Raw genomic sequence first — 55,032 nt, 5'->3', positions numbered from 1 at the left:
GTGGCGCTGGCCCTCGTCGACGTATGGGTGGCGGCGTGCGTCCTGGCCGGGCTGCCCGCGCTGGCGCTGGTGCTGCGGGCGTTCGCGCGGGACTCCGGCGCGTCGGTCGCCGCCTACCAGCGCGTCCAGTCGGAGATCGCCACCCGGCTGCTGGAGGCCCTGGACGGCGCGACGACGATCGCCGCGGCGGGCACGGCGGCGCGGGAAAGGGAGCGGGTGCTGGCGCCGCTGCCCGAACTGGCCGCGCTGGGGCGGCGGATGTGGGTGCTGCACGGCCGGGCGCTGGGCCGCAGCGGCGTCCTGGTGCCCCTGCTGGTGCTGGCCGCCACCGCCGTCGGGGGGCTGCGCCTGGCGGCGGGCGCCCTGAGCGTGGGCGGCCTGCTCGCCGCGGGCCGGTACGCGCAGCTGGCGGCCGGCGTCGGCGGGGCCGCGTCGTTGCTGGGCGCGGTGGTACGGGGCCGCCAGGCGCGCGCCCGGACCCTGGAACTGGAACGGCTGCCCCCGCTGGCGTACGGCACGCGGCGGCTGCCGCCGGACGGACCGGGCTCGCTCGAACTGCGCGGGGTGCGGGTGGTGCGCGACGGCCGGGAGGTGCTGCGCGCCGACGGCCTGCGGGTGCCGGGCGGCGCGACGGTGGCGGTGGTCGGGCGCGGCGGGGCGGGGAAGTCCGTGCTGGTGGCCGTGGCGGGGCGGCTGACCGACCCCGACGAGGGGCAGGTGCTGCTGGACGGTGTCCCCCTGGACCGGCTGAGCCGTCAGGCGTTGCGCTCCGAGGTCGCCTTCGCCTTCGAGCGCCCGGTGCTGGGCGAGGGCACGGTCGCCGAGGCGGTCGCCGCGGGGGCGCGGCGGGCCTCGCCCGAGCAGGTGCGCGCCGCGCTGGGCGCCGCGGGCGCCGACGGCTTCGTACGCCGGCTGCCGCACGGTGACGGCACGCCGCTGACGTGGGCGCCCCTGTCCGGGGGTGAGCACCAACGCCTCGGTCTGGCGCGGGCGTTCGCGCACGCGGGACGACTGCTGATCATGGACGACGCGACGTCCAGTCTGGACACGGCCACGGAGCACGAGGTGGACCGGGCGCTGCGCCGCTCCCCGCGGCCGGGCACCCGCCTGGTCGTCGCCCACCGGCCGTCGGTCGCCGACCGGGCGGATCTGGTGATCTGGCTGGAGGAGGGCCGGGTGCGGGCCGTCGCCACCCACCGCGAACTGTGGCACACCGCCGACTACCGCGCGGTCTTCGCCGCGGGCGGCACGGGGGCCGGGCCTTCCCCGGTACGGCGCCCGGCGTCCGAGCGGGCACGGCCGTGAACCCCGTCGACGGGGGCGGCGGGATGCCCATGGCGGCGGACGGGGCGCCCGGCGGAAGCGAGGGCGAGGTGTCCGTCGCGGACGGCGAGGCACCCGCCGCGCAGGACGGCTCCGGGGCGCTGCGGCGGGTCAGGGGGCCGGCCCGGCGGTTCCTCGGCCGGCGCAAGAAGGTGCTGGCGCGGCTCGCGGCGTGGTCGGTGGTGGAGGCGGGACAGGCGTTCCTGGTGGGTTACGGGGTCGCCCACAGCGTCGATCAGGGGTTCCTCGCCGGCGACACCCGCACGGGGCTGCTGTGGCTCGCGGTCGCCCTGGTCGCCGTACTGTTCGGCGCGCCGGTGATCCGAGGCGTGTTCGCCGAGTTGGCCGGGCTGACCGAGCCGCTGCGCGACGGGCTGGTCCGGCGGGCCGTCGACCGGTCCCTGGCGCGGGCGTTGCACGGGCCGGGCGGGACCGACCGGGCCGCCGTCTCCCGGCTGACCAACCAGGTCGAGATCGCCCGGGACAGTTTCGCCGGTCTCGTCCTCACCCTGCGCTCGTTCGTCTTCACCGCCGCCGGGGCCCTGCTGGGCCTGCTGTCGCTGCATCCGGCGCTGCTGGTGGTGGTCCTGCCCCCGCTGCTGGGTGGTCTGGCCCTGTTCCTGGCGACGCTGCGGCCGATGGCGGCGGCGCAGCGCCGTGCCCTGGCGGCCGACGAGGCGCTGGGCGACCACGCGGCGCGGACCCGGGCGGCGCTGCGTGACCTCACGGCCTGCGGGACCGGCCCCGACAGCGCCCGGCACAGTGCCCGCCTGGTCGCCGACGCCGCCGCGACGGCCCGTGCCCTGGCCGGCTGGACGGCGGTGCGGACGGCGGCGCTGGGCGTCGCCGGGCATCTGCCCGTACTGGCGCTGCTGGCCGCCGTGCCCTGGCTGCGCGGCCGGGGAGTGACGGCGGGCGCGCTGCTGGGCGCGTTCACGTACCTCGTCCAGTCCCTGCTGCCCGCCCTGCACACCCTGATGACCGCCCTCGGCGCGGCGGGCGCGCGTCTGCTGGTCGTCCTAGACCGCATCACCGGCCCCGAAGCGTCGCCGGCGGGGGCGAGGGCGGGGGGCACGGGGGCGGGCGGCGCCGGGGTGGGCGGCACGGGGGTGGCAGCGGACGGCACGGCGGCAACAGCGGGCGGCACGGGCGCGGCAACGGACGGCACGGCAGCGACAGCGGACGCCACGGACGCGGCAACGAACGCCACGGCGGCGACAGCGGACGCCACGGGCGCGGCAGCGGGCGGCACGGCAGCGACAGCGGACGCCACGGGCGCGGCAGCGGGCGGCACGGCAGCGACAGCGGACGCCACGGGCGCGGCAGCGGGCGCCACGGCAGCGACAGCGGACGCCACGGGCGCGGCAGCGGGCGGCACGGACGCGGCAACGAACGGCACGGCAGCGACAGCAGGCGGCACGGGGGTGGCAGCGGGCGGCACAGGCGCGACAGCGGGCGGCACGGCGGCGTCGCCGGCGTTTCGGGGCAAGCGGCCGGAGGCGGCGGCCGTGGAGCTGCGTTCCGTCTCCCTGTCCTACGGCGTCCGTGCCGAGCCGGTCATCGACGCGCTGGACCTGCGCCTCGCCCCGGGCGAGCACCTCGCCGTCGTGGGACCCAGCGGCATCGGCAAGTCGACGCTGGTCCGCCTGATCGCGGGGACGCTCGCGCCGGACCGCGGGGAGGTGCGGGTGGCCGGACGGGCGGTGACCGGCCGCGCCGCCGCCGACCTGGCCGCCTCGCGGGCGCTGGTGCCGCAGGAGGCGTACGTCTTCTCCGGCACCGTGGGCGACAACCTCGCCTATCTGCGTCCGGACGCGAGCCGCGCCGACCTCGACGCGGCCGTCGAGGCGCTCGGCCTGCGGTCCCTGGTGAAGCGGCTGGGCGGGCTCGACGGCCCGCTGCGGCCTGCCGGACTGTCCGCCGCGGAGAAGCAGTTGATCGCGCTGGCCCGCGCGTTCCTGTCCCCCGCTCCCCTGCTGCTGCTCGACGAGGCCACCTGTCACCTCGACCCGGCGGCCGAGGCGCACGCCGAAGCGGCGCTCGCCCGACGGCCGGGAACGCTGCTGGTCGTGGCACACCGGCTGTCGTCCGCCGCGCGGGCCGACCGGGTGCTGGTCCTGGACGGCGTAGGCGCGGTGTGCGGCACGCACGCGGAGGTACTGGCCCGTTCACCGCTCTACCGGGACCTGACGGGCCACTGGAACGCAGGACCGCACCGGGAGATCTGACGGCGGCGCGTCACGTCCAGCCGGCGTTCTGCAGGATGCGGATCGCGTCGGCCCGGTTGCGGGCGCCCACCTTCCGCACCGCCGTGGCCATGTAGTTGCGTATGGTCCCCCGGGACAGGTGCAGGCAGGCCGCTATCTCGGCCATCGGCGCCCCCTGGGCGGCCAGGGACAGCACGCTCAGCTCACGGCTGGTCAGCGGCATCTCCGCGCCTTCGAGCAGGGCCACGGTGAGCGTCGTGTCGAGGAAACGTTCCCCCTTGGCCACCGTGTGCACCGCTGTGATCAGCCGCTCGGCCGGGGCGTTCTTGTCGACCAGCCCGAGCGCACCGGCGTCGAACGCCCTGCGCAGCACGCCCGGCCGTCTGGGCGTGGCCAGGACGACCAGCCGTTCCCCGCACGCCGCCCGGAACGGCGCTTCCGGCGGCCCCTGGGGCCCGCGCAGGCACTCGCCGTCCACGACGCACACGTCCCTCGGCAGCGCCTGGTGATCCGGTACGCCGACGCGCGGGGACAGGGACGACACCTCCAGCGCGCCGTCGGATCTGAGCAGTTGCACCAGCGCCGCCCCCAGCAGTTCCTCGTCGTGCACCACGAGAACGCGGACCATCTCCCACCCCTTGTCAGCGGCTGTCCGGCAGGGCAACCGACTTGACTCCTCCCGCGCCAGGAGCCATGTGCCCTGATTCGTACCGGGGGAACACCGCCCGGAAGGGTGTGCGAGGTGCATCGGAGTCATTTCGCCGTCCCCCGCGCTCGAAAGGAGGCGAAACGGAGACGCGCACGCGGACGAGATCCGGCCGGGACACCGCCGGCCGAGAGACGGCACCGGCGGGCGCGGCGGCGAACGCCCGTGCCGCGGCGGCGGGCCGTGGCGACCTGGCCACCACGGCATACGTCCCCGGACCGGCCGTCCGGTCGGGGCGGGGAGCCCGGCCGCGGCGGGCCCCTTCCGCCCTCGGCGCGGCGGCCGGAAAGCGTCTCCGGGCAATCTGGCGCGAACCCTTCGCCCGGCTGTTCGCACCGCCCGCCCAGCTGTTCGCACCGCTCACCCGGAAGGCGTACCGCGACCGGATTACCCTCGGTGCAGGAGTCGCAGGACCGGCAGGGATGCCGAGGAAGGTGCGTGCCATGACCCGGCCGCCGACCGCCGCTCAACGGCGGGTCATCGACGACGCCGATCCCGTCACCGGGCGGCTGAAGGGGACCCGGGCGCAGCTCGCCGGGCTGGTGGAGCGGGGGTTCGCCTTCCGGCACCCGCGTCCGCCGCACGACCACTTCCTGACGCCGGCCGGCCGTCGGATACGGGAGTCCGCGCGGGAGGGCGACGGTACGGCGCCGGAGGCCACCGGGGCGGTGCCGCCCGCCGCCGACGGCGTCTTCGTCGCGCGGGTCGGCGGTGAGGAGGCGGGGCCCGCCGGGCCGGAGCGGCTCCGGGAGGTGCGGGGCGCCTGGCAGGGGCTGCTGGAGCTGCGCCGGATGACCAACCCGGACGGCGCGGCGGACCGGCCCTGCGGCTGGGAGCGGACGCATCTGGTGCGGGCCGCCGCGCTCGCCCTGGAGGCGGCCGGACACCGGCCGGCGGACCCGGACACCGACGGCTACCGGGTGCGGGCCACCCCGCAGCCCGACGCGGTCGCCGTGTACGCGCCGGACGCGGGGGCGCTGCGGGCGGCGGCGGACACCCTGGAGCGGGCCGGCTGGCAGGCGGGCGAGTACACGGAACCGCGGACCAGGCTGCGTTATCTGCTGGCGTCACCGCGCCGGGTGTGACGGGCATGCACGAGCGCCCCGACCGCGGAGACCGGCGCCGTCGGGGCTGAGAACCTCAGGGCCCGTCGGCCGGCCGCGGGCCCAGGGGGATGCTTCAGGGCGCCGGCGTCGGCGCCGGCGTCGAATCCGGCTCCGTTCGGCCCGTGACCGCCCGCTCGTCCGCCGCCGGGCCGGTGTCCGCCGGCCAGTCCGGCTCACGGGGCAGGGTGACCCGTACGGTCAGGCCGCCCGCCGCGCGCGGACGGGCCGTCACCTCGCCGCCGTGGGCGCGGGCGACGGCGCGGACGATGGACAGGCCGAGCCCGGCGCCCTTGCCGGTGACCACCCGGTCGGTGCCGAGCCGGCGGAACGGCTCGAAGAGCATCGGCACCTCGAACGCCGGGACCGGGGGGCCGGTGTTGCTGACGGCCAGTTCCACCCGCTGCTCGTCGTACACCCGGCTGACGACCCGTACCCAGCCGTCGTCGCCGGCGTTGTGCCGGATGCCGTTCTCGACCAGGTTGTACACCAGCCGCTCCAGCAGCAGCGCGTCACCGTGGGCGACCGCCTCGCCGGCCCGGGCCGTCACCGTGACCCGGGCCCGGCCGGCCTCCGGGGCGGTCTGCGCCACCACGTGGGCCAGCAGGTCGGCGAGGTCCACCGGCCGGCGTTCGGCGATCTCGTTCTCGGAGCCGGCCAGCAGCAGAAGCCCGCTGATCAGGCGTTCGTGCCGGGCGTTGATCTCCAGCAGGTCCTCGCCGAGCCGCCGTACGTCTGCGGAGGCGGCCGGCCGGTGCATGGCCATCTCGACCAGGGCGCGGTTCAGGGTGAGCGGGGTGCGCAGCTCGTGCGAGGCGTTGGCGACGAAACGGCGCTGTCCGTCGAAGGAGCGGTCGAGGCGCTCGACCATCGTGTCGAAGGTGTCGGCGAGGTCCTTCACCTCGTCGCGGGGCCCGCTGAGCGCGATGCGTTCGTGCAGTCCCCGGTCGGCGGCCGGGGCGCTCGCGATGCGGCGCGCGGTGTCGGTGACGCGGTGCAGCGGGGCGAGGACGCGGCCGGCCACCACCCAGCCGAGGCCGGCCGCCGCGCAGCCGACCACGCCGAGCGCGATGCCGCCCTGGGTGAGCAGGGACGTCGTGGCCTCGGCGCGCCAGCGCTCGCGTTCGTCGTCCAGCCAGTCGTCCAGGTCGGCGCCCCGGGGCGGGGGCTCGGTGGCCTGTCCCCCGACGAAGGCGCGGTTCTGGGTGCCGCCGGGTGCGGTGGAGTTCCGCGCAGACGGCGCCGCGGTGGCCGTCTGCGGCCGGGTGGCGGTCGGTGTCAGCGACAGCACCTTCGCGGTGGTGGTGCCCAGGCGCTGGCCGAGCAGCGCGTAGGTGACGCCGAGCAGCAGGATGCCGCCGAGGAGGAACAGTCCGCCGTAGGTGAGGGTGAGGCGGGCGCGCAGGGTCAGCCGGACGGGCGGCGTCAGCGAGCGTCCGGGCCGCGGACGTGGCCGGTGGGTCACGGGATGCGGTACCCCACTCCCGTGACCGTCTCCACCACCGGCGGGCCGCCCAGCTTGCGCCGGAGTTTCAGTACGGCGAGCCGGACCGCGCCGGTGAACGGGTCGGCGTGCTCGTCCCACGCCTTCTCCAGGAGCTGTTCGGCGGAGACGGCGGCGCCGTCGGCCCGCAGCAGCTCGGCCAGCACCGCGAACTCCTTCTTCGACAGCGGGACGTAGCGGCCGTCCCGGAAGACCTCGCCGCGCGCCGGGTCCAGGGTCAGGCCCGCCCGGCGCAGCACCGGTGGGGCGGCGGGCCGCGAGCGGCGGCCGAGCGCGAGGACCCGGGCCGCGAGTTCGGGGAACGCGAAGGGCTTGGTGAGGTAGTCGTCGGCGCCGAGGCCCAGGCCGTGCACGCGGTCGGTGACCTCGGCCGCGGCGGTGAGCATCAGCACCCGGGTGGGCCGGTCGTCGGCGACGAGTTCGCGGCAGACGTCGTCGCCGTGCACGACGGGCAGGTCGCGGTCGAGGACGACGACGTCGTAGTCGACGACGCCGACGCGTTCGAGGGCGGCGGCGCCGTCGTGGGCCAGGTCCACTGCGTGCGTCTGGCCGCGCAGCCACTCGGCGATCGCGCCGGCCAGCATCGGTTCGTCCTCGACCACCAGGACCCGCATTCCCCCACGCCCTCCCCTGTCGGCACTGGGGGACAGGGTGCCGCACGAGGTGTTTCCTCCTCGTCAGGTGAAGCTGTGCGTCCGGGTGGCCGCCCGGGGGAAACACGGGGGAAACGGCCCGTCCGTTTCGCTTCCCCACAGCGCGGCGCCGTACGTCGTCGCGAGGTGAGGAGAGGACATCATGCGGACACGGAACCGACGCGCCTGGCCGGCGCTGTGGACGGCGATGCCCCTGGTGGTGGCGCTGGCCCTGACCGGCTGCGGCGGCTCGGCCGACGACGACACGGCCGTCGAGCGGGCCGCGGCCAGCCGGAACGCCGAGGACGAGAAGGCCGTGAAGTACACCCAGTGCCTGCGGGAGCACGGGCTGGACGTCGAGGACCCGGGGGAAGGCGGCGGGATCCGCATCACCGGCCGGATCAAGAAGGAGGTGATGGACAAGGCGATGGAGGCGTGCCGGGACCTCAACCCGATGCAGGGCAACGAGACGGCGAACGCCGAGGCGCAGCAGCGGATGCGGGAACAGGCCGCGTGCATGCGCCGGAACGGTGTCGAGAAGTGGCCCGACCCCGAACCCGGCAAGGGCATCCGGATCGACAAGAGCGTGACGGACGACCCCGACTTCGAGGCGGCCGAGAAGGCGTGCCAGGAGTTCGCCCCCGACGGGGCGCGCGGAGGCGGCGATGACTGATCCGGGCGGGCCCCAGGACGTGCCGCCCTCGCCGTCCGAACCCGAACCCGCACCCCCGTCTCCACCGGCAGCGTCACCGGCAGCACCGCCCCGGCCCCGCCGTACCCGGCGGATCGTGGCCGCGCTCGGTGTGCTCGCGGCGGTGGGCGGCGCGGCGGCGGCCGGGGCCGGGATCGGCATCGGTGACGACGGGCCGGACGGCTCGGCGGAGCGGCGGCTGCCGCCGGCCACCGCCGAGGTGACCCGGCAGACCCTGACGGACGGGGTGACCGAGGACGGCGAGCTGGGCTACGGGAGGTCCTCGACGCTGACCGGGCACCTCCCCGGCACCGTCACCCGCCTGCCCGGCACGGGCGAGCGCGTCACCCGCGGTGAGGCCCTCTACCGCGTCGACGAGCAGCCCGTGGTCCTCATGTACGGGTCGGTGCCCGCGTACCGGACCCTGCGCGAGGGCGTGACGGGCGAGGACGTGGAGCAGTTGGAACGCAACCTGGACGCGCTGGGGTACACCGGCTTCACCGTCGACGACACGTACACGGACGCCACCGCGCGGGCCGTCGCCGCGTGGCAGGAGGACGAGGGACTGGAGGAGACCGGCGTGGTGGAGACCGGCCGGGTCGTCTTCGCGCCGGCCGCGGTCCGGGTGGACGCCCCGGGGACCGAGGAGGGCGCGTCGACGGGTCCCGGCCGGAAGGTCCTGACGTACACCTCCACCGCGCAGTCCGTCACCGTCGAACTGGACACGGCCGATCTGCGGCTGGCCGAGGAGGAGGCGAAGGTGACCGTCGTACTGCCGGACGGGACCGAGGTCGGCGGCCGGATCACCGAGGTCGCCACCGAGATCGCCGCGGGCGAGGGCGAGGACCAGGGCGAGACCACGACCGTCGGCCGGGTGGAGGTGGCCCTCGACGGGAAGCAGGCCCGCGAGGCCGCCGCCCCCTATGTGCTGGCCTCGGTGGACGTCACCTTCACCGCGGGCGAGCGCGAGAACGTCCTGACCGTGCCGGTCGCCGCGCTGGTGGCGCTGCCCGGGGGCGGTTTCGCGGTGGAGGCGGTCAAGGGGTCGTCGACGTCGTACGTCCCCGTGGAGACGGGGCTGTTCGCCGACGGACGGGTGGAGATCAGCGGGGACCGGGTCACCGAGGGCATGACGGTGGGGATGCCGTGATGACCTCCGCGGACGAGGCCGGCGACGCCTCGATGATCGAGTTGAGGGACGTGGTGAAGACGTATCCGGGCGGGGTGCACGCGCTGGCCGGTGTGTCGCTGTCGGTGGCCCGCGGTGAACTGGTCGCCGTCGTCGGCCCGTCGGGCTCGGGGAAGTCGACCATGCTGCACATGCTGGGCACGCTGGACCGGCCCACCTCGGGCAGCGTACGCATCGACGGCCATGACACCGGCGCGTTGTCGGACGCCCGGCTGTCGGCGCTGCGGGCGCGGCGGATCGGGTTCGTGTTCCAGCAGTTCCACCTCGCGGCCGGTACGTCCGCGCTGACCAATGTGGCCGACGGGCTGCTGTACAGCGGGCTGCGTCCGGCGCGGCGGCGGGAGCGGGCCGCAGCGGCGCTGCGCCGGGTGGGGCTCGGGCACCGGCTGCGGCACGCGCCGCACCAGCTCTCCGGCGGTGAGCGCCAGCGCGTCGCGATCGCCCGCGCGGTGGCCGGGGAGCCCGCGCTGCTGCTCGCGGACGAGCCGACCGGGGCACTGGACACGGCGTCCGGTGCGGGGGTGATGACCCTGCTGCGCGAGCTGAACGCGGCCGGCACCACCGTGGTCGTCATCACCCACGACCAGGAGATCGCCGCGTCACTGCCCCGCCGGGTGCGGATGCGGGACGGGCGACTCGTAGAAGACACGGCAGACACGGCAGACGCAGCAGACGCAGCAGACACGGCAGACACGGCAGACACCGCACCGGCCGCCGGGCCGGTCGGCACGGTGACCGGAGCGGTCCGGTGACCGCCCTCGCACCGCCGCGGCCGGAAACACCGCGGCCGGAGAGCCTGCGGCCGGCCCGGCTGGGGCCCTCCGACGTCGTCCGCGTCGGCGCGGTGGGGCTGCGCACGCGTCCGCTGCGGGCGTTCCTGTCGGCGCTGGGCATCGCGATCGGCATCGCGGCGATGGTGGCCGTGGTCGGCATCTCCGCGTCCTCCCGGGCCGGACTGGACCGGGCGCTGGCGGCCCTGGGCACCAATCTGCTGACCGTCTCCCCCGGCAGCACCCTCACCGGCGAGGCGGCCCAACTGCCGCTGTCCGCCGAGGAGATGGTGTCCCGGGTGCCGGGGGTGGAGTCGGTGTCCGCGGTCGGCCGGCTGTCCGACGCCAAGGTGTACCGCAGCGACCGCATCCCCGAGGTGGAGACCAACGGCATCGTGACGTACGCCGCCCGCACCTCCCTGCGGGCCGCGATCGGTGCCGAACTCGCCGACGGTACGTGGCTGAACGCGGCCACCGCCCGCTATCCGGCCGTCGTCCTCGGCTCGGCGGCGGCCGAGCGGCTCGGCGTCGCTCACGCGGGACCGGACACGCAGGTCCTGGTCGGCGGCGACTGGTTCACCGTCGTCGGCATCCTCCGGCCGGCGCCGCTGGCGCCCGAGCTGGACGCGGGCGCGCTGGTCGGCTGGCGGGCGGCCCGGGACGGGCTGGGCTTCGACGGCCACGCGACGACCGTGTACACGCGGTCGGCGGAGCCGGAGCTGGACGCGGTGCGCGGGGTGCTCGGCGCCACGGCCAACCCCCAGGCGCCGGGCGAGGCCGAGGTGTCGCGGCCCTCGGACGCGCTGGCCGCCAAGCGGGCGGCGGGTGAGGCGTTCACCGCACTGCTGCTGGGCCTGGGCGCGGTGGCGCTGCTGGTCGGCGGGGTCGGGGTGGCCAACACGATGGTGATCTCGGTACTGGAGCGCCGGGCCGAGATCGGACTGCGCCGCTCGCTGGGCGCGACGCGGGGCCAGATCCGGGGCCAGTTCCTCGCCGAGTCGCTGCTGCTGTCCGCGCTGGGCGGCGCCGGCGGCGCCCTGCTGGGCCTGACCGTCACCACCGGGTACGCCCTCTCCCAGGGCTGGCCCGCGGTGACCCCGCCGTGGGCGATGGCCGGCGGGGTGGCGGCGACCCTGCTCATCGGCGCGCTGGCCGGCCTCTACCCGGCCGTCCGCGCCTCGCGCCTGTCCCCCACGGAGGCCCTGGCGACGCCCTGACGCGCGGGCGGCCTGCGCGCCGAGCGGCTCGGGGGAGCGCTCGGCGTCGTAGGCGGCCCGTGCCTCGGCGATGCGGCTCCTGCGTCGCCGACGTACTGCCGCCGATGCTGCTGCTCGCCGCCGGGCCGGCCGCCGCGCTGCTCGCGCCGGCCGGGCCGGCGATGGCGGGTGCGCGGGAGGAGGGCCAGGGGCCGGCGTCCGGCCTGTTCAACACCACGCAGGTGGTGGAGGGCGCTGGGGCTGGCGGTGCTGTCGACACTGGCGGCGGCGCACGCCGACAGGTTGCTCGCCCGGGGTGCGGAACCGGTGGCCGCGACGGCCGGGGGTTTCCGACTGGCGTTCGGGGGTCGGCGCTGGTCGCGGTGGGGCGCTGGGGCCGGGGGCGGTGGTGTTGCCGCGCGGTGGTGAGCGGTCGTCGCCGGTGGGTGCCGCGGGCGGCGGACGCCCCTCGGTGGGAGGGGCGCCGTCGGTGTCCGGGCGTCACGGCGTCGCCGGCGCCCGGGACGCGCCCGTGATCTCCTCCCCCGCCTCCATCGGATGGGTCACGTCCCGCGCCTGCCGCCCCGTGCCGATGTGGTTGAAGACCAGGTTGAGCAGGACCGCGGCCACGCACCCCGTCGAGATGCCGGAGTCCAGGATGATCCGCGCGGTCTCCGGGAACGCGTGGTAGAACTCCGGCGCGGAGATCGGGACGATGCCGACGGCGAGGGAGACGGCCACGATCAGGACGTTGTTGTCCTTGTCGAGGGCGGCCCGCACCAGGGTCTGGATGCCGCTGGCCGCGACCGAGCCGAACAGGACGACGCCCGCCCCGCCCAGCACCGGACGGGGTACGACCGCGATCAGCGAGGCGGCGGCCGGGCACAGGCCCAGCAGGACCAGGAAGCCGCCGCCCACCGCGACGACGAACCGGCTGCGCACCCGGGTCATCGCCACCAGGCCGATGTTCTGTGCGAAGGCGCTGCACATGAAGCCGTTGAAGACCGGGCTGAGCGCCGAGCCGAGGGTGTCGGCGCGCAGGCCGGCGGCGATGGTCTTCTCGTCGGCCGGGCGGCCCACGATCTCCCCGAGGGCCAGCATGTCGGCCGTGGACTCGGTCATCGACACCACCATCACCACGCACATCGACACGATCGCCGCGGCCTGGAACTGGGGCGCCCCGAAGTGGAACGGCGTCGGGAAGCCGACCAGGTCCGCGTCGGCGACCGGGCCGAAGTCGGTGACCCCGAACGGGACCGCGAGGAGGGTGCCGGCCACCAGGCCGAGCAGGACGGCGATCTGCTTGACGAAGCCGCGGGTGAAGCGGCGCAGGAGCAGGACGATGACCAGGGTGACGGCGGCCAGGCCCAGGTTGGTGGGCGAGCCGTAGTCGTCCGCGGTGGTGTCGGGCCCCTGCGCCCAGCCGAAGGCGACCGGAAGCAGGGATATGCCGATCAGGGTGATCACGGTGCCGGTGACGACCGGCGGGAAGAACCGGACCGCCTTGCAGAAGACGGGCGCGGCGAGGAAGCCGAGGAGTCCGGCGACGATGACCGCGCCGAAGACCAGCGGCAGCGCGTCGGACCTGTGGTCGGCGGAGGCGACGATCGCGGTCATGGGGGCGACACCGGCGAAGGTGACGCCGTTGACGAAGGGCAGCCGGGCGCCGATCTTCCAGACGCCGAGGGTCTGCAGCAGGGTGGCGAGACCGGCGGTGAACAGGCAGGCGCCGGTCAGGAAGGTCAGGTCGGTGCCGGACAGACCGACGGCGGCGCCGACGATCAGGGGCGGGGCGACGACACCCGCGTACATGGCGGCCACGTGCTGGAGGCCGGTCGTCGCCATCTTCACGGGCGGGAGTTTCTCGTCGACCGGGTGATCGTCGACGGGGTGATCGTCGGCTGGATGGCCGTCGACTCGGTGATCGACGACTGAGTGATCGACAACTGGGTGGTCGGCCACGGCGGCTCGCCTCCGGTCGGTTGCACGTCGGCTCTGACGTGGGTGTCAAGGAGGTGGTGCGGGTGGGGAGGTGATGGTGGTCGTGCGGGACCGGCGACGGGGAGGAGGGGGTGCCGCCCCGGGGCGCGCGCGTCCCCGTGCGCGCCCCGGGTGCGGCCGCCGTGGCACCCTCGCGGGTCCACGGCCACCGGCCGGGAGCCGTCCCTCCCGGCCGGAGTCGGTCGGCGTGGATCAGCCCTGTGCCGCGATACGGGCCAGGCGGCGTGCCTCGTCACGGGTCGAACGGGCTATGGCGTCCTCGTCGACGGTGAGCAGCCGCCCGTCCTCGACGATCTGCCGGCCGTGCGCGAACGAGGCGGTGACCGGGGCGGCGGCGCCGAAGACCAGGGCGGTCACCGGGTCGGCGATGGAGGCGTGGGCGAGGGTGTCCATCCGCCACAGCACCAGGTCGGCCAGTTTGCCGGGCTCCAGCGAGCCGGTCTCGGCGGCCCGGCCGAGGACCTGGGCGCCGCCGAAGGTGCCCAGCCGCAGGGCCTGACGGGCGTTCATGGCCTTCTCCCGGTGGGCGCCGAGACGGTGGACCAGGAGGGCGTTGCGCAGCTCGGTGTGGAGTTCGCCGGACTCGTTCGACGCGGTGCCGTCGACGCCGAGGCCGACCGGGACGCCGGCCGCGAGCAGGTCGGGGACGCGGGCCGTGCCGGCCGCCAGCCTCGCGTTGGAGGACGGACAGTGGGCGACGCCCGTCCCCGTGCGGGCGAACGCGGCGATGTCGGAGTCGTTCATGTGGACGCAGTGCGCCATCCACACGTCCGCACCGAGCCAGCCGGTGGACTCGAAGTAGTCGGTCGGCCCCATCCCGAACAACTCGTGGCAGAACTTCTCCTCCTCCACCGTCTCCGAGCCGTGGGTGTGCAGCCGCACGCCGAGCCGACGGGCCAACTCCGCGCCCTGCCGCATCAGTTCGGTGGAGACCGAGAACGGGGAGCAGGGCGCCACGGCGACCTGGGTCATCGCGCCGAAGGAGGCGTCGTGGTGCTGCCGTACCGTTTCCTCGGTGGCGGCGAGCGCGTCGTCCAGGGACTCCACCGCGAAGTCCGGCGGCAGGCCGCCGTCCGACTCGCCGCGGTCCATCGAGCCGCGGGCGAGGGTGAAGCGGACGCCGGTCTCGCGGGCGGCGCGGACGATCGCGCCGGACAGGTCGCCGGCGCCGCGCGGGAAGACGTAGTGGTGGTCCATGGCGGTGGTGACACCGCCGCGGGCCATCATCGCGAGCGACCCCTGGGCCGCCGCGTACACCATCGCCTCGTCGATCCGGGCCCACGTCGGGTAGAGCGCGGTCAGCCAGTCGAAGAGGTTGTGGTCGGTGGCCAGGCCCCGGGTGATCCACTGGTAGAAGTGGTGATGGGTGTTGACCAGGCCGGGGGTCACGAGGTGTCCGGAGGCGTCGACACGGCGGACGACGTTCTCCAGGTCCTCGGGTGCTCTTCCCGCGCCGAGCGACTCGATGCGGTGGTCCGCGATAACGACGTACCCGGTGGCGTACTCGGTGTCCCGGTCGTCGACGGTCGCGATCGCACCGTTCTCGATCACGATGCGCTGGGCTGCTGCCATGATGCGTCCTCTTCTCGTCGCGGGCCCTCCGGTGCGGCGCGCCCCCGGCCCGTGCCACGGGTGGCGGGGGCGCGCGTCCCGCGTCAGAGGTTGGTCATGTCCGCCGGTATCCGTGCCTCGCAGCCGTCCCGCAGGACCGTGCCCTCGATGAGGCCGTACGGACGGTCGGCGGCGAAGTACACGGCACCGTCGGCGGTGTCGTTCTTGAGCCCGAACGGCTCCAGGTCGACGAGGAAGTGGTGCTTGTTGGGGAGCGAGAAGCGGACCTCGTCTATCTCGCCGCGGTTCTCGATGATGCGCGCGCCCATCTGGTACAGGGTCTGCTGGAGCGAGAGCGAGTAGGTCTCGGCGAAGGCCCGGAGCAGGTGGTTTCGCACCTGCCCGTAGGACTGCTCCCAGTCGGGCATCTCCTGTGCGTCGTCGGTCCAGTTGAACCGCCAGCGGCCGGTGACGGACGTCGCCAGGATGCGGTCGTACGCCTCCTGGAGCGTCGTGTACTTGTCCTTGACGTAGCCCCAGAACTCGGAGTCGGTCGAGTTCATCACCGTCAGGTCCTTCAGACCGGAGACGACTTCCCAGCGTTCGCCGTCGTAGGTGACCTGGGTGAGGCGGGTCTCCTGGCCCTTGCGGACGAAGGAGTGCCCGCGGTCCGCTTCGGTGCCGGTGCCGGTGCGGGTGTCGGTGCCGGTGTCGGAGGTGGCGATCCGTTCCCAGGCGTACTCCTCGATACGGATGCGCGCGCGGTGGATCGGTGGCTGGGAGGTGACGAAGTGACGGGCGAGGTGGATGCCGAACTGCTCGGCGGAGTCGATGCCGTGCTCCTTGGCGAACGCGAACACGGTGTTCTTGGTGGTGTCGGTCGGCAGCACGTGGGCGTTGGAGCCGGAGTAGTGGACCTCGTCCATGTCGCCGGAGAGGGCGACGGAGACGTTGAGGTCCTTGATGTGGTGGGTGGCACCGTCCCGCGTGATCTTCACGACTCGGTTCTCGGCCTTGCCGTACTGGTTCTGTCCCAGGATCGTCGGCATGTCTGCTAGCTCCCTCGGTATACGGAGTAGCCGAACGGGTTGAGCAGCAGCGGTACGTGGTAGTGCTCGCCGGGGTCCACGGCGAAGGTGACCGTCACCTCGGGGAAGAACACTGCACCGCTGTCCCGATTCGCGGGGGCGTCCTGCTGCGCATCGGCTTGCTTCTTCGACGTTGCTTCGGCGTACGCCTCGACCGCGAAGTCGAGCCGTACGTGGGTCGTGCCCTCCGGCGGGGCCGGGAGGTCCGTGCAGCGCCCGTCGGCGTCGGTCGCCGAGCCGCCCAGGTCCCGCCAGTCGCCCTCGCGTCCGGCGCGGGCGGAGAGCCGGACGGCGACGCCCCGGGCGGGGCGGCCGGCGCTGGTGTCCAGGATGTGGGTGGACACGGAGGCGGTGGTGCTGGTGCTCACGTCAGGGCATCCTCTTCGTCGACGAGCCGGGAGAGCCGGATACGGTTGATCTTTCCCAGCTCGGTGCGGACGATCTCCCGTTCCCGCTCGGGCGAGTTGCCGATCCGCTCCTTCACCGCGTCCCGCATCTGCTCGCCGGTCCGGCCGGTGGCGCAGATGAGGAAGACGTGGCCGAACTTCTCCTGGTAGGCCAGGTTCAGTTCGAGCATCTCGGCCTTCAGTTCGGCCGGGGCGCCGGCCATGCCCGCCTGTTCGCGGGAGGAGGCCGGGTCGCCCGGCTTCGGACGGCCGATCGGCGGGTGTCCGGCCATCGCCTCCGCGAGTTCCGTCGCGGTCAGTCCGGCCGTGGCGGTGTCGCTCGTGGCGTACAGGTCCTCGGCGGTGGCGTAGGGGCGGGCGGCGGTCAGCCGCTTCCCCCAGGCCGGGCAGGCGCACACCTCGTGGAGTGCGGCGAGGGCCGCAGGCTCCGCGAGGGCGTTGAACCGGGCCAGACCCGGCGGCGTGGAAGTGGACGTCACGGGGAGCCTCCGTGGCCTTGTGCTGAACGGGCGTGCCGATAGCTAACGCGCCCGGAAACACGGCGTCAACAGTTTGTTGAAAATTCGCGGTAAACGAAGCCGCCGCCCGGCGTTCCGGGCGGCGGCTGCTGACGCGGAGGCATCGACGCTGGTCAGGAACCCTTTTCGCGGTTCAGGTAGTTGTAGACGGTGAAGCGGCTGACGCCGAGCGCGCTCGCCACGGTCTCCACTCCGTGGCGCACCGAGAAGGCCCCGCGCGCCTCCAGGTTCCGTACGACCTCCTGCTTGGCCTTGCGGTCCAGTTCGGCCAGCGGCACGCCCCGCCGGCGTTCCATCGCGGCCAGGATGTGGTCCAGCGAATCGGCGAGCTGGGGCAGGCGTACGGCGACGACCTCGGCCCCCTGCCAGGAGAGCACCACGTCGTCCCGGCCGGCCTCGTCCGGCGGGACCAGTTCGCCGCCGATGGCGTCGACCAGCGGCTTGACGGCCGCGATGAACGGCTCGTCCGCGCTTCCGGTCACCGCTCGTCCTCTTCCACGACGTTGACCTGGAGCGATATCCGGGTGGCGCCCGCACCGAGGGTCCGGCGGAGTACGTCGCCCAGGGCGGTGAGCACCGCGTCGGCGCCGCCCTCGGCGGTGTTGCCGAACGGTCCGACATCGACCGCGTCCAGGTCGGCGGCCTCGATGACCTCGCGGGCGACCACCGCGTGGGCGGGGGCCTCGTCGAGGTCGAAAGGCTCGGTCGTGAACTCCACTCTCAATCGCACTGCGTCCCCTTGGTGCCGGTACTGGTCTGCGGGTTCTCCCAGCTCTTCGGCCGAGAGGGCACAGCCGTTCCGGCACGACCTTAACGGACTCCCCCGCCACGACCGGCCGTTCCGCCCGGGCATGCCGCGCAGCGCGCGGACCCGTGCGCTGCGCGGGCACGGTCCGGCGCTTCAACTCAGCATCAGGACACATGAGTTCGGTAATGTCAGCGACCGCGCACGACAGGTGTCGGGCGATGCGACTGGCCGCCCCGCCAGGTCACCCACAGGAGTCGGCTTGTCACCTCGCAAGGCAACGATCCCGCGCGCCGCCCTCCTGCTGACGGCCGCTCTGTGCGCGACGGGAGCACTCACCGGGTGCCAGACCCTCACAGAGACCGCCTCCGCCTCGGGCTGCGAGGGCACCGGGAGCCGGGTCGACGAGCTGAAGTCCTACCGCATCCTGGACTCCCGGCCCCGAGGGACGATCGAACCCGAGGGCTTCGAGGGCCTGGACGCCGGCTGCTGGGAGGACAGCGGCGACGTGCAGCTGTACGCCGACCGTACCTACGTCTTCCCCGGCGACAAGGCCGACGTGACCCGGCACTACCGGGCCGCGGCGGAGCGCGCGGACTGGACCCCGTCCCCGGCCACCCGGCGGTCGTCGAAGAACGCGGACCAGCCCGCGAACCTGTGCTTCACCCGCGGCGGCGCGGACGACGCCGCGACGCTGGACGTCTACTTCCTGACCCGGGAGATCCTGGACGCGGAAGGGAGCGCGGCCGGGCCCGAGTTCGGCACGGGAGCCGGTTACCGCGTCTCCGTCACCGCCTCGGCCGACGGTTCCGCGACCGGCTGCCAGGACTGAGCCGCCCCCTCCCACCGAAAAGACTCAGCGCCCCCGCCACCGAGGCGGGGGCGCTTTTCGGCTTGTCGGCGACCCTTGACAAGCCTCGTCCCTCGACGGCAACCTTCCAGTAAGCAGAAAGCTTGTTCCGCAATGCGGAAGCATGGAAGGAGGTGCGGTATCCGGATGGGATTCGCGGACCAGCGCTTCACCGTCAATCTGTCGATCCTCTTCACCGAACTCCCGCTCCTGGAGCGCCCCGCGGCAGCCGCCGCGGCCGGCTTCGGGGCGGTCGAGCTGTGGTGGCCGTGGACCGACGCGCCCGTGCCCGAGCGGGCCGCGCTCGACGCCCTGAAGCGGGCGGTCGAGGACGCGGGCGTCCGGCTCACCGGCCTGAACTTCTACGCGGGGCGGCTCCCCGGCCCGGACCGCGGCGCCCTGTCGGTGCCGGGCGACGAGTCGGACCGGTTCCGCGCCAACATCGACGTGGCCGCCGGTTTCGCCGAGTCGCTGGGCTGTACGGCGCTCAACGCGCTCTACGGCAACCGCGTCGAGGGCGTGGACCCGGCCGAGCAGGACGCGCTGGCGCTGGAGAACCTGGCCCTCGCGGCCCGCGCGGCCGACCGGATCGGCGCCCTCCTGCTGATCGAGGCCCTGAACGAGCCCGAGTCACCGCGGTACCCGCTGGTGTCGGCACCGGCCGCGGTGGCGGTCGTCGACCGGGTCAACGAGGCGACCGGACTGGGCAACGCCGCGTTCCTGATGGACCTCTACCACCTGGCCATGAACGGCGAGGACCTGCCGGAGGTGATCGACCGGTTCGCGGCGAAGACGGGTCACGTCCAGATCGCCGACAGCCCCGGGCGCGGCGCCCCCGGCACCGGTTCGCTGCCGCTGGAGGAACTGCTCGGCCGGCTCCGCAAGGCCGGTTACGACGGCCTGGTCGGCCTGGAGTACAAGCCCGGCGACCGGCCGAGCGCCGAGTCCTTCGACTGGCTGCCCCGCGAGGCCCGCTGACCGTCCTCGCGCCCCGGGAGACACCCGCACCGAGAGACACCCGCACGGAAAGGCACCCTCATGAGCACGAACATCGCCTGGATCGGCCTGGGCATCATGGGCTCCCCCATGTCGGAGAACCTGATCAAGGCGGGTTACCGGGTCACCGGACACACCCTGGAGCGGGAGAAGCTGGACCGGCTGGCCGCCGCCGGCGGCACCGCGGCCGGCTCGGTCGCCGAAGCCGTGCGCGACGCCGACGTGATCATCACCATGGTGCCCGCGTCACCGCAGGTGGAGGCCATCGCCTACGGCCCCGACGGCATCCTGGAGAACGCCCGCTCCGGCGCCCTGCTGATCGACATGTCCTCGATCACCCCGCAGACCTCCGTCGACCTGGCGAACGCCGCGCGCCGCAAGGGCATCCGGGTGCTGGACGCGCCCGTCTCCGGCGGTGAGGCGGGGGCGATCGAGGCCGTGCTGTCCATCATGGTCGGCGGCGAGCAGGCCGACTTCGACGAGGCCAGGCCGCTCTTCGAGGCGCTGGGCAGGACGATCGTGCGGTGCGGTCCGCACGGCGCCGGCCAGACGGTGAAGGCCGCCAACCAGCTGATCGTCGCCGTCAACATCCAGGCGTGCGCCGAGGCCGTGGTCTTCCTGGAGAAGTCCGGCGTCGACCTGGCGGCGGCGCTGGACGTCCTCAACGGCGGGCTGGCCGGCTCGACCGTGCTGACCCGGAAGAAGGACAACTTCCTCAACCGGGACTTCCAGCCGGGCTTCCGCATCGACCTGCACCACAAGGACATGGGCATCGTCACCGACGCCGCCCGCACCGTCGGCGCGGCCCTGCCGGTCGGCGCCGTGGTCGCGCAGCTCGTCGCGTCCCTGCGCGCCCAGGGCGACGGCGGCCTGGACCACTCCGCCCTGCTGCGGGCCGTGGAACGCCTCTCCGGCGCCCAGGTCTGACCGCACGGTCACCCCAAGACCCCGGGCGGCGCCGCGCGTCGACAGATGTCCCGTCGCGCCCAGGCGTGCGGCGCCGCCCGGCACCACCGGTGACGCGACACGGGCACGCCGTCGCGTCACCGGCTCACCAGCCCGCGTACGGCACCGGCGGGGAGGCCGGAGCCGTACGCGCGGACCGGGACCGCGGCGAGCGCGGGCCAGTGCGGTGGTGAACGGCCCGGCGTCCCCTCCCACGACGTGAGGGGAGGGGCGCCCGAGCCGGTCGCGCCCGCCGCGGTCCCGGTCACACCCGTCGACCCGCGCGTACGCCCTCGGCCGTACGCGCGGTACGGCATCCTCAAGTCCTCCTCTGAAACCGGCACCGGCACGCTTGGACCACCCCCGTGAGCGGGCACATCCCCCGCACACGGGGGTGATCGCATGAAGAGGACCGGCAGCACCACGGGCATCCGGCTGGAGCCGTACCACGTCGCGCTGCTGCGCGGCGGGGCGCGCGCCGCCGTCACGGTCGCCGTGGTGGCCCTGCACCTGCGCGGCGTCGTGGCCGCCGGACGGCCGGGCGCCCTGCGCCGGGCGCTGGTGCCGGACGCGGCACGGTACCCGCCGCACCGCAACGACCTGGAGCGCGCGGTGCGCGGCGGTCTCTACCGCCCGGCCGGCCTGGAGGAGTTGCTGGCCCGCTCGGTGGTGCGCACGGCGGTGGCCCGGGCGCGCGAGGACCTGGTCGCGGCCGGGCTGCTGGGGTCGCTGACCGGCCGCCCGACCCGCGCCGGCCGCAGGAAGGTGCGGAAGCTGCGCGCGGTCTTCCCGCTGCCCACGGGTCCCGAAGGGTTCACGCACGACGACATGGCCCTGGCCGTCGCCCTGTACGGCGATCCGGCGCTCAGGGCGCTGCTGCCACGGTTCACCGAGCACACCCGGCTGACCGGACGGGGCGCCCACGCGGACGCGGGCCGCTTCCCGTTCGGCCGGACGGACCGGTTCCTGCGGTCGCGGGCCGACGATGACGACGACGGGTCCGGGCCTGGTGCCGACCACGGTGGCGGTCACGACGGCGGGGGCTTCAGTTGCGGCGGCGGAGGAGGCGGCGGCGACTGAGCACGACGAGAGGGCGGCCCGTCCCGGGGGAACGGACCGCCCTCCGCCGTGTCCGCGAGGGCTCAGAGCTCCAGCGTCCTGATGGCGGTCGGCGCGTGGCCGGGCTCGGTGGCCAGTTCCTCGAACTCCGTCACGTCGGAGATGTCGTTCGTCCCCGACATGGCTATGTTGGTGACCCGCTCCAGGATCGCCTCCACGACGACCGGCACCCGGTGCTCCGCGGCGAGCTTCTTGGCCTGCTCGAAGGCCGCGCCCAGCTCGCGCGGGTCGGTCACCCGGATCGCCTTGCAGCCCAGGCCCTCGGCGACCTTGACGTGGTCCACGCCGTAGCCGCCGAGTTCGGGCGAGTTGATGTTCTCGAACTCCAGCTTGACCTCGAAGTCGATGCCGAAGGCCCGCTGCGCCTGCCGGATCAGCCCCAGGTAGGAGTTGTTCACCAGCACGTGCACGTACGGGATCCTGTGCTGCGCGCCGACCGCCAGCTCCTCCATCATGAACTGGAAGTCGTAGTCCCCGGAGAGCGCGACGACCTGGGCCTCGGGGTCGGCCTTGGCGACGCCGAGGGCGGCCGGGACGGTCCAGCCCAGCGGCCCGGCCTGGCCGCAGTTGATCCAGTGCCGGGGCCGGTGGACGTGCAGCAGCTGCGCGCCGGCGATCTGGGAGAGGCCGATGGTGGAGACGTACCGGGTCTCGGGTCCGAACGCCTTGTTCATCTCCTCGTAGACCCGCTGCGGCTTGATCGGGATGTCGTCGAAGTGCGTACGGCGCTGGAGGGTGGCCCTGCGCTGCTGCGCGGAGGCGGCCCAGGCGGAGCGGTCGGGCAGGGTTCCGGCCGCCTTCCGTTCCCTGGCCGCCTCCGTGAAGAGCGTGAGGGCGGCCTTGGCGTCGGAGGCGATGCCGTAGTCCGGGGCGAAGATCCTGCCGATCTGGGTCGGTTCGACGTCGACGTGCACGAACGTCCGTCCGGCGGTGTAGACGTCGAGCCGGCCGGTGTGGCGGTTGGCCCAGCGGTTGCCGATGCCGAGGACGAAGTCGGACTCCAGGAAGGTGGCGTTGCCGTAGCGGTGGGAGGTCTGGAGGCCGACCATGCCGGCGTTCAGCTCGTGGTCGTCGGGGAGCACGCCCCAGCCCATGAGGGTCGGCACGACGGGGATGCCGGTCAGCTCGGCGAACTTCACCAGCAGACCGGCCGCGTCGGCGTTGATGACGCCGCCGCCGGCGACGATCAGCGGGCGCTCGGCGGCGTCGAGCAGGTCGAGTGCCTTCTCGATCTGGGCGCGGGAGGCGGCCGGTTTGTAGACGGGGAGCGGCTCGTACGTCTCCGGGTCGAACTCGATCTCGGTCAGCTGCACGTCGACCGGCAGGTCGATCAGGACCGGGCCGGGACGCCCGGAGCGCATCAGGTGGAACGCCTTCTGGAAGACGCCGGGGACCTGCGCGGCCTCCAGCACGGTCACCGCCATCTTGGTGACCGGCGCGGCGATGGAGGCGATGTCGACGGCCTGGAAGTCCTCCTTGTGGAGCACGGCGGTCGGCGCCTGGCCGGTGACGCACAGGATCGGGATCGAGTCGCCGGTCGCCGAGTACAGCCCGGTGATCATGTCGGTGCCGGCCGGGCCCGACGTACCGACGCACACCCCGATGTTGCCGGGACGGGCCCGCGTGTATCCCTCGGCCATGTGCGAGGCGCCCTCGACGTGCCGGGCGAGGGTGTGGGTGATGCCGCCGGACGCCTTGAGCGCCGCGTAGAAGGGGTTGATCGCCGCGCCCGGCACACCGAACGCGTCGGTGACGCCCTCGCGCCTGAGGATCTCGACTGCCGCGCGGGCAGCGGTCATACGAGCCATTCGAGTACTCCTGCTGGTCGGAACCTGGTTCGGAACCACGCCCGTCGCGCCCACGCTGAGCAGTTTCCGTCTTTCCGCATGTTGGAATATATCTTCTACATACTGAAAGTAAGGTAAGTGGGTGGCCGAGGGACGTCAAGGGAGGACGATGAAGGGCATGACCGAGAGCCTCACGGTGCGCTGCCCGTCCTGCCGGCGCGCGCACCGCTACACGGCACCGGCGTACCCGTGCGCCTGCGGAGTGCCGGTCGCCCCCTCGCTGGACCCGGACGGAACCGTGGCGGAGGTCCGCCACCGGTCCTGGGAGGAGGAGTGGATCGGGGTGCGCTGCGCCGCCTGCGGCGACGAGGGACAGTGGCCCCGGCCGGAACTGGGCTGTCCGTGCGGCACGGTGCTGAGCCTGCCGGTGCGCGACCCCTTCGACACGGTCGCGGCGGTCGTGCGGTACCTGGGCACGCTCGGCCACCACGACCTGCACCGCGCCCGGCGCGGACTGACGCCCGGCATCGGGCTCACCGGGCGCGGCATCCTCGTCCAGATCGACCCGACCGGCTCCCCCGCCACCACGCGGGACGTGGAATGCCTGTGGCTGACGGCCATGACCCGCTCCGCCCGCCACGTCCTGCACTTCTCGCTGGCCGCGTACCCCGCCGGCGTCCGGGCCCGCGCGGGCCTGCTGCACGTCCCGCTGTTCGTCCTCGGCCCCGGCACCGGTCCCCGCCCGGCCAACGCCCCGGCGGCGGCCCTGGCCGCGACGGCCGACGGCGCGCCCTGAGTGCCCGCGCGGGCCGGGTTGAGTACGCGTACTCAGGGCGCGGGGGTCCGCGGCGGCGAGAGTAGGGGCAGACCGAACGACTGGAGACCACGATGCGCCTGCCCCTCACCACCACCCGCCGTCCGGCCGGACGGTCCCGCCTGCTCCTCGCCGCCCTCGTGGGCGGCGCGGCGGTGGTGGCACTCACCGGATGCTCCGGCTTCCAGGACGACATCTGCGGCGGCGGCGAGTACCCGGTGCTCGCCGTGGGCGGCACCGGCTCCGCCTGCGTGCCGGACGGGGAGGAGCCCCCGAAGGGGTACGCGCGCTATCCGGAGGGCAAGGTGCCGCAGCAGGTCGACGACAAGTGGGACGTGTACTGGCGCACCCACACACTGGACGAGAACGGCACGGTGATCGACGCCCCCGACACGGACTGACCCGGCTCGCGCCGGCCGACGCCTACAGGATCTCGCCCCGGCTGCGCGCGTTGGCCCGCGCGACCATCTCCCGCAGTCTGGAGCGGCCCCAGGGGTCCTCTCCGTACGGCGGCGGATCGGCGCCTTCGGCGGCGGTGCCGAACGGGTCGCCGGGGTCGTGGAAGACGAGCAGCCGCCCGTTGACGCCGTACAGTTCGATGGCCTCGGCCAGTGCCGCTCGCGCGCTGCTCGCCATGACGCCCGCTCCTTGTGTCGACCTGCTTTCGACAGACGCTACGAGCAGCGTTGACCTGCGTCGATGGCACTTTCCCCGGGTGTGGGGCCGAAGTGCCACAGAGGGTCACACGGGCAGGTTCACCACGTCGGCCAGCTCCCGTATCTCGGGCGTCAGCGTCCGGCGCCGGGTCACGATGCGGTCGAGGATGTCGCGGGCGTAGCGCTGGTTCGGGAGCCACTGCGGGGAACCCGCGCGGATCTTCTGCAGGGTGTCCACCGCTTCCGCGTACCGCCGTAGCTGCGTCTGGGCGCTCGCGACGTCGAGCAGGTGCCGGTTCCTGTTGTTCGAAGTCGGTTTCAGGGTGTCGGCGGGAATGCGGGAGGCGAGGCTGAGGACCGTGTCCGGCCGGTCGGCGACCATCGCGTTCTCCGCGCGCTTCAGCGCCACGGTGACGGGCCCGAACGTGCGGAGGAAGTCGCCCTCGGGCGTGCACTCCCGGCCCAGGGCCACCGCGGCCGAGTGGGCCAGGCGCAGGGCGTCGTCGGCCTCGCCGGGGCGGTTGTCCCGGATCGCCGCGGCCGACAGGCGCAGCAGGAGCCATCCCCAGGCGCTCAACTCACCCGGTGTCGCCCGGGACATGCGGGGCTCGACCTCGTCGGACCACCTGACCGCCAGGTCCCGGGCCTGCGCGAGCCGTCCCCGGCGCAGCAGCAGCCAGCACTGGACACTGGCCGTCGCGGCGCGCTGAACGCCGTCGGTGGCGTCGTCCTGGGCCCGGTCCAGGGCCAGTTCGGCGGCGTCGAACTGCCGGGTCTGGGTCATCAGCCACCCGGTCAGTTCCAACAGGCGGGCACGCAGCGGCCTGCCCCGGACGTCGGTGGCGGTCAGCGCCTCGGTGTCGCGCAGCAACGACGGAAGAACCGTACCGAGTTCGGTGAACCGGTCGTGCGCGAACAGGGGCACCGCTGATCGCAGGGCGTCCCGTACGCCCTCGTAGGTCGGTGCCTCGTCGAGCGTGCCGGTGCCGGCCGGAGCGGCCAGGGCGGCGTGCACGGGCGCCCAGCTCCGCACGGTGGCCTCGTCGGCCGGTTCCTCCGCGTGCGCGGCGACGAGGTGGGTGGTGGGCACCTTGAGGGCGTGGGCGAGAGCCCGCGCGGTCTCCAGCCGGGTGTCGGTGCGCTCGCCCTGTTCCAGCTTCCGGACGAGGGACAGGGAGACGCCCGAGAGATCCGCCAGCTGTCGTTGGGTCAGCCCTCGACGCTTGCGGATCTCCCGAAGGCGTTCACCGAGGTAGGCGCTCATACTCCGAGGGTACGGCCACCTCCCTGGCGCCGGGCGCGCTCAGCGGAAGTCCTCCTCGCGGTACTCCGCGCCGAGCCACTACAGGATCTCGCCCCGGCTGCGCGCGTTGGCCCGCGCGACCATCTCCCGCAGTCTGGAGCGGCCCCAGGGGTCCTCTCCGTACGGCGGCGGATCGGCGTCTTCGGCGGCGGTGCCGAACGGGTCGTCGGGGTCGTGGAAGACGAGCAACCGCCCGTTGACGCCGTACAGTTCGATGGCCTCGGCCAGTGCCGCCCGCGCGCTGCTCGCCATGACGCCCGCTCCTTGTGTCGTCTGTCGGACGACAGCCTCACGCGAGTGCGGCGGGCATCACGGGGACGGAACGTCCCCTTTCTGGACGCTTACGCCGTCATGCCCAGGAACTCGGCGAGTTTCCGCAGGCCCGGAGGCCGTACGGAACCGGCCCGGAGGTCCCCGACGATGGCGACGGCGAGGGTGTGGTGCCGCATCCAGGCCGGCGCGATCTCGCGCAGCTTCGTAAGAGCCCGTACGGCGCCTTCGGCGTCCCCGAGGTCGGCGTGGGCGCGCGCGACGTCCAGGAGAAGCCACGTACGCCATGACACAGGCGTGTCGGAACTCAACCGCATGCCCTTGGCGAGACGCAGGGCCTCGTCGGGCCGCGCGTGCTGCACCGCGAGCCGAACCCGTTCGATGCGGACCGAGGAGCGGCTGAACACGGAGACCAGCCTCCCGTCGACCGGCGGCGGCAGCTTCGCGAGGCGCTTGGTGGCCTTCTCCGCGGTGGACATCATGTCGGAGGCCGTGTCGTAGTCCCCGGAGCGGGCCGCGGACGTCGCGGCGGACATCACCAGGCCGCCCCAGACCCGGACGCTCTCGGCGGTGTCCTGCTGCTCACGCTCGACCCTGTCGGCCGCGTGGACGGCAAGGTTCGTCGCGTCGTCGAGCCGGTTCTGGCGCTGATAGTTCCACGCCACCGAGTTGGCGATCATCGAGGGGAGCAGGGGGTCGGAGGACTGCTCGGCGGCGTGCATCGCACGCTCCAGCGCGGACAGGGCGAGGTCCACCTTGCCCAGCCGGATGGCGAGGTGTCCGGCGAGTTGGAGGGCCTTGCCGAGGGCCGCCTGGCCGGCCGAGCGGTCCTCGGACGTACCCACGGAGGCAAGGAAGCGGGCGTCGTTGACGATGCCGGGCAGGGCGGTCATGAGCTGCCCGAAGTCGGCGTCATGGTAGATGGTCCAGGCGTCCGCCAACTCCCGGCGCATGAGCGGGACCGTCAGCCGCTCGGTGTCGCTCGGCTCGGGGAGGGGAGCGAACATCGGAGGCATGACGGCCCGGCGCAGGGCGACGAGCTGGGGTGAGTCGACGTCTCCGGTGCTCGGCGCCCCGGGCGGATCACCGAGCAGGGCTGTCAACTCGACACCGAGGCCCTTGGCGAGGGCGTGCAGCGTGGGCAGCCGCGCGGAGTGCTTGCGCTTCTGCTCCAGCTTCTTGATCACGTCGACGGAGACGCCGGACGACTCCGCCAGACCCTCCTGCGTACGGTCGGCCAGCCTGCGCAGACGCGCCAGTCGGTCTCCCAAGTGCTCTGCCATGACTCGAGGGTAGGACCCCGCGCGCCCGCACCCGGAGAGGTCAGCGGAAGTCCTCCTCCCGGTACTCCGCGTCCGAGCCCGCCGCCGTGGCCTCGCGGAGTTCGATGCGGCGGATTTTGCCGGAGACGGTCTTGGGGAGGTTGCCGAACTCCAGGCGGCGCAGGCGTTTGTAGGGGGCCAGGGTCTGGCGGGAGTGGTCGAAGAGGATCTTCGCGGTGTCCGGGCCGGGCTGCCAGCCGGCCGCCAGGACGATGTACGCCTTCGGTACGGCGAGGCGGAGTTCGTCGGGGGCGGGGACGACGGCGGCCTCCGCGACCGCCTCGTGTTCCAGCAGCGCGCTCTCCAGCTCGAAGGGGCTGATCTTGTAGTCGGACGCCTTGAAGACATCGTCGGACCTGCCCACGTACGTGAGGTATCCGTCGGCGTCGCGGGAGCCGATGTCGCCGGTGCGGTAGTAGCCGTCCGCCATCGCCTCGGCCGTACGGTCCGGGTCGCCGTGGTAGCCGGTCATCAGGCCGACGGGGCGGGTGGAGAGGTCGAGGGCGATCTCGCCCTCGGTGGCGCCGGGTTCTCCGGTGACGGGGTCGAGGAGTTCGACGCGGTAGCCGGGGCTGGGGCGGCCCATCGAGCCCGTCTTGAGGACCTGGCCCGGGCTGTTGGAGACCTGTACGGCCGTCTCGGTCTGGCCGAAGCCGTCGCGGACGGTCACGCCCCAGGCGCGGCGGACCTGTTCGATCACCTCGGGGTTGAGGGGTTCGCCGGCCGCCACGGCCTCCCGGGGCGGGGTGGCCAGGCGGGTCAGGTCGGCCTGGACCAGCATGCGCCAGACGGTGGGCGGGGCACAGAAGGTGGTGACGCCGGCGCGGTCCATCTCGGCCATCAGCCGGGACGCGTCGAAGCGGGTGTAGTTGTGGAGGAAGACGGTCGCCTCGGCGTTCCACGGGGCGAACAGGTTGGACCAGGCGTGCTTGGCCCAGCCGGGTGACGAGATGTTCAGGTGCACGTCCCCGGGCTTCAGACCGATCCAGTACATCGTGGCCAGGTGCCCGACGGGGTAGGAGACGTGGGTGTGCTCGACGAGTTTCGGGCGGGCGGTCGTGCCCGAGGTGAAGTAGAGCATCAGGGGGTCGTCGGCGCGGGTCGGGCCGTCCGGCGTGAACCCTTCCGGGGCGGTCTCCGCGTCCTCGTACGGCTGCCAGCCGTCCGGTGCGCCGCCGACCGCGACGCGTGTGTAACCGCCGGGTACGCCGGCGAACTTGGCGGTGTCCTCGGCGCGGACGATCACATGGGCCACCCGGCCGCGCTCCACCCGGTCGCGCAGGTCGGCGGGGCCGAGCAGCGGGGTGGCCGGGATGACGACCGCGCGGAGTTTCATCGCGGCCAGGGCCGTCTCCCACAGTTCCACCTGGTTGCCCAGCATGACCAGGATGCGGTCGCCGGGCCCGACGCCCCGCTCCCGCATCCAGTTCGCGGCCCGGTCGGACTTGGCGGACATCTCGGCGAACGACCGCCGGGTCTCGGTCCCGTCCTCCTCCACGATGTGCAGCGCCGTGCGGTCGTTGCCGTCCGCGATGACGTCGAACCAGTCCAGCGCCCAGTTGAAGTGCTCGGGGCGGGGCCACGCGAAGCCCGCGTAGGCGGTGGCGTAGTCCTCGCGGTGTTCCAGCAGGAAGTCCCGGGCCTCGCGGAAGCTCTGCGTCGCCGTCGTCATCATGTCCTCCTCGGTGCCGGACCATCTCCGGGCGGCTCGCTGTCATCTTCGGGTCATCCGCCCTGGTCGCACCAGCCCCGAACGGGGGTGAACATCGCGACGACGGGCGCATGGCTCGCAGCCGGCCGGGCACCCGGGGGCACTGTGCACGAACCGCGCAGAATCCTGGTGACCGGGTGGTTCAGCTTCCTGCACGGGGAGGCGACCGCCGGGGACGTGCTGGCGCTGGAACGGGTGGAGGCGGTGCTGCGGGCAGCCGGACAGGCGTACGACGTCGTGTGGAGTCCCGGCTTCCGGGCGGACGGCACGCACGTCGAGGACGTCGATCCGGCCGCGTACACGCACCTGGTGTTCGTGTGCGGGCCCGTCCACGGGCCGCAGGTCGAGGAGCTGCACCAGCGGTTCGCCCACTGTGTGCGCATCGCCGTCGGCGTCTCGGTCGTGGACCCCGCCTCCGCGGCCGTCACCGGCTTCCACCAGGTCCTGGCCCGCGACGCGCCCACCGCCGAGCCGACCACGGACCTCGCGGCCCGCGCCCCCGCGCCGACCGCCCCGCCGGTCGTCGGTGTGATCCTCACGCACGGGCAGCGCGAGTACGGCGGCCGGCGGCGGCACGCCGAGGTCGCCGAGGCGGTGACGGGGTGGCTGAGCGGCAAGGACTGCGCACGGCTGGAGCTGGAGACCCGGCTCGACACCCATGACTGGCGGCTGTGCGCGACCCCGGCCCAGTTGGAGGCGGTCCTCGCCCGGCTGGACCTGGTCGTCACCGACCGGCTGCACGGGCTGGTACTGGCCCTGCGCTCCGGAGTCCCGGCGCTCGCCGTGGACCCGGTCGCGGGCGGCGCGAAGGTGACCGCACAAGCCCACGCCTGCGGCTGGCCCGCGCTGGTCCCGGCCGAGAACCCGGAGACCGGCGAGCCGGGGACCAGGAAGTCGGGGACCAGGGAGTCGGGGACCAGGGAGTTGGAGCGGTGGTGGGCCTGGTGCCTGGGCGACGACGGGCGGCAGGCGGCCCGGCGGATCGGTGCGGCGTTCCGGGCCGGCGGCAGGGCGGACGCCGCCGACGGGCTGGCCGAGGCCCTCGGGATTCGTTAGGCAGCGGCCGGCGGGGGCACTCGGCGAACTGTCGGTCTGCCCCGGCCCCAGAGGAGACACCGTGAGCGTCGGCCGCCTCCCCGAACACGAGCAGCGCGTCCTCGACGAGGTCGAACGCGCCCTGCGCCGCGACCGCCGGCTGGAGCGGCGGCTGCGCACCTTCCGCCCGAGCCGCCGGCCCGACCCGGCGCGGCTGTCGGCCTACCGGCCGCGCACCCCGACGGTCCTGCTGCTGCTCGCCGTCTCCGTCACCCTCATGGTGACCGGCATCGTCACCTCCGAACCCGGGGTGATCTGGGCGTTCGCCGCCGTGTGGCCGGTGACGCTGTTCGCGGTGTTCCGGGTGCTGTGCCGATGGACCGAGGGCTGACGCCGGCCCTCGGTCCTCGTGCGCCGGCGTCAGCCCGTGTAGCTGCGGGCCGTCGAGTCCCGCTGGGCCGGTTCCAGGGTGCGGAGCCGGGCCTCGACGTCCGGCGGCAGCACCCGGCGTTCCCGCAGGACCCACGGCAGGGCGGCGGCCGCCTCGGCGAAGGCGCGCAGCGAGGCGGTGTCACGGGGAACCGTGCGGGCCAGGTGCCAGGTCCGGCGCAGGGCGTACCCGGCGGGGCGGCGCAGCCAGGTGAACCACAGGGTGTTGCGGATGCCGTGGGTACGCCGGAGCGTCGCGTCCCGCACCCGTGACGGGTGGTGATGGATGGTCAGGTGGTCGGCGTACGTCAGCCACCAGCCGTCCGCCGCGAGGTCGGCGGCGAGCAGTTCCTCCTCGCCGCCCAGCCACAGCCGGGGGTGGAAACCGCCCGCCGCGCGGAACGCGTCGGTGCGCAGCACGGTCGCGGCGGCCAGGAACGAGCCGAGGGCGGGGCCGGGCAGCCAGGACGGGCCGGGGACGGGCGAGTCCCGCAGCTCCTTGACGATGGGGTCCTCCGTGCCGTCCGGTTCGACGACGATCCGGGCGGTGACCGTGCCCAGCGCGGGGTGCCGGTCGAGGAGGTCGGCCGCCCCGGCGAGCGAACCGGGCGCCCACCAGGAGTCGTCGTCGCAGAAGGCGACGTAGGGCGTGCGGACGTCGCGGACGGCGAGGTTGCGGCCGACGGCGCCGAGGTTGCGGCCGGGCCGCAGCAGCCGTACCCCCGGGTGGTGGCGGGCGACGGCGGCGGCGGTGCCGTCCGTGGAGGCGTTGTCGGTGACGATGACCGGGGGTTTCTCCGGCAGGGACGCCAAGTGGTCGAGGGTGCGCAGGAGTTCGGGGCGGCGGTTGTGGGTGATGACGACGACGGTGGTGCGGGGGTCGGTCATGACGCCGGACCCGTTCCGTCCGGGCCGTCCAGGCGGCGGGCGGCCCGTTCCACGTGCGGGGGCAGGGTCCTGCGGTCGCGGAGCGCGGCGGGCAGCCGTACCAGGGTCTCGCGCAGGGCGCGGCGGGCGTGCGGGTCGTGGCGGGCTTCGAGGGCCAGCGCGCGGGTGCGGGCGAGGGCGTGCGGCAGGGGGCGGCGCAGCCAGGCGGTGAGGAGTTCGTTGCGGCGGACGACGGCCGGGCGGTCGGTGCGCGGGCCGGGGTCGGGGTGGTGGTGGGCGGTCACCTCGGGGCAGTGGGTGACGCCCCAGCCGCGGGCGGCGAGGTCGTAGGCGAGGAGGGTCTCCTCGGCGCCGAAGAAGAGGAGGGGGTGGTAGCCGCCCGCGTCGAGGTAGGACTCGCGGCGGACCACGCAGGCGCAGGCGAGGAAGCCGAGGACCTGGGTGCCGGGGAGGTCGGCGGCCGGGCCGAGGGGGGACTGGGCGAGGACGCCGTTGAGGGGGTCGGCGTACTCGGCGGGGCCGACGAGGGTACGGGCGGAGAGCAGGCCGAGCCGGGGGTGTTCGTCGAAGAGCCGGGCGGCGGTGGCGAGCGCGCCGGGGGCCCACCAGGAGTCGTCGTCGCTGAACGCCACGTACGGGGTGTCCAGGGCGCGGACGCCGTGGGTGCGGGCGAGGGCGCCGCGGTTGACGGGCATGGACAGCACTCTCACCCGCGGGAAGTCGCGGGTCAGCATGGTGCGGGTGTCGTCGGTGGAGGCGTTGTCGACGACGAGGATCTCGGGGCGTTCGGGCAGGTCGAGGAGGTGGCGCAGGGTGGCGGCCAGGCGTGCCGAGCGGTTGCGGGTGGCGATGACGACGCCGACGGGGGCGTGCGGCGTCCGGTCGGTGCGGGTGCGTTCGGGGGTGGTGGTGGGGGCGTGGTTCATGGTGCCTCGCTCAGGGCGTCGACTGCGTGCAGTACGTCGTCGGCGGAGATGCGCAGCAGCGCGGGGTCGGGGGTGTCGCCGTGCGGGTCGCCGTCGTCGTCCGGGCCGGGGTGGTGCAGGACCTGGTGGCGGGGGTGCGGGGGCGGGCCCCAGCGGCTGGGCGGGACGGGGCCGAAGAGGGTGACGGAGGGGGCGGCGTGGGCGACGGCGAGGTGGGCGATGCCGGTGTCGCCGCTGATCACGGCGTGGGCGTCGGCGACGAGGGCGGAGAGGCGGTCGTAGGGCAGGCCGCCGCCGAAGACGTCGGTGTCGGGCAGGCCGGCGTCCTTGGCCAGCCGGGCCACGAGGTCGTTCTCGTCCGGTCCGCCGGTCACCACGACCCGCAGGCCGCGGGCGCGCAGGGTCTCGGCGACGGTCGCGTACCGCTCGGCCGGCCAGCAGCGGGAGGGGGCGCCGGCGCCGGGGTGCAGGACCACCGCGCCGGGCGCCGGGGACGGCACCCGCGGGCGGGGCAGCAGCAGGTCGGTGGGGTCGGCGTCGATGCCGTACGCCGTCAGCAGGCGGCACCAGCGGTCGCGTTCGTGTTCCTCGGCGTACCAGGGCGGTCCGTCGGCCGCGGCGAACGCGAGCAGCCTGCGGGGGCGCAGGGCGGCCAGCGGGCGGTGGCTGGCCGGGCCGTTGCCGTGCAGGTCGACGGCGAGGTCGGGGGGCGGGCCGGTCCAGTCGAGGGCACGGGGTACGGCGCGGCCGGGTGCGGCGGCGGGGAGCAGACGGTCGACGGCGCCGGTCGCGGCCACGACGGGGGCCAGGCCTGCGGGGCCGGCCAGCACCAGTTCGTGGCCGGGGTACGCCCGGCGCAGGGCGCGCAGCGCGGGGACACCGGCGAGGAGATCGCCGAGACCGAGGGCGCGGAGGACGAGGAGGCGGGGTGCGTGGCCGTCGTCCGGCGCACCGGGCGTGCCGGCGGGCGCCCCGGCCACCGCCGGCTCGCCACCCGGGCCGGACCGGTCCCGGGTGCCGGGCCGGACGCCGGACGCCGGGACGGCGGCCCCCCGCGCCACCGGGCCGGGTCCGCCCCGCCCCCGGACCCGGACCCGCGCCGGCGGGGCGGGGCGCCCATTCCGGGAAAGGACCGTCACCGGCGAGGCGGGGCGCCCGGCCCGGGAAGCGACCGTCACCGGCGAGGCGGCGCGCCCGGCCCGGGAAGCGACCGTCACCGGCGAGGCGGCGCGCCCGGCCCGGGAAGCGACCGTCACCGACGGAGCGGAACGCCCGGCCCGGGAAGGAACCGTCACCGACGCGACAGGGATCCCGACCCGGCAAGCGACCGTCACCGACGCGACAGGGCGCCCGGCCCGGAAGGGGACCGTCATCGCACCCCCTCCGCCGCCCGGGCCATCAGGGCCGTGGACGAGCGGCCGTCGAGGTACGGGAGGAGGACCGCCTGGCCGCCCCACTCCTCCAGGAGCGCGGCCTCGGGGAGGTCCGCGCCGGCGTAGTCGCCGCCCTTGACCCAGACGTCGGGGCGCAGGTCGCCCAGCAGCCGTTCGGGGGTGTCCTCGTCGAAGACGGCGACGGCGTCCACGCAGGCCAGGGCGCGCAGGACGCGGATGCGGTCGGCGAGGGGGTTGACGGGGCGGCCCTCGCCCTTGCGGCGGCGGACGGAGGCGTCGGAGTTGACGCAGACCACCAGGCAGTCGCCGAGCCTGCGGGCGGCCTGGAGGAGGCCGACGTGTCCGGCGTGCAGCAGGTCGAAGCAGCCGCCCGCGGCGACGACGGTGCCGTGCTGGGCACGGATACGCGCGGCCAGCGCGTGCGGGTCGTCGGTGTCGGGGGACGGAACGGCGCGCGGCCGGGAGCCGGCCCGTGGCAGGGCGCCCGCGCCGCCCGCGGCGACGAACGCGCTCGCGGCGCCCACCGCGCCCTCCACGGCCTCGCCGACCAGTGTGCCGTCGGCCAGCAGTCCGGCGGCGGTCGCGGCGAACCGGTCGCCGGCGCCGCAGGAGTCGCCGGGGTGGGTGGCGGGCGCGGGCACGAGGAGGGGGTGTTCGCCGTAGGAGAGCAGGGCGCCGCGGGCGCCGAGGGTGACGGCGACGGCGGCGGCCTTCCAGTCGCGGACCAGGTCGGCGGCGATGTGGGCGGCGGCGCGCAGGGTGCCGTCGGGGCGGGCGTCGCCGGGGGCGAAGCCGTGCGCCTCCTTCTCGGCGGGCGTCACCAGCCGGGTGCCGGGCACGGGCGGGCCGCCGCGCGGGTGCGGGTCCCAGACCAGGGGCGGACGGTCGGTGAGTTCCTCACGCAGGGTGCCGGCGGTGCCGCGGCCGTAGTCGGAGACCAGTACGGCATGCGCGGAGCGCAGTGCGGCGCGGGCCTCGTCGGTGGCGGCGCGGGCGCGTCCGCCGCCGCGGTCGAGGCGGACGACGGGGCGGTCCTGGGCCAGCACGCGGGTCTTCTCGGGCAGGGTGCCGCCGAGCGGCAGCGGGATCAGGGTCAGCCAGGGTTCGAGGAGTTCCCGCAGTTCGCCGGAGGCCGGGTCGTCGCCCAGGCCGGTGATCAGGGTGACGTCGCGGCCGTCGCGGGCGGCGAGGTAGGCGGCGAGCGCGGCGCCGCCCGGCCGGACGCGTTCGGCGCACTCGGACACCACCGGCACGGGCGCGTCGGGGGCGAGCCGGTCGGCGGAGCCGGTCAGGTCGCGGTCGAGCAGCGCGTCGCCGACGACGACCAGCGGGGTCTTGTCACGCATGGGTGCCCCCTCCCCGCGCGCCCCGGCCCCGCGCACCCCGGTCCAGGGCGGCGTCGAAGGCCGCGCAGATCATGTGGACGGCGACCAGGTGGAGTTCCTGGACGGTGGCCGTGGTGGCCGCCTCGACGCACAGGGACTCGTCGCTGCCCAGCATCAGCGGGTTGGGTTCGCAGCCGGTCAGCGCCCACACCCGCAGGCCCGCCGCGCGGCCCGCGTCCGCGGCGGACAGCAGGTTGGCGCTGGCGCCGGACGTGGACAGCAGCATCAGGACGTCGCCCTCGCGGCCGTGCGCGCGGACCTGGCGGGCGAAGACCTCGTCGACGCCGTAGTCGTTGGCGATGGCGGTGGTGGAGGAGGTGTCGGCGTGCAGGGCGATCGCGGAGAACGGCGGCCGGTCGTCGCGGTAGCGGCCGACGAGTTCGGCGGTCAGGTGCTGGGCCTGCGCGGCGCTGCCGCCGTTGCCGGCCGCGAGCAGCCGGCCGCCGCCGGAGAGGACGGCGGCGAGCTGGTCGCCCCAGCGCTGGGTGATGTGCGCGGAGGCACGGAACGCGGCCAGCGCGTCCTGGAGTTCGTCGCAGTGCCCGACGACGGGCGGGTGCACGGTCATCACGCCACCTCCTGGGACAGTTCGTGGTCGGCGAGGGTCAGGCGGTAGACCTGTTCGGCGCCGTCGGCGACGCGCCGCCATGTGTAGTGCTTGAGGACGCGTTCACGTCCGGCGGTGCCCAGGGCGCGGCGCAGCCGTTCGTCGGCGAGGAGGTCGCGGGCGGCGTCGGCGATCGCCCGGGAGCTGCCGGGTTCGACGAGCCGGCCGGTGACGCCGTCGGCGACGGAGTCGCGGTGGCCGCCGACGTCGGTGGCGAGCACGGGCACGCCGCAGCCCATCGCCTCCAGCGGCACGATGCCGAACGGCTCGTAGTGCGGGGTGCACAGCACGAGGTCGGCGCTGCCGATCAGGGTCGGCATGTGCTCGGGGTCGACCGCGCCGAGCAGCCGTACCCGGTCGGCGACGCCCGTCCGGCGCGCGACGCTCGTCAGGCGCCGGGCCTCGGGGTCGGTGTCGACGTCGTCGGCGGGCGGACCGCCGGCGACGAGGAGTTCGGCGTCGGGGATGTCGGCGAGGGCGCGGACGGCGAGGTCGTAGCCCTTGCGGGGGACGAGCCGGCCGCAGGCCAGCAGCCGGTGGCGGTGGCGGCGCGCGGGGGCGCGGCCGGTGTCGGCGCCGGGGCGGAAGTGGTGGGAGTCCACCCCGCACGGCACGACGGAGACCTGGCGCGGGGGCACGCCCATGTCGCCCAGTTCGACGACCTCGTCGGTGCAGGTGGCCAGGACCCGGGCACAGGAGCGGCCGAGCTGCCGTTCGATGCCGATGCGTTCGTGCGGGCTGGTGTCCCTGAGGCCCTGGTGGCGCCGCTTGACGGTGCCGAGAGCGTGGAAGGTCTGCACGAAGGGGATGCCGTGCGGCTGTACGCCGATCTGGGCGGCGAGGCCCGACATCCAGAAGTGGGCGTGCACCACGTCGGGCCGCTCCCGGGTGAAGGCCCGCGCCAGGTGGGCGCCGAAGGCGGGCATGTACGGCAGCAGGTCGTCCTTGGGCAGGGGCTCGGCCGGTCCGGCGGGTACGTGTTCGACGACCGCGCCGCCGGGCAGCGGCACCCGGTCGGGCAGATCGAGGCAGTCGCGGCGGGTGTACACCGTGACGTCGTGGCCGCGCCGGGCCAGTTCCTCGCTGAGCCGGGCCACGTAGACGTTCTGTCCCCCGGCGTCGACGCCGCCGAGCGCGGCGAGCGGGCTCGCGTGCTCGGACACCATGGCGATCCTCATCGGGTCACCTCCTTCAGCAGCCGCTCCCAGTCGTCCAGGAAGCGGGACAGCCCGTAGCGGGCGAGGGCCGCCGCCCGGGCCTTCTCGCCGACCGCGCGGGCGTGCGCGGGGTCGGCGAGGAAGTCGCGTACGGCGTCGGTCAGTACGTCGAGGCGGTTGGAGACCACTCCGGCGCCGGGCGGTACCGCCTCGGTCACCTCGGTGGTGGCGAGGGCGACCACGGGCATGCCCAGGTGCATGGCCTCCAGGAGGGACAGGCCCAGGGAGGTCCAGCGGACGGGGTGGACGTAGACGCGGCGGCGGGCGAGTTCGGTGTGCAGGTCGCTCTGCGGGACGTCCTGGGTGCGGCAGCGTGCGGGGTCGACGCCGAGGTGGGCGGCGAGTCCGTCCGTGCCCATGCCGAAGACGTCGAGGGGGGCGGCGCGGGCGAAGGCGGGCAGCAGGTCGGTGCCGGTGGTACGGCCGCGCCGGACCGGCTCGTTGACGACGACGGCGGCGCGGTCCAGTTCGCCGGTCCAGCGGGGGCCGGGGTCGACGATGCCGTGCTCGATGACGGTGGTCTCGGTGCGGCCCGCGTCCCACATCAGGCGGTTGAAGTGGGTGACGTGGACGAGGGTGACGCCGGGGAGGCCGGCGGCGGGGTGGCGGGTGTCGGGCACCCCGGGGGAACCGTGCGGTGCGTTGTGCTCCAGGTACACCAGCGGCGGCCGGCGGCCCAGCCAGCGGTCCACCAGGCCGAGTTCGTGCGGGCGTTGCAGGATCACGAGGTCGATCTCCTCGTCCCGCAGCTTCTCCGGCGGGACCTCGACCACCGACTGCGGCCAGTCCCAGGTGCGGGCGCGGCCGAGGCCGTCGGGGCCGCGGTCGGGGGTGACGGGGACGACGTAGGTGTGCGGGCCCTGCACGAAGGCCGTGGTCCACGACCCGTGCACGTGCCAGATGAGGATCCTCATGACGTCTCCCCCACGAGTTTCTCGACGGCGGCCGCCACGTCCGTGGCGGTGACGGTGTTCAGACAGGGGTGGCCCGGTACGGGGCACTGGCGGGCCCGGCTGTCGGCGCAGGGCGCGTCCTGGTCGCCGAGGAGGACGTACGGCACTCCGTACGGCCGCCAGCGTTCGGCCGGGACGACCGGGGCGAACAGGGAGACGACGGGGGTGCCGACGGCGGCGGCGAGGTGGGCGGGGGCGGTGTTACCGGTGACGACGGCGTCCGCGCCCGCGAGGACGCCGGAGAGTTCCGGGGCCTCGGTGCGGCCGCCGAGGTCGGTGCCGTGCTCCCCCGCCACGTGGGCGGTGAGGTCGCGTTCGCCGGGGCCGCCGGTGACCAGGACGCGGTGTCCGGCGGCGGCGAGTTCGCGTACGGCTTCGGCGGCCCGGTCGGGGCTCCAGGCGCGGGCCGGGACGCTGGCGCCGGGGTGCAGGACGACGTACGGGCCGGGTCCGGTCAGGCCGCCGACGGGGGGCGGCTCGTGCACGCGCAGCCGGCCGTCGTCGAGCCGGGGGAACCCGGCCGCCTCCGCCAGGTCGAGGGCGGCCTCGGCCTCGTGGGCGTGCGGGGCGCGCTGGTGGCGCACGTCGAGCAGGGAGCCGGGGTAGTCCACGCTGTCCGCGGCCAGGCGGCGGACGCCGGCCAGGCGCAGCACCAGGGCGGTGGGCAGCGGGGACTGGTGGAAGGAGGTCAGGATCAGGCCGGTGTCGGCGTCGATCCGGGCGGTGAGGGCGTCGAGGCCGGCGCGGTCCACGGCGGGCGGCTCGAACCCGCCCCAGGGCGCGTCCCACACCAGCACCTCGTCGACGCCGGGCAGCAGCCGCGCGGCGGGGGCGCCGCGGGTGCCGCACAGCAGGGTGACGTGGTCGGCGCGGGCGGCGACGGCCCGGACGGCGGGCCCGGCGAGCAGCACGTCGCCGAAGCTGTCCAGCCGCGTGACGATCGCCCTCATCGCGGCCTCCCGGGGGTGTCGCCGGCGGCCGGGGCCCGCCACACCGCCGCGTCCGCCGGGGCGGCCGGCGCGCCGGTGGCGTAGGCGTTCTCGATGGGCCGTTCGTCGGCCAGGACCCGCCCCTTCGGCGGCCCGTCGAGCACCGCGCGTACGGCGGTCAGCAGATCGGGAGCGACATGCTCGGCGGCGGTGATCTCCTCGGGGCGGGTCACCTGGTTCGGGACGAGGATGCCGCGCGCGCCGGCCCGGCGGGCGGCCGCCACGTCGGCGCCGATGTCGCCGATGACCACGGCGTCGGCGGGGCGGGTGCGGATCCGGCCGAGGGCCCACAGGATCATGCCGGGCCGCGGCTTGCGGCAGGGGCAGCCGTCGTCGGGGCCGTGCGGGCAGACCGCCCACACGTCGAACGGGCCGAGCAGGTCGTCGATCCGCTGGTCGACGGCGCGCACGTCGGCTTCGGTGAGCAGGCCCCGGGCGACCCCGGACTGGTTGGTGACGACGCCGGTGCGGATGCCGTGCGCGCGCAGCAGGTCCAGTGCCTCGCGGGCGCCGTCGACCGGGCGGACCCGCTCCGGGTCGCCGTTGTAGGGCACGTCGTGCACGAGGGTGCCGTCCCGGTCGAACAGCACCGCCTCGACGGGGCTCATGCGGCCACCTCCCGCCAGGCGGGGGCGGACCGGTGCCGCAGCTCTCCGCCGATCCGGTGCCAGGTGGCGGCCGGCGGGATGAGCGCGCTGGTCACGAGCATGGTCGTCACCTCGTCGCGGGTGCGCGGGCCGGGCGCGAGGCGGGCCCAGGCGAACTCGGCGGTGCCGGCGGCCCAGCCGAGCCCGGCGACGGCGGCGGCCCGGGGGCGGCCGGCGGCGGCGAGGAGGAGGGCGGCGGCACCGGCGGCGGTGATGGCCATGTGGCGGCGGATCCGGCCCCGGGGCGCGACCGCCTTGTCCCACCAGTCGGGGCCGTGCAGGCGGCGCATCAGCGCGTCGTCGGCGTTGCCGCGCTGCTGTGTCAGGGAGACCCAGCGGGAGGCGGGCCGTACCGGGTGCCGGGTGGTGCGCCGGCCCTGCCGGATGCGCCAGCCGGAGTCGAGGACGCGCAGCGCGAGGTCGGCGTCCTCGCGGAAGGCGCGGGTGAAGCGTTCGTCGAAGCCGCCGACCTCCTTGAGCACCTCGGTGCGGTAGGCCATGTCGGCGGTGATCCAGCGGGCCGTGGCGAGGCCCGCGGTGCCGCGCTCCCAGTCGGTGGGGCGGCGTTCGCCGGGCAGCGGGACGGCGATGACGCCCTGGACGGCGCCGGTGTCGGGGGCGGCCCCGGTGAGGTCCTGCACGAGCTGGTCGCACCAGTGGGGGCCGACCTGGACGTCGTCGTCGAGGAACGCGGTCCATTCGGTGGTGACCGCGCGCAGGCCGGTGTTGCGGGCGGCGGCCGGTCCGCGTCCGCCGCTCCGCAGCACGACGGTGCGCGAGCGCAGGTCGCCGAGGACGGTCAGCGGGTGTTCCAGGGCGCCGGGCTCGGCGTCGGCGTCCGGCGCGGGCCGGTCGTCGACGAGGACGATCTCGTCCGGTTTCGGTCCGGTCGCGGCGGCGAGCGCGGCCAGGCAGTCGGCCAGCGTCGCCCGGGCGAGGGTGGGGATCACCACGGAGTAGCCGGGGTGGCCCTCGGGGTGTCCGGTCATGCGAAGGCCCTCCCCCGGCGGACGGCGAACGGTCCGATGGCGAGGAGGTCCACCGGCGCGGAGCCGAAGCACTCCAGGGCGTCGCGCGGGTCGTCGACCATGGGCCGGCCGGCGGTGTTGAGGCTGGTGTTGACGACGACCGGCAGTCCCGTGCGCCGTTCGAAGGCGTGCAGCATCCGCGCGACGAGCGGCTCGCGGCGCTCCTCGACGGTCTGGATGCGGGCGGTGCCGTCGACGTGGACGACGGCCGGGACGCGGTCCCGCCAGGCGGCGGCGACGTCGTGCACGAAGAGCATGTACGGGCTGGGGATCGGGCCGCCGGAAAAGATCTCGGCGGCGCGGTCGGCCAGCACCATGGGCGCGACCGGCCGGAACTCCTCGCGGCCCTTGACGGCGTTGAGGCGCTCCAGGTTCTCCGCGCGGCCCGGGTGGGCCATCAGGGAGCGGTGTCCGAGGGCGCGCGGACCGTACTCGCTGCGGCCCTGGAACCAGGCGACGACGCCGTCCCGGGCCAGTTCCTCGGCGACCGTCTCGGCGATGTCGCCGGGTTCCTCGTAGGGGATCGCGGCCGTCTCCAGCCAGGCGCGGATCTCGTCGTCGCTCCAGCCGCGCCCGAGGTCGGCGCCGGGCATCGGCTCGGGGGCGGCGCCCTCCTGGGCGGCGGCGACGTGCAGGGCGCCGCCGAGCGCGGTGCCGGCGTCCCCGGCGGCGGGCTGCACCCAGACGTTGCGGTACGGGCCCTCGCGGGCGATGCGCGTGTTGGCGACGCAGTTCAGGGCGACGCCGCCGGCCATGGTGAGCGAGTCGCCGCCGGCCTCGCGGTGCAGCCAGTGGACGAGGTCGAGGAGGGTCTCCTCCAGGACGGCCTGGGCACTGGCGGCGAGGTCGGCGTGGACCTGGGTCCACTCCTGGTCCTTGGGCCGGGCCGGGGCGAGGGCGGCCCAGTCGACGCCGTGGGCGCGGAAGCCGCCGTCGCCGGTGGCGTGGACGTGCTCGCGGAGCCGGCCGGCGAAGCGGGGTCTGCCGTAGGAGGCGAGGGCCATGACCTTGAACTCGTCGCTGCTGCGCAGGAAGCCGAGGTGCTCGGTCAGTTCCTCGTAGACCAGGCCGAGCGAGTGCGGCAGGGCCTGGGTGGCGAGGGTGTCGAGCTTGCCGTCGCGGTAGCGGCCGGCCAGGTGGGAGGCGCACTCGCCGCGGCCGTCGAGGACGAGGACGTCGTTGTCGGGGTGCGGGGAGGCCGGTCCGGCGGAGGCGGCGTGGGCGACGTGGTGCGGGACGAAGACGACCTGGTCGGGGTCGAGTCCGGGCAGCGCGTCGGCGAGGAACTGGGGGGCGCGGCGGGCGTACTCCAGGCGCAGCGGGTCCCAGGGGTCGTCCAGGCCCATGTCCCGGGCGGGCCGGGCGAGCTTGGGGTCGAAGGAGTACGCGACGGCGTCCAGTTCCCCGGGCCGCACGCCCGCGTGCTCCAGGCACCAGCGGGCCGAGAGTTCCGGCACCTCCCAGGCGGAGAACGGCACCGGCCGCTTGCCGTGCTTGCGGCGGCTGAAGCGCTCTTCCTCGGCGGCCGCGACGGTCCTGCCGTCCACGACGAGGGCGGCGGCGGGGTCGTGGAACAGAGCGTTGATACCGAGGATGCGCATGAGGTGTACTCCGTCCTGTGTCGCTTCCGGGTCGCGGGTGCCGCGGGACAGCTGTCTCAAACACTTGGAAACAGCTCAACTCCGGAAAGGTCGGGCAAAACCACCCTCTGTGACGGCCTCGGCGGTTCAGGCCGCGACGGCGTGCGCGAACCAGCCGATGGTGCGTTCCAGGCCCTCGTTCCAGTCGGTGCGGGGGCGCCAGCCGAGCCGTTCGCGGGCCAGCGTGGTGTCGGGGCGGCGGCGCCCGGGGTCGTCGACGGGGCGTTCGACGAAGCGGATGCGGGAGCCGGAACCGGTCAGGTCGACGATGCGGCGGGCCAGTTCCAGCATGGTGATCTCGTCGCCGCCGCCGATGTTCACCGGCCCGGCCTCCCGGGACGCGGCGAGGGCCAGGACGCCGTCCACGGTGTCGTCGACGTAGCACAGGGAGCGGGTCTGGGCGCCGTCGCCGGCGACGGTGAGCGGTACGCCGTCCAGGGCCTGGGCGATGAAGGTGGGCACGGCACGGCCGTCGCCGGTGCGCATCCGGGGGCCGTAGGTGTTGAAGATGCGGACGATGGCGGTGTCGGTGCCGTGCACCTGGCGGTGGGCGGTGGTGAGGGCCTCGGCGAACCGCTTGGACTCGTCGTAGACGCTGCGCGGGCCGACCGGGTTGACGTTGCCCCAGTAGGTCTCGCGCTGCGGGTGCTCCAGCGGATCGCCGTAGACCTCGGAGGTGGAGGCGAGCAGGAAGCGGGCGCCGTCGGCGTGGGCCCGCTCCAGGGCACACCGCGTCCCGGTGGAGCCGACGTCGAGGGTCTCCAGCGGGAGGCGGAGGTAGTCGGCCGGGGAGGCCGGGCAGGCGAAGTGCAGGACCAGGTCGAACCGGCCGGGCAGGCCGCGCAGGGCGGCGGGGTCGGTGGCGTCGGCGTGCACGAAGCGGAAGCCCCGCTCGCGCTCCAGGGCGGCCACGTTGCTCCGGGTGCCGGTGGCGAGGTTGTCCAGGCAGACGACCTCGGTGCCGGCGTCGAGCAGCCGGCCGCACAGGTGGGATCCCACGAATCCGGCGCCGCCGGTGACCAGCGCCCGGCGCCAGGACCGGCCACCGCTGAGGCTCTCGCTCACGGGGCTCTCCTCACTCTCGTGTTCACGTGCGTGTCGGCGAGTAACCGGCGACGGCCCCCCGTACCCCGAACGCGCTTTCGAGACAGTGGCCGTGGCCGGTCGCGGGGAGGAGACCTGGCCGCGGATTCCCTACGATCGTGACGTGGCCACCTTCTTGCTCGAACGCACGGCACCGCTCCCGCCGGCCGAGGCCTGGCGCCGGCTCACCGAGTGGCACCGGCACGGCGACGCGGTACCGCTGACCCGGATCACCGTCACCACCGCCCCGCCCACCGGCCCCGGCACCCGCTTCGTCGCCCGCACGGGCCTGGGGCCGCTCGCCTTCGACGACCCGATGGAGGTGACCGTCTGGGAGCCGCCGGGGGACGGGACGCCGGGCCGGTGCCGCGTGGAGAAGCGGGGCCGGGTGGTACGGGGCTGGGTGGAACTGGAGGTCCGCCCGGGCCCCGGCGGCCGCACCCGGGTCCGCTGGCACGAGGAACTCACCGTCCGCCTGCTGCCGTCGGCGCTCGACGGAACCCTGGAGCGCTCCGGCCGGTACGTCTTCGGACGGGCGGTCAACCGGCTGCTCAGGCAGCCGTGAGACGACCGGTCCCGCCCACCGCCCGGATCAGCCCCCGGCCAGGAGCACGGCCCGACGCGTGGTAGCTTCTGCGGACGAGACTGTATACGAGCTGTATGCGACACAGGGGGCCGCGGTGACGTCCGGACGGGAGAAGGCGTACGCCTACCTGAAGGAGACCGTGCTGACGGACCCCGCGATGCAGGGCGAGTTCCTCTCCGAGCAGGAGGTCGCCGACCGCATCGGCGTCTCGCGCACCCCGATCCGGGAAGCGCTGCTGCTGCTCGCCGCCGAGGACCTGGTGCAACTGGTGCCCAAGCGCGGTGCCCGCGTCGCCCCGCTGTCCGGGCGGGAGATCACCGAGCTGATGGAGCTGCGCGGCATCGTCGAGCGGTACGCGGCCGAGCGGGTGATCGCCACGGACAGCTGTCCGCTGCCGGAACTGAACGCCCTGCTGGAGCGCCAGCGCGCCCTGACCGGCCCGGCACAGGCGCGCGAGTTCATCGCCGTGGACCAGCAGTTCCACATGACGCTGGTGTCGGCGGTGGGCAACGGCCTCCTGGACCGGCACTACGAGGGGCTGCGCAGCCGGCAGGTCCGGGCGGGTGTGGTGGCGCTGTTCAACGCGCGCAACCGCCAGGACGCGGTCCTCGTGGAGCACCGCGAGATCCTGGACGCCCTGACCGCGGGCGACGCCGCCGCGGCCCGCGCGGCGATCGACGGCCACCTGGAGTCGACGCTGCGGGTGCTGCTGGCGGGATAGCCGCGGAGGACGCGCCCCGCAGGGGCGCGGGGAACTGCGCGACAAGCCACGACGGACCCGCAGCCGGCACCCGGCACCCGTCACCCCGCACCCGCCACCCGGCACCCCGCACCCCGCACCCCGCACCCGGCCGAACCGGCCTCACAGCCGCCGGTTCGCCAGCACCGAGATCTTCTCCCGCACCGCCCCCACCTCCGCCGGGTCCAGGTCGGCCACGACCAGCTCAGGCCCCGCGCCCGCCGCACCCCGCACCGTGCCGTCCGGACCGGCCACCAGGCTGTACCCGATGCCGGTGGGCGCCTTCGGCGGCACCGGCGTGCCGCTCGCCTCCGGGTCGGCCTGGTCGACGGCGGCGACGAACAGCGTGGCGTCCAGCGCGCGGGCCCGCACCAGCAGCTCCCACTGCTCGCGCTTGCCCGGCCCCGCGCCCCAGGACGCGGCCAGCAGCGTGGCGACCGCGCCCGCGTCGGCGTGCGCCCGGAACAGCTCCGGGAAACGGACGTCGTAGCAGGTCGCCAGGCCGAGCCGGACGCCGTCCACGTCGATGGTGACGACCCGCGAGCCGGGCGCCACCGTGTCCGACTCGGCGAAGCCGAACGCGTCGTAGAGGTGGATCTTGTCGTAGGACGCCTCGACGCCGGGGCCGGTGGCCAGGAGCGTGTTGGTGACCCGGCCGTCCGGCGCGGGGGTGAACATGCCGGCCACCACGACGGTCTCCGAGGCCGCCGCGATCTTGCGGAGGCCGTCGGCCCAGGGGCCGTCCAGCGGCTCGGCGACCGGCTTCAGCGAGGTGCCGAAGCAGATCATCGACGCCTCCGGGAAGACCACGACCCGCGCGCCGGCCTCGGCGGCCCGCCGCGTCTCCCGCTCGATCAGTTCCAGGTTCCGCGCCGGATCGGTGCCGGTGGTGAGCTGGCTCAGTGCGATGCGCATGGGTGCGGTGTCCCTTCGTCGGCGGTACGGCTGTACGGCTGCTGTACAGGATGGGGTACGGGGTTCACTGTGCGGCGGGCGCGTGGTCCCGCGCCTGCTCCACGAGGCGCACGTCCTCGTGCTCGGCGGTGTCGGCGTCCCGGCCCAGGGCGAGCCCCACGACCGTGACCACCGCCGTGAGCGCGATGTACCCGGCCAGCGGCACCCAGCTGTCGAAGGCGCCCAGCAGCGCGGTGAACAGCAGCGGCGCCACCGCCCCGCCGATCACCCCGGCCAGCGTGTACGCCAGGGAGGAGCCGGTGTAGCGCAGGCGCGGCGAGAACTGCTCGGCGATGAAGGCGGCCTGGGGACCGTACATCAGGGAGTGCAGGACGAGGGCGACCACGACGCCGAGGGCCAGCAGCGGCCAGGAACCGCCGCCCACCATCGGGAAGAAGACGAACGGCCAGATGCCCGCGCCGACGGCCGACACCCCGTAGACCAGCCGCCGGTTGACCCGGTCGGTGAGGGCGCCGGCCAGCGGGATGAGGACGATCTGGAGGGCGGAGCCGATCAGTACGGCGGTGAGGGCGGAGCCGCGGGACATGTCCAGTTCGTCGGTGGCGTAGGTGAGGACGAAGACGGTGAACATCGCGTACAGCACGTCGGGGGCCACCCGGCTGAGGATGGCGGCCGTCAGCGCCCGGGGCTGGGTGGTGAACACCTCGCGCACCGGCGCCTGCGGCCGGTCCTGCTCCGCCTCCATCGCCTTGAAGACCGGCGTCTCCTCCAGCTTGGCCCGGATCCACAGCCCGAAGCCCACCAGCGCCGCCGACACCAGGAACGCCACCCGCCAGCCCCAGTCGGTGAACTGGTCCTCGGTGAGCAGCGCGCCGAGCGCGGCCAGCACGCCGTTGGCGAGCAGGTTGCCGGCGGGCGGGCCGACCTGGGCGGCGGAGGCGTAGAAGCCGCGCTTCCTCGGGTCGCCGAACTCGCTGGACAGCAGTACCGCGCCGCCCCACTCGCCGCCGACGCCCACGCCCTGCGCGAACCGCAGCAGGACCAGGGCGATGGGGGCGGCCACGCCGATCGTGGAGTAGGCGGGCAGCACGCCGATCAGGAAGGTGGCGGCGCCGATCAGCACCAGCGTGGCGATCAGCACCTTCTTGCGGCCGATGACGTCGCCGAGGCGGCCGAAGACGATGCCGCCCAGCGGCCGGGAGACATAGCCCACGGCGTACGTGGAGAAGGCCAGCAGGGTGCCGGTCAGCGGGTCCTCGGAGGGGAAGAAGAGGTCGCCGAAGACCAGGGCCGCCGCGGCGGAGTAGACGGCGAAGTCGTACCACTCCAGGGCGGTGCCGGTGAGGCTGGCGAAGAAGGCGCGGCGGATGCCGGAACCGTCCGGCCGGGTGTCGTGCATGCTTCCTGTCCTTGCTTCGAGTGCCGTCCCACGTACGTGGACCTTCCGGCATACTTCTTGTATACAGGTCGTATGCGCAAGCCCCTCGCGGCAAGTTAACCCACTCGAAACCCCGAACCCGTGACTACGTACAGGGAGACCCCATGGCCGTGCTGACCTTCGAGCTGCCCGACGGAACCACCCGCGAGGTGGACGTCCGGCTGCTGCTCAACGCCGGGTACGCCGGGCGCAGCCAGGACGACGTCGCCGCGCACGTCGCCGAGCTGGCGGAGCTGGGCGTCCCGGCGCCGTCCGTCACCCCCGCCCTCTACCCGGTCTCGCCCTACCTCGCGCAGCAGACCACGGCGGTGCCCGCGCAGCACGGGCGGACCTCCGGCGAGGCGGAGTGGGCGCTGGTCGTGGCGGACGGCGGGGAGCTGCTGCTGACCGCCGCCTGCGACCACACCGACCGGGAGCTGGAGGTGCACGGCGTGGCCTGGAGCAAGAACGCGGGCCCGGACGTGCTGGCCCGGCGGGCGTGGCGGCTGGCGGACGTGGAGGAGCGGCTCGACCGGCTGACGCTGCGGGCGTGGGTGGGCCACGGCGGCGAGGAGACGCAGATCCAGAACGGCACGCTGGCCGAGCTGCTGACCCCCGCCTACTGGGCCGGTGTGCTGCGCGAGCGGGGCGAGCTGGTGCCGGGCACGGTGCTGATCTCCGGGACCATCCCGATGGCCGCCGAGGTGGACCAGTTCGCCGACGCCTGGCGGGTGGAGCTGGGCGACCCGGCGACCGGGGACACCATCTCGCTGGCCTACGACGTGGTGCCGATGCCGGCCCCGATCGGGTGAGGCAGCGGCGTCCCGTCGTGGTGGATCGGGGTGTGCGCCCCGGTCAGCGGGACGCCCGTGCCGCCGCGCCGGGCGGCGACGATCTCGGCGGCGATGGACAGCGCCGTCTCCTCGGGGGTGCGGGCGCCGAGGTCGAGACCGATGGGGGACCTGAGCCGGGCCAGCTCCCGGCGGGTCACCCCGGCCGCGCGCAGCCGCGCCTCGCGGTCCAGGTGGGTGCGGCGCGAGCCCATCGCGCCGATGTACGCCACCGGCAGCCGCAGCGCCCGCTCCAGCAGCGGTACGTCGAACTTGGCGTCGTGGGTGAGGACGCACAGGACGGTACGGGCGTCGACGTCCGTCCGCTCCAGGTACGCGTGCGGCCAGGCGACGACGACCTCGTCGGCGTCGGGGAAGCGGGCCTCGGTGGCGAAGACGGGCCGGGCGTCGCAGACGGTGACCCGGTAGCCGAGGAACTTGCCGGCCCGCACCAGCGCGGCGGCGAAGTCGATCGCGCCGAAGACGATCATTCGCGGCGGCGGCACGGAGGACTCCACCAGCACGGTCAGCGGCGCCCCGCACCGGGAGCCCTCCGCGCCTATCTCCACGGTGCCGGTGCGGCCGGCGTCGAGGAAGGCGCCGGCCTCGGCGGCGACCGTGCGGTCCAGGTCGGGGTGGGCGCCGAGGCCGCCGTACCGGGTGCCGTCGGGGCGGACGGCGAGCGCGCGGCCCACCAGGTCACCGGGGCCGGCGACGACCCGGGCCAGGGCCGCCGCCTCGCCGCGGGCCGCGACGGCCAGCACCGGGCGGACGGGGTCGTCCGCCCGTACCGGCGTGACCAGGATGTCGATGACGCCGCCGCAGGTCAGCCCGACCGCGAAGGCGTCCGCGTCGCTGTACCCGAACCGCTCGACCACGCTCTCGCCGTCCGCCAGCGCCCGCCGGCACAGCTCGTAGACGGCGCCCTCCACACAGCCCCCGGAGACCGACCCGACCGCCGTGCCCTCGGTGTCCACCGCGAGGGCGGCGCCGGGCCGGCGGGGCGCGCTGCCGCTGACGGCCACCACGGTGGCCACGGCGAAGTCGCGTCCCTGCTCGACCCACCGGTGCAGCGGTTCGGCGATGTCCAGCATCTGTCGGTCTCCTCGGGGATCGGGGGCGGATGAACGGGTTCCCTGGCCGCGGCTACCGCACGCCCAGCCAGGTCTCGATCGGGGCGAGCGCGAACCAGACGAGGAAGACACCGGTCAGCACCCACATGAAGGGCCCGGCCTCCCGCGCCCTGCCCTGCGCGGTCTTGATCGCGGTGTACGCGATGACGCCGGCGGCGACCCCGGTCGTGATGGTGTAGGTGAACGGCATCAGCACCACGGTCAGGAAGACCGGCACCGCGCTCGCCCGGTCCGCCCAGTCCACGTGCCGGGCGTGCGCCAGCATCATGGCGCCGATGACCACCAGCGCCGCCGACGCGACCTCCTGCGGCACCAGCGCGGTGAGCGGGGTGAAGAACAGGCAGGCCGCGAAGAGGGCGCCGGTGACGACCGAGGCGAGGCCGGTACGGGCGCCCTCGCCGACGCCGGTGGCCGACTCGACGAACACCGTCTGGCCGCTGCCACCCGCCAGGCCACCGACCGCTCCGCCGGCGCCGTCGATGAACAGCGCCTTGGACAGGCCCGGCATCCGGCCCTGGTCGTCGGCGAGCTTGGCCTCGGTGCCGACGCCGATGATGGTCGCCATCGCGTCGAAGAACCCGGCGAGGACGAGGGTGAACACGATCACGCCGACGGTCATCGCGCCGGCCTCGCCCCAGCCGCCGAACGCGACGGCGCCGAAGAGCGAGAAGTCCGGCAGGGAGAGCGCGCCGCCGTGCAGCTCGGGGGCGCCGTTCGCCCACTGCCCCGGGTCGACGACCCCGGCCGCGTTGAGCACCGCCGCGGCCACCGTGCCGCCGACGATGCCGATCAGGAGGGCGCCGGGGGTGTTCCGGGCCTGGAGCACGATGATCAGCAGCAGGGTCCCGGCGAAGAGCAGCACCGGCCAGCCGGTGAGCTGCCCCGCCGGGCCGAGGCTGAGCGGGGTGGTCTCGCCCTGGTGGACGAAGCCGGACTTGTAGAGGCCGATGAGGGCGATGAACAGGCCGATGCCCATGGTGATGCCGTGCTTGAGCGGCAGCGGGATCGCGTTCATGATCCGCTCACGCAGGCCGGTGACGGCGAGCAGCATGATGACCACGCCGTAGATCACGCACATGCCCATCGCCTGCGGCCAGGTCATCACGGGGGCGACCTGCGAGGCGAGGACGCCGGAGACGGACAGGCCGGCGGCGAGCGCGAGCGGGACCTTGCCGACGAGGCCCATCAGCAGCGTGGTCAGGGCCGCGGCGAACGCGGTCGCGGTGATCAGGGCCTTGGCGGCGAGGGTGTTCCCGGCCGCGTCCTCGCCGGACAGGATCAGGGGGTTGAGCAGGAGGATGTACGCCATCGCCATGAAGGTGGTGACGCCGCCGCGCACCTCGCGCGCGACGGTCGAGCCGCGCCGGGACATGTGGAAGTACCGGTCGAGCCACGACCGTCCGGCCGGGACGCGGCTGCCCGCGCCCGCGTCCTCGGCGGTGGTCGTGGGCTCCGCTGACGAGTGGGTCATGGTGCCGTCTCCCAAGGTTCACAGGTACTGGGACGTGTGCGGCCCGGGGGACGGCCCAGGGCGAACGGGGGGATCACGAACCGGTGAGGTGTTCCGGCCGTACCGGAGTCCGGCCGAGCGCCAGCCCCGTCGCGTCCCGGATCGCCGCGAGGACGGCCGGGGTGGACGACAGGGTGGGCGCCTCGCCGACGCCGCGCAGCCCGTACGGGGCGTGCTCGTCGGCGAGTTCGAGCACGTCGACCGGGATGGTCGGGGTGTCGAGGATGGTGGGGATCAGGTAGTCCGTGAAGGAGGGGTTCCTGACCTTGGCCGTCTCGGGGTCGACGACGATCTCCTCCATCACGGCGATGCCCAGGCCCTGCGTGGTGCCGCCCTGGATCTGGCCGGCCACGGAGAGCGGGTTGAGCGCCTTGCCGACGTCCTGGGCACAGGCCAGCTCGACCACCTTCACCAGGCCCAGTTCGGTGTCGACCTCGACGACGGCGCGGTGCGCGGCGAAGGAGTACTGGACATGGCCGTTGCCCTGCCCGGTGCGCAGGTCGAAGGGCTCGGTCGGCCGGTGCCGCCACTCCCGCTCTACCTCCACCACCTCGCCGTCGAGGACCTCCGCGAGGCCGGCCAGCGCCTCGCCGCCGTCGGTGACGACCTTGCCGTCCTCCAGCCGCAGGTCGGCGGTGGCCCACGCGGGGTGGTACGAGCCGAACTTGCGGCGCCCGATCTCCAGCACCCGCTCCCGGACCAGCTCGCAGGCGTTCTTGACGGCGCCGCCGGTGACGTACGTCTGCCGGGACGCGGAGGTCGAACCGGCGCTGCCCACCCGGGTGTCGGCCGGGTGGATCGTCACCTGGGCGACCCCCAGCTCGGTACGGGCGATCTGCGCGTGCACGGTGACGCCGCCCTGCCCGACCTCCGCCATGGCCGTGTGCACGGTGGCCACCGGCTCACCGCCGACCACCTCCATCCGCACCCGCGCGGTCGAGTAGTCGTCGAACCCCTCGGAGAAGCCGACGTTCTTGATGCCGACCGCGTACCCGACCCCGCGCACGACGCCTTCCCCGTGGGTGGTGTTGGACAGGCCGCCGGGCAGGTGCCGTACGTCGGTGCCCTCGCTGGACTCCCACTGGCGCTCCGGTGGCATCGGCCGCGCCTTGACGCGGCGCAGCAGTTCGGCGACCGGGGCGGGTGAGTCGACGGGCTGGCCGGTCGGCAGGAGGGTGCCCTGCTCCATGGCGTTGCGCTGCCGGAACTCCACCGGGTCCAGGCCGAGTTCCGCGGCCACCTTGTCCATCTGCGCCTCGTAGGCGAAGCACGCCTGGACCGCGCCGAAGCCGCGCATCGCGCCGCAGGGCGGGTTGTTGGTGTAGAGGGCGAGGGCCTCGATGTCGACGTCGTCGACGGCGTACGGTCCGACGCCGAGCGAGGCGGCGTTGCCGACGACCGCCGGGGAGGCGGAGGCGTAGGCGCCGCCGTCCAGCACGATCCGGGCCTTGACGTGGGTGAGCCTGCCGTCGCGGGTGGCGCCGTGCTCGTAGGCGAGCTTGGCGGGGTGGCGGTGGACGTGGCCGAAGAACGACTCGAAACGGTTGTAGACGATCTTCACCGGCTTGCCGGTCCGCAGGGCCAGCAGACAGGCGTGGATCTGCATCGACAGGTCCTCGCGCCCGCCGAACGCGCCGCCGACGCCGGCCAGCGTCATCCGTACCTTGTCCTCGGGCAGGCCGAGCACGGGCGCGATCTGGCGCAGGTCGGAGTGGAGCCACTGGGTGGCGATGTAGAGGTGGACGCCGCCGTCCTCCTCGGGGACGGCGAGGCCGGACTCGGGGCCGAGGAACGCCTGGTCCTGCATGCCGAAGGTGTACTCGCCGGTCACGATCACGTCGGCCCGCGCGCGGGCCGCCGCCACGTCGCCGCGCACGATGGGCTGGCGGTGCACGATGTTGGGGTGCGGGACGTGGCCGGCGTGGTGGTCGGTGCGGTTCTCGTGGATCAGGATCGCGTCCGGGGCGGTCGCGGACGCCTCGTCGGTGACGACCGGCAGTTCCCGGTACTCGACCCTGATCCTGGCGGCGGCGCGGCGGGCGGTCTCCGGGTGGTCGGCGGCGACGATCGCGACCGGTTCGCCGTGGTGGCGGACCTTGCAGTGGGCGAGGACGGGGGTGTCCTGGATCTCCAGGCCGTAGTGGCGCACGCCGGCCGGCAGGTCGTCGTAGGTCATGACGGCGTACACGCCGGGCAGGGCGAGGGCCTGGCTGGTGTCGATGGAGACGATCTCGGCGTGCGCGACCGTGGAGCGCAGGATCTGGCCCCAGAGCATGTCCTCGTGCCACAGGTCGGACGAGTAGGCGAACTCGCCGGTGACCTTGAGGGTGCCGTCCGGGCGGAGCGTGGACTCGCCGATGCCGCCCCTGGTCCCCGAGCCCTGGGTGAGCTTGGTGGGCACTCCGGTGGGGAAGGCCATGGTCAGACCCCCTCGGACGCGGAGCGGCGGGCGGCGGCCAGGCGGACCGCGTCCATGATCTTCTCGTAGCCCGTGCAGCGGCACAGGTTGCCGGAGAGCGCCTCGCGGATGTCGGCGTCGTCCGGGTCGGGGTTGCGCTCCAGCATCTCGTCGGCGGCGACCAGCAGACCGGGCGTGCAGAAGCCGCACTGGACGGCGCCGGCGTCGATGAACGCCTGCTGGACCGGGGCGAGTGCGGTGCCGTCCGCCAGCCCCTCGACGGTGACGACCTCGCGGCCCTCCGCCTGGCCGGCGGCGACCAGGCAGGAGCAGACCGGCACGCCGTCCAGGCGGACCGTGCAGGAGCCGCACTCGCCCTGCTCACAGGCGTTCTTGGAGCCGGGCAGGCCGAGCCGCTCGCGCAGGACGTAGAGGAGGGACTCGCCCTCCCAGACGTCGTCGGCCTGCTGCGGGCGTCCGTTGACGGTGAGGTTGACGCGCATCAGGCGGCCTCTCCTTTCCGTGCGGCGGTGCGGTACGACTCCCAGGTCCAGGTCAGCGTCCGGCGGGCCATGACGCCGACCGCGTGCCGGCGGTAGGCCGCGGTGCCGCGTACGTCGTCGATGGGGTTGCAGGCGGCGGCGCACAACTGGGCGAACCGGCGGGCCACGGCCGGGGTGACGGTCTTCCCCGAGTCCCAGAAGCCGCCCTCCTCCAGTGCCGCGGCGAGGAACTCCTCGGCGGCCGTCGCCCGGACCGGCGTCGGTGCGGCCGAGCCGATGCCCGTGCGGACCGTCCGGGTCTCCGGGTGCAGCGCGAGACCGAACGCGCACACGGCGATGACCATGGCGTTGCGGGTGCCGACCTTGGAGAACTGCTGCGGTCCGTCCGCCTTCTTCACGTGCACGGCGCGGATCAGCTCGTCGGGCGCGAGCGCGTTGCGCTTCACGCCGGTGTAGAAGTCGTCGATGGGGATCATGCGGGTGCCGCGCACCGAGACGGCCTCGACCTCGGCGCCGGCGGCGAGCAGCGCCGGGTGGGCGTCGCCGGCCGGGGAGGCGGTGCCGAGGTTGCCGCCGACGGAGCCGCGGTTGCGGATCTGCGGGGAGGCGACGGTGTGCGCGGCGAGGGCGAGGCCCGGCAGCTCGGCCCGCAGGTACTCCATGATCTTCCTATAGGGGACGGAGGCGCCGAGCCGCACGCTCCGGTCGCCCACCTCCCACTCGCTCAGCTCGGCGACGCGGCCGAGGTCCATCAGGTACTCGGGCCTGCGGTGGTCGAAGTTGATCTCGACCATCACATCGGTGCCTCCCGCGATCGGTACGGCGGTGGGGTGCGCGGCCTTGGCGGCCAGCGCCTCCTCCCAGCCGGCGGGGCGAAGGAAGTCCATGAACGGCTCTCTTCTTCGTCGTGTGGGTCGTACGTGTGGTCGTACGGATCGAGCCACACCGGGTGCGGCGGTCCGGGTTCGTTCATGCGCTGTTCACGTGGAGTGGCCCCAGTACACAGCCCTGTGCTCCGCCTGTGTCAGTCGCAGAAACCATGAAGGAGTTAGCTGGCCAGGGTGGTCATCTTGTAGATTCGTATGAACAGAGGTCCTCCGTAACCTCCCCGATTCCCTGTGGAAACGCGCGACCCATCGGCGTGACCTGGAACACCCCCTTCGAGACACACGAGACAGAGAACGGCGGCGACTCGAATGCGGCTGCGCGCACTGCTGGACACCGACGCGCTGGGCCTCAAGCTGCTCGGCGGCGAGCACGAGCTGGACCGTGCGGTGCGCGGCGTGATGACCACCGACCTGCGGGACCCGAGCCGCTACCTCTCCGGCGGCGAGCTGGTCCTGACCGGGCTGGCCTGGCGGCGCGACGCCGCGGAC

At 74.5% G+C, this 55,032-nt stretch carries 54 protein-coding genes (2 of these 54 running past the window's edge); 19 read left to right on the top strand and 35 right to left on the bottom strand.

All coding sequences use genetic code 11. The features are described from left to right. Both ACIQR3_RS29235 and ACIQR3_RS29230 read left to right on the top strand, forming a co-directional pair. Positions 1–1,305: the 3' portion of an ATP-binding cassette domain-containing protein gene (locus tag ACIQR3_RS29235; protein ID WP_403543634.1), read on the top strand. The gene continues 417 nt to the left of window position 1, outside the view; only the last 1,305 of its 1,722 coding nucleotides appear in the window; the start codon falls outside the window, past its left edge; the stop codon is at positions 1,303–1,305. 29 nt (positions 1,306–1,334) lie between these two features. Continuing rightward, positions 1,335–3,551, top strand: coding sequence for an ATP-binding cassette domain-containing protein (locus ACIQR3_RS29230; RefSeq protein ID WP_403543657.1), 2,217 nt, complete (start codon positions 1,335–1,337; stop codon positions 3,549–3,551). 10 nt (positions 3,552–3,561) lie between these two features. On the opposite strand, the gene ACIQR3_RS29225 is transcribed toward ACIQR3_RS29230, so the two are convergent. Beyond that, a complete protein-coding gene (locus tag ACIQR3_RS29225; protein ID WP_403543633.1) occupies positions 3,562–4,158 on the bottom strand; it encodes a LuxR family transcriptional regulator in 597 nt (198 codons plus the stop codon). Positions 4,159–4,679: 521 nt separating this feature from the next. On the opposite strand from ACIQR3_RS29225, the gene ACIQR3_RS29220 reads away from it, so the two are divergent. Further along, positions 4,680–5,321 carry a hypothetical protein gene (locus ACIQR3_RS29220; RefSeq protein WP_403543632.1) on the top strand — a complete coding sequence of 214 codons (642 nt, stop codon included), beginning with the start codon at positions 4,680–4,682 and terminating at the stop codon, positions 5,319–5,321. A 94-nt stretch (positions 5,322–5,415) separates the two neighbouring features. Here ACIQR3_RS29220 and ACIQR3_RS29215 read toward each other — a convergent pair whose 3' ends face one another. Then, a complete protein-coding gene (locus ACIQR3_RS29215) occupies positions 5,416–6,804 on the bottom strand; it encodes a sensor histidine kinase (protein ID WP_403543631.1) in 1,389 nt (462 codons plus the stop codon). Next, complete coding sequence (locus ACIQR3_RS29210; RefSeq protein ID WP_403543630.1) at positions 6,801–7,457, bottom strand: response regulator transcription factor; 657 nt, start codon at positions 7,455–7,457, stop codon at positions 6,801–6,803. Before ACIQR3_RS29210 ends, ACIQR3_RS29215 begins: the two co-directional genes overlap by 4 nt. A gap of 181 nt (positions 7,458–7,638) precedes the next feature. On the opposite strand from ACIQR3_RS29210, the gene ACIQR3_RS29205 reads away from it, so the two are divergent. From ACIQR3_RS29205 to ACIQR3_RS29190, 4 genes are all read left to right on the top strand, one after another. Further along, on the top strand, positions 7,639–8,148 hold the full coding sequence (locus ACIQR3_RS29205; RefSeq protein ID WP_403543629.1) for a hypothetical protein: 510 nt from the start codon (positions 7,639–7,641) through the stop codon (positions 8,146–8,148). Between the two features lie 115 nt (positions 8,149–8,263). Further along, positions 8,264–9,316: a peptidoglycan-binding protein gene (locus ACIQR3_RS29200; protein WP_403543628.1), complete on the top strand. Its 1,053-nt coding sequence runs from the start codon at positions 8,264–8,266 to the stop codon at positions 9,314–9,316. Positions 9,317–9,348: 32 nt separating this feature from the next. Then, positions 9,349–10,107: an ABC transporter ATP-binding protein gene (locus ACIQR3_RS29195; RefSeq protein ID WP_403543656.1), complete on the top strand. Its 759-nt coding sequence runs from the start codon at positions 9,349–9,351 to the stop codon at positions 10,105–10,107. Next, entirely contained in the window at positions 10,104–11,342 is a 1,239-nt protein-coding gene (locus ACIQR3_RS29190) for an ABC transporter permease (RefSeq protein ID WP_403543627.1), read from the top strand. Before ACIQR3_RS29195 ends, ACIQR3_RS29190 begins: the two co-directional genes overlap by 4 nt. A 480-nt stretch (positions 11,343–11,822) precedes the next feature. On the opposite strand, the gene ACIQR3_RS29185 is transcribed toward ACIQR3_RS29190, so the two are convergent. From ACIQR3_RS29185 to ACIQR3_RS29155, 7 genes are all read right to left on the bottom strand, one after another. Further along, positions 11,823–13,166, bottom strand: a complete 1,344-nt coding sequence (locus ACIQR3_RS29185) for a nucleobase:cation symporter-2 family protein (protein WP_403543655.1) — start codon at positions 13,164–13,166, stop codon at positions 11,823–11,825. A gap of 348 nt (positions 13,167–13,514) precedes the next feature. Then, positions 13,515–14,894, bottom strand: a complete 1,380-nt coding sequence (locus ACIQR3_RS29180) for an 8-oxoguanine deaminase (protein WP_403543626.1) — start codon at positions 14,892–14,894, stop codon at positions 13,515–13,517. Between the two features lie 83 nt (positions 14,895–14,977). After that, the gene (gene pucL, locus ACIQR3_RS29175) at positions 14,978–15,922 is read right to left on the bottom strand and encodes a factor-independent urate hydroxylase (protein ID WP_403543625.1); all 945 of its coding nucleotides are present in this window, start codon (positions 15,920–15,922) and stop codon (positions 14,978–14,980) included. 5 nt (positions 15,923–15,927) lie between these two features. Beyond that, the gene (gene uraH, locus ACIQR3_RS29170) at positions 15,928–16,329 is read right to left on the bottom strand and encodes a hydroxyisourate hydrolase (RefSeq protein ID WP_403543624.1); all 402 of its coding nucleotides are present in this window, start codon (positions 16,327–16,329) and stop codon (positions 15,928–15,930) included. Beyond that, complete coding sequence (gene uraD / locus ACIQR3_RS29165) at positions 16,326–16,847, bottom strand: 2-oxo-4-hydroxy-4-carboxy-5-ureidoimidazoline decarboxylase (RefSeq protein WP_403543623.1); 522 nt, start codon at positions 16,845–16,847, stop codon at positions 16,326–16,328. The genes uraH and uraD overlap by 4 nt, the downstream gene beginning before the upstream one ends. Before the next feature lie 152 nt (positions 16,848–16,999). After that, positions 17,000–17,368: a helix-turn-helix domain-containing protein gene (locus ACIQR3_RS29160; protein ID WP_403543622.1), complete on the bottom strand. Its 369-nt coding sequence runs from the start codon at positions 17,366–17,368 to the stop codon at positions 17,000–17,002. Further along, a complete protein-coding gene (locus ACIQR3_RS29155) occupies positions 17,365–17,616 on the bottom strand; it encodes a hypothetical protein (RefSeq protein WP_403543621.1) in 252 nt (83 codons plus the stop codon). The genes ACIQR3_RS29160 and ACIQR3_RS29155 overlap by 4 nt, the downstream gene beginning before the upstream one ends. Before the next feature lie 277 nt (positions 17,617–17,893). On the opposite strand from ACIQR3_RS29155, the gene ACIQR3_RS29150 reads away from it, so the two are divergent. From ACIQR3_RS29150 to ACIQR3_RS29135, 4 genes are all read left to right on the top strand, one after another. After that, on the top strand, positions 17,894–18,463 hold the full coding sequence (locus ACIQR3_RS29150; protein WP_403543620.1) for a hypothetical protein: 570 nt from the start codon (positions 17,894–17,896) through the stop codon (positions 18,461–18,463). A gap of 165 nt (positions 18,464–18,628) precedes the next feature. Then, positions 18,629–19,459, top strand: a complete 831-nt coding sequence (locus ACIQR3_RS29145; protein WP_403543619.1) for a TIM barrel protein — start codon at positions 18,629–18,631, stop codon at positions 19,457–19,459. A gap of 60 nt (positions 19,460–19,519) precedes the next feature. Further along, positions 19,520–20,404 carry a 2-hydroxy-3-oxopropionate reductase gene (locus ACIQR3_RS29140; RefSeq protein ID WP_403543618.1) on the top strand — a complete coding sequence of 295 codons (885 nt, stop codon included), beginning with the start codon at positions 19,520–19,522 and terminating at the stop codon, positions 20,402–20,404. A gap of 420 nt (positions 20,405–20,824) precedes the next feature. Then, a complete protein-coding gene (locus ACIQR3_RS29135; RefSeq protein ID WP_403543617.1) occupies positions 20,825–21,502 on the top strand; it encodes a TIGR04222 domain-containing membrane protein in 678 nt (225 codons plus the stop codon). A 62-nt stretch (positions 21,503–21,564) separates the two neighbouring features. On the opposite strand, the gene gcl is transcribed toward ACIQR3_RS29135, so the two are convergent. Beyond that, positions 21,565–23,349, bottom strand: a complete 1,785-nt coding sequence (gcl, locus tag ACIQR3_RS29130; RefSeq protein WP_403543616.1) for a glyoxylate carboligase — start codon at positions 23,347–23,349, stop codon at positions 21,565–21,567. 157 nt (positions 23,350–23,506) lie between these two features. On the opposite strand from gcl, the gene ACIQR3_RS29125 reads away from it, so the two are divergent. Beyond that, on the top strand, positions 23,507–24,124 hold the full coding sequence (locus tag ACIQR3_RS29125) for a hypothetical protein (protein ID WP_403543615.1): 618 nt from the start codon (positions 23,507–23,509) through the stop codon (positions 24,122–24,124). Between the two features lie 92 nt (positions 24,125–24,216). Further along, entirely contained in the window at positions 24,217–24,543 is a 327-nt protein-coding gene (locus ACIQR3_RS29120) for an SCO0607 family lipoprotein (protein ID WP_403543614.1), read from the top strand. Positions 24,544–24,565: 22 nt separating this feature from the next. Here ACIQR3_RS29120 and ACIQR3_RS29115 read toward each other — a convergent pair whose 3' ends face one another. The 5 genes from ACIQR3_RS29115 to ACIQR3_RS29095 all read right to left on the bottom strand — a co-directional run bounded on the left by ACIQR3_RS29115 (position 24,566) and on the right by ACIQR3_RS29095 (position 29,365). After that, entirely contained in the window at positions 24,566–24,778 is a 213-nt protein-coding gene (locus ACIQR3_RS29115; protein WP_403543613.1) for a hypothetical protein, read from the bottom strand. Between the two features lie 105 nt (positions 24,779–24,883). Continuing rightward, positions 24,884–26,062: a helix-turn-helix domain-containing protein gene (locus tag ACIQR3_RS29110; RefSeq protein ID WP_403543612.1), complete on the bottom strand. Its 1,179-nt coding sequence runs from the start codon at positions 26,060–26,062 to the stop codon at positions 24,884–24,886. 78 nt (positions 26,063–26,140) lie between these two features. Further along, the gene (locus ACIQR3_RS29105; protein WP_403543611.1) at positions 26,141–26,353 is read right to left on the bottom strand and encodes a hypothetical protein; all 213 of its coding nucleotides are present in this window, start codon (positions 26,351–26,353) and stop codon (positions 26,141–26,143) included. An 89-nt stretch (positions 26,354–26,442) separates the two neighbouring features. Continuing rightward, positions 26,443–27,654, bottom strand: a complete 1,212-nt coding sequence (locus ACIQR3_RS29100; RefSeq protein WP_403543610.1) for a helix-turn-helix domain-containing protein — start codon at positions 27,652–27,654, stop codon at positions 26,443–26,445. A 40-nt stretch (positions 27,655–27,694) separates the two neighbouring features. Further along, a complete protein-coding gene (locus tag ACIQR3_RS29095) occupies positions 27,695–29,365 on the bottom strand; it encodes an AMP-binding protein (protein ID WP_403543609.1) in 1,671 nt (556 codons plus the stop codon). 168 nt (positions 29,366–29,533) lie between these two features. Between ACIQR3_RS29095 and ACIQR3_RS29090 the strand changes: the two genes are divergently transcribed. Further along, positions 29,534–30,460 (top strand): polysaccharide pyruvyl transferase family protein, encoded by a 927-nt coding sequence (locus ACIQR3_RS29090; protein WP_403543608.1) that lies wholly within the window; start codon positions 29,534–29,536, stop codon positions 30,458–30,460. Positions 30,461–30,521: 61 nt separating this feature from the next. After that, the gene (locus tag ACIQR3_RS29085; RefSeq protein WP_403543607.1) at positions 30,522–30,830 is read left to right on the top strand and encodes a DUF3040 domain-containing protein; all 309 of its coding nucleotides are present in this window, start codon (positions 30,522–30,524) and stop codon (positions 30,828–30,830) included. Between the two features lie 29 nt (positions 30,831–30,859). On the opposite strand, the gene ACIQR3_RS29080 is transcribed toward ACIQR3_RS29085, so the two are convergent. The 12 genes from ACIQR3_RS29080 to ACIQR3_RS29025 all read right to left on the bottom strand — a co-directional run bounded on the left by ACIQR3_RS29080 (position 30,860) and on the right by ACIQR3_RS29025 (position 43,607). Next, the gene (locus tag ACIQR3_RS29080) at positions 30,860–31,756 is read right to left on the bottom strand and encodes a glycosyltransferase family 2 protein (RefSeq protein WP_403543606.1); all 897 of its coding nucleotides are present in this window, start codon (positions 31,754–31,756) and stop codon (positions 30,860–30,862) included. Next, positions 31,753–32,682, bottom strand: coding sequence for a glycosyltransferase family 2 protein (locus tag ACIQR3_RS29075; RefSeq protein WP_403543605.1), 930 nt, complete (start codon positions 32,680–32,682; stop codon positions 31,753–31,755). Before ACIQR3_RS29075 ends, ACIQR3_RS29080 begins: the two co-directional genes overlap by 4 nt. Continuing rightward, positions 32,679–33,662 (bottom strand): glycosyltransferase family 9 protein, encoded by a 984-nt coding sequence (locus ACIQR3_RS29070; RefSeq protein WP_403543654.1) that lies wholly within the window; start codon positions 33,660–33,662, stop codon positions 32,679–32,681. Before ACIQR3_RS29070 ends, ACIQR3_RS29075 begins: the two co-directional genes overlap by 4 nt. Positions 33,663–34,051: 389 nt before the next feature. After that, positions 34,052–35,422, bottom strand: coding sequence for a D-glycero-beta-D-manno-heptose 1-phosphate adenylyltransferase (gene rfaE2, locus ACIQR3_RS29065; protein ID WP_403543604.1), 1,371 nt, complete (start codon positions 35,420–35,422; stop codon positions 34,052–34,054). Next, positions 35,415–36,029: an SIS domain-containing protein gene (locus ACIQR3_RS29060; protein ID WP_403543603.1), complete on the bottom strand. Its 615-nt coding sequence runs from the start codon at positions 36,027–36,029 to the stop codon at positions 35,415–35,417. Before ACIQR3_RS29060 ends, rfaE2 begins: the two co-directional genes overlap by 8 nt. Next, the gene (locus ACIQR3_RS29055; protein WP_403543602.1) at positions 36,029–37,246 is read right to left on the bottom strand and encodes a glycosyltransferase; all 1,218 of its coding nucleotides are present in this window, start codon (positions 37,244–37,246) and stop codon (positions 36,029–36,031) included. The genes ACIQR3_RS29060 and ACIQR3_RS29055 overlap by 1 nt, the downstream gene beginning before the upstream one ends. After that, positions 37,243–38,199, bottom strand: coding sequence for a glycosyltransferase (locus ACIQR3_RS29050; RefSeq protein ID WP_403543601.1), 957 nt, complete (start codon positions 38,197–38,199; stop codon positions 37,243–37,245). The genes ACIQR3_RS29055 and ACIQR3_RS29050 overlap by 4 nt, the downstream gene beginning before the upstream one ends. Beyond that, entirely contained in the window at positions 38,196–39,188 is a 993-nt protein-coding gene (locus ACIQR3_RS29045; protein ID WP_403543600.1) for a glycosyltransferase family 9 protein, read from the bottom strand. Before ACIQR3_RS29045 ends, ACIQR3_RS29050 begins: the two co-directional genes overlap by 4 nt. Then, positions 39,185–39,835 (bottom strand): D-glycero-alpha-D-manno-heptose-1,7-bisphosphate 7-phosphatase, encoded by a 651-nt coding sequence (locus ACIQR3_RS29040; protein ID WP_403543599.1) that lies wholly within the window; start codon positions 39,833–39,835, stop codon positions 39,185–39,187. The genes ACIQR3_RS29045 and ACIQR3_RS29040 overlap by 4 nt, the downstream gene beginning before the upstream one ends. Continuing rightward, positions 39,832–40,863: a glycosyltransferase family 2 protein gene (locus ACIQR3_RS29035; protein ID WP_403543598.1), complete on the bottom strand. Its 1,032-nt coding sequence runs from the start codon at positions 40,861–40,863 to the stop codon at positions 39,832–39,834. The genes ACIQR3_RS29040 and ACIQR3_RS29035 overlap by 4 nt, the downstream gene beginning before the upstream one ends. Next, positions 40,860–42,503 (bottom strand): carbamoyltransferase, encoded by a 1,644-nt coding sequence (locus ACIQR3_RS29030; RefSeq protein WP_403543597.1) that lies wholly within the window; start codon positions 42,501–42,503, stop codon positions 40,860–40,862. Before ACIQR3_RS29030 ends, ACIQR3_RS29035 begins: the two co-directional genes overlap by 4 nt. Positions 42,504–42,629: 126 nt before the next feature. Continuing rightward, the gene (locus ACIQR3_RS29025) at positions 42,630–43,607 is read right to left on the bottom strand and encodes an NAD-dependent epimerase/dehydratase family protein (RefSeq protein ID WP_403543596.1); all 978 of its coding nucleotides are present in this window, start codon (positions 43,605–43,607) and stop codon (positions 42,630–42,632) included. 142 nt (positions 43,608–43,749) lie between these two features. On the opposite strand from ACIQR3_RS29025, the gene ACIQR3_RS29020 reads away from it, so the two are divergent. Then, positions 43,750–44,190, top strand: coding sequence for an SRPBCC family protein (locus ACIQR3_RS29020; RefSeq protein ID WP_403543595.1), 441 nt, complete (start codon positions 43,750–43,752; stop codon positions 44,188–44,190). A 115-nt stretch (positions 44,191–44,305) separates the two neighbouring features. Beyond that, positions 44,306–44,932, top strand: coding sequence for a GntR family transcriptional regulator (locus ACIQR3_RS29015; protein ID WP_403543594.1), 627 nt, complete (start codon positions 44,306–44,308; stop codon positions 44,930–44,932). A 141-nt stretch (positions 44,933–45,073) separates the two neighbouring features. On the opposite strand, the gene ACIQR3_RS29010 is transcribed toward ACIQR3_RS29015, so the two are convergent. Together ACIQR3_RS29010 and ACIQR3_RS29005 are read right to left on the bottom strand one after the other, a co-directional pair. Then, positions 45,074–45,865 carry a carbon-nitrogen hydrolase family protein gene (locus tag ACIQR3_RS29010; protein ID WP_215170315.1) on the bottom strand — a complete coding sequence of 264 codons (792 nt, stop codon included), beginning with the start codon at positions 45,863–45,865 and terminating at the stop codon, positions 45,074–45,076. A 64-nt stretch (positions 45,866–45,929) separates the two neighbouring features. Continuing rightward, positions 45,930–47,264: an MFS transporter gene (locus ACIQR3_RS29005; protein ID WP_403543593.1), complete on the bottom strand. Its 1,335-nt coding sequence runs from the start codon at positions 47,262–47,264 to the stop codon at positions 45,930–45,932. A gap of 143 nt (positions 47,265–47,407) precedes the next feature. Between ACIQR3_RS29005 and ACIQR3_RS29000 the strand changes: the two genes are divergently transcribed. Continuing rightward, a complete protein-coding gene (locus ACIQR3_RS29000; protein WP_403543592.1) occupies positions 47,408–48,094 on the top strand; it encodes a DUF2848 domain-containing protein in 687 nt (228 codons plus the stop codon). Here ACIQR3_RS29000 and ACIQR3_RS28995 read toward each other — a convergent pair. The 5 genes from ACIQR3_RS28995 to ACIQR3_RS28975 all read right to left on the bottom strand — a co-directional run bounded on the left by ACIQR3_RS28995 (position 48,058) and on the right by ACIQR3_RS28975 (position 54,543). Continuing rightward, complete coding sequence (locus ACIQR3_RS28995; RefSeq protein WP_403543591.1) at positions 48,058–49,206, bottom strand: XdhC family protein; 1,149 nt, start codon at positions 49,204–49,206, stop codon at positions 48,058–48,060. The genes ACIQR3_RS29000 and ACIQR3_RS28995 overlap by 37 nt on opposite strands. 52 nt (positions 49,207–49,258) lie before the next feature. Further along, entirely contained in the window at positions 49,259–50,716 is a 1,458-nt protein-coding gene (locus tag ACIQR3_RS28990; protein ID WP_403543590.1) for an NCS2 family permease, read from the bottom strand. Between the two features lie 73 nt (positions 50,717–50,789). Further along, a complete protein-coding gene (locus tag ACIQR3_RS28985) occupies positions 50,790–53,174 on the bottom strand; it encodes a xanthine dehydrogenase family protein molybdopterin-binding subunit (RefSeq protein WP_403543589.1) in 2,385 nt (794 codons plus the stop codon). Positions 53,175–53,176: 2 nt separating this feature from the next. Then, positions 53,177–53,656, bottom strand: coding sequence for a (2Fe-2S)-binding protein (locus ACIQR3_RS28980; protein ID WP_403543588.1), 480 nt, complete (start codon positions 53,654–53,656; stop codon positions 53,177–53,179). Continuing rightward, positions 53,656–54,543, bottom strand: a complete 888-nt coding sequence (locus ACIQR3_RS28975; RefSeq protein WP_403543587.1) for an FAD binding domain-containing protein — start codon at positions 54,541–54,543, stop codon at positions 53,656–53,658. Before ACIQR3_RS28975 ends, ACIQR3_RS28980 begins: the two co-directional genes overlap by 1 nt. A 309-nt stretch (positions 54,544–54,852) precedes the next feature. Here ACIQR3_RS28975 and ACIQR3_RS28970 point away from each other — a divergent pair, with 309 nt between their 5' ends. Next, positions 54,853–55,032, top strand: the start of a protein-coding gene (locus ACIQR3_RS28970) for a PucR family transcriptional regulator (RefSeq protein ID WP_403543586.1). It continues 1,512 nt past the right edge of the window; the window shows 180 of its 1,692 coding nt (coding positions 1–180); its start codon is at positions 54,853–54,855; its stop codon lies off the right edge, out of view.

Origin of the sequence: Streptomyces sp. NPDC090994 (genome assembly GCF_044768905.1) — a bacterium.
Lineage (GTDB): Bacteria > Actinomycetota > Actinomycetes > Streptomycetales > Streptomycetaceae > Streptomyces.
This window is presented reverse-complemented; position numbering and strand designations above follow the sequence as displayed.

Excerpts from the sequence above, each read along its gene's own strand:
- ACIQR3_RS29230 (WP_403543657.1), top strand. The coding sequence starts at position 1,335 with ATGGCGGCGGACGGGGCGCCCGGCGGAAGCGAGGGCGAGGTGTCCGTC.
- ACIQR3_RS29225 (WP_403543633.1), bottom strand. The coding sequence starts at position 4,158 with ATGGTCCGCGTTCTCGTGGTGCACGACGAGGAACTGCTGGGGGCGGCG.
- ACIQR3_RS29220 (WP_403543632.1), top strand. The coding sequence starts at position 4,680 with ATGACCCGGCCGCCGACCGCCGCTCAACGGCGGGTCATCGACGACGCC.
- ACIQR3_RS29210 (WP_403543630.1), bottom strand. The coding sequence starts at position 7,457 with ATGCGGGTCCTGGTGGTCGAGGACGAACCGATGCTGGCCGGCGCGATC.
- ACIQR3_RS29205 (WP_403543629.1), top strand. The coding sequence starts at position 7,639 with ATGCGGACACGGAACCGACGCGCCTGGCCGGCGCTGTGGACGGCGATG.
- ACIQR3_RS29195 (WP_403543656.1), top strand. The coding sequence starts at position 9,349 with ATGATCGAGTTGAGGGACGTGGTGAAGACGTATCCGGGCGGGGTGCAC.
- ACIQR3_RS29185 (WP_403543655.1), bottom strand. The coding sequence starts at position 13,166 with ATGGCGACGACCGGCCTCCAGCACGTGGCCGCCATGTACGCGGGTGTC.
- ACIQR3_RS29180 (WP_403543626.1), bottom strand. The coding sequence starts at position 14,894 with ATGGCAGCAGCCCAGCGCATCGTGATCGAGAACGGTGCGATCGCGACC.
- pucL (WP_403543625.1), bottom strand. The coding sequence starts at position 15,922 with ATGCCGACGATCCTGGGACAGAACCAGTACGGCAAGGCCGAGAACCGA.
- ACIQR3_RS29145 (WP_403543619.1), top strand. The coding sequence starts at position 18,629 with ATGGGATTCGCGGACCAGCGCTTCACCGTCAATCTGTCGATCCTCTTC.
- ACIQR3_RS29140 (WP_403543618.1), top strand. The coding sequence starts at position 19,520 with ATGAGCACGAACATCGCCTGGATCGGCCTGGGCATCATGGGCTCCCCC.
- ACIQR3_RS29135 (WP_403543617.1), top strand. The coding sequence starts at position 20,825 with ATGAAGAGGACCGGCAGCACCACGGGCATCCGGCTGGAGCCGTACCAC.
- gcl (WP_403543616.1), bottom strand. The coding sequence starts at position 23,349 with ATGGCTCGTATGACCGCTGCCCGCGCGGCAGTCGAGATCCTCAGGCGC.
- ACIQR3_RS29125 (WP_403543615.1), top strand. The coding sequence starts at position 23,507 with ATGACCGAGAGCCTCACGGTGCGCTGCCCGTCCTGCCGGCGCGCGCAC.
- ACIQR3_RS29120 (WP_403543614.1), top strand. The coding sequence starts at position 24,217 with ATGCGCCTGCCCCTCACCACCACCCGCCGTCCGGCCGGACGGTCCCGC.
- ACIQR3_RS29115 (WP_403543613.1), bottom strand. The coding sequence starts at position 24,778 with ATGGCGAGCAGCGCGCGAGCGGCACTGGCCGAGGCCATCGAACTGTAC.
- ACIQR3_RS29110 (WP_403543612.1), bottom strand. The coding sequence starts at position 26,062 with ATGAGCGCCTACCTCGGTGAACGCCTTCGGGAGATCCGCAAGCGTCGA.
- ACIQR3_RS29105 (WP_403543611.1), bottom strand. The coding sequence starts at position 26,353 with ATGGCGAGCAGCGCGCGGGCGGCACTGGCCGAGGCCATCGAACTGTAC.
- ACIQR3_RS29100 (WP_403543610.1), bottom strand. The coding sequence starts at position 27,654 with ATGGCAGAGCACTTGGGAGACCGACTGGCGCGTCTGCGCAGGCTGGCC.
- ACIQR3_RS29095 (WP_403543609.1), bottom strand. The coding sequence starts at position 29,365 with ATGACGACGGCGACGCAGAGCTTCCGCGAGGCCCGGGACTTCCTGCTG.
- ACIQR3_RS29080 (WP_403543606.1), bottom strand. The coding sequence starts at position 31,756 with ATGACCGACCCCCGCACCACCGTCGTCGTCATCACCCACAACCGCCGC.
- ACIQR3_RS29075 (WP_403543605.1), bottom strand. The coding sequence starts at position 32,682 with ATGAACCACGCCCCCACCACCACCCCCGAACGCACCCGCACCGACCGG.
- rfaE2 (WP_403543604.1), bottom strand. The coding sequence starts at position 35,422 with ATGCGTGACAAGACCCCGCTGGTCGTCGTCGGCGACGCGCTGCTCGAC.
- ACIQR3_RS29060 (WP_403543603.1), bottom strand. The coding sequence starts at position 36,029 with ATGACCGTGCACCCGCCCGTCGTCGGGCACTGCGACGAACTCCAGGAC.
- ACIQR3_RS29055 (WP_403543602.1), bottom strand. The coding sequence starts at position 37,246 with ATGAGGATCGCCATGGTGTCCGAGCACGCGAGCCCGCTCGCCGCGCTC.
- ACIQR3_RS29050 (WP_403543601.1), bottom strand. The coding sequence starts at position 38,199 with ATGAGGATCCTCATCTGGCACGTGCACGGGTCGTGGACCACGGCCTTC.
- ACIQR3_RS29045 (WP_403543600.1), bottom strand. The coding sequence starts at position 39,188 with ATGAGGGCGATCGTCACGCGGCTGGACAGCTTCGGCGACGTGCTGCTC.
- ACIQR3_RS29040 (WP_403543599.1), bottom strand. The coding sequence starts at position 39,835 with ATGAGCCCCGTCGAGGCGGTGCTGTTCGACCGGGACGGCACCCTCGTG.
- ACIQR3_RS29035 (WP_403543598.1), bottom strand. The coding sequence starts at position 40,863 with ATGACCGGACACCCCGAGGGCCACCCCGGCTACTCCGTGGTGATCCCC.
- ACIQR3_RS29030 (WP_403543597.1), bottom strand. The coding sequence starts at position 42,503 with ATGCGCATCCTCGGTATCAACGCTCTGTTCCACGACCCCGCCGCCGCC.
- ACIQR3_RS29010 (WP_215170315.1), bottom strand. The coding sequence starts at position 45,865 with ATGCGCATCGCACTGAGCCAGCTCACCACCGGCACCGATCCGGCGCGG.
- ACIQR3_RS29005 (WP_403543593.1), bottom strand. The coding sequence starts at position 47,264 with ATGCACGACACCCGGCCGGACGGTTCCGGCATCCGCCGCGCCTTCTTC.
- ACIQR3_RS29000 (WP_403543592.1), top strand. The coding sequence starts at position 47,408 with ATGGCCGTGCTGACCTTCGAGCTGCCCGACGGAACCACCCGCGAGGTG.
- ACIQR3_RS28995 (WP_403543591.1), bottom strand. The coding sequence starts at position 49,206 with ATGCTGGACATCGCCGAACCGCTGCACCGGTGGGTCGAGCAGGGACGC.
- ACIQR3_RS28990 (WP_403543590.1), bottom strand. The coding sequence starts at position 50,716 with ATGACCCACTCGTCAGCGGAGCCCACGACCACCGCCGAGGACGCGGGC.
- ACIQR3_RS28985 (WP_403543589.1), bottom strand. The coding sequence starts at position 53,174 with ATGGCCTTCCCCACCGGAGTGCCCACCAAGCTCACCCAGGGCTCGGGG.
- ACIQR3_RS28980 (WP_403543588.1), bottom strand. The coding sequence starts at position 53,656 with ATGCGCGTCAACCTCACCGTCAACGGACGCCCGCAGCAGGCCGACGAC.
- ACIQR3_RS28975 (WP_403543587.1), bottom strand. The coding sequence starts at position 54,543 with ATGGACTTCCTTCGCCCCGCCGGCTGGGAGGAGGCGCTGGCCGCCAAG.